Origin of the sequence: Acidisoma cellulosilyticum (assembly GCF_020621385.1) — a bacterium.
GTDB classification, from domain to species: Bacteria; Pseudomonadota; Alphaproteobacteria; order Acetobacterales; family Acetobacteraceae; genus Acidisoma; species Acidisoma cellulosilyticum.
On record NZ_JAESVA010000018.1, the window covers coordinates 1 to 57,671 of the forward strand.

52 protein-coding genes and 3 pseudogenes (1 of these 55 running past the window's edge) are annotated in these 57,671 nt (G+C 58.1%); 20 read left to right on the forward strand and 35 right to left on the reverse strand.

From position 1 onward, the window contains the following. Positions 1–145: 145 nt before the first annotated feature. A complete protein-coding gene (locus ACELLULO517_RS26885; protein ID WP_227310630.1) occupies positions 146–1,021 on the reverse strand; it encodes an SDR family oxidoreductase in 876 nt (291 codons plus the stop codon). 217 nt (positions 1,022–1,238) lie between these two features. Here ACELLULO517_RS26885 and ACELLULO517_RS26890 point away from each other — a divergent pair, with 217 nt between their 5' ends. After that, complete coding sequence (locus ACELLULO517_RS26890) at positions 1,239–1,547, forward strand: plasmid stabilization protein (RefSeq protein WP_227310683.1); 309 nt, start codon at positions 1,239–1,241, stop codon at positions 1,545–1,547. A 15-nt stretch (positions 1,548–1,562) separates the two neighbouring features. Further along, entirely contained in the window at positions 1,563–2,270 is a 708-nt protein-coding gene (locus ACELLULO517_RS26895) for an MgtC/SapB family protein (protein WP_227310631.1), read from the forward strand. A 55-nt stretch (positions 2,271–2,325) separates the two neighbouring features. Here ACELLULO517_RS26895 and ACELLULO517_RS26900 read toward each other — a convergent pair. Both ACELLULO517_RS26900 and ACELLULO517_RS26905 read right to left on the reverse strand, forming a co-directional pair. Then, positions 2,326–3,129, reverse strand: a pseudogene (locus ACELLULO517_RS26900) (IS5 family transposase). 122 nt (positions 3,130–3,251) lie between these two features. Then, complete coding sequence (locus ACELLULO517_RS26905; protein WP_227310632.1) at positions 3,252–3,509, reverse strand: hypothetical protein; 258 nt, start codon at positions 3,507–3,509, stop codon at positions 3,252–3,254. A gap of 228 nt (positions 3,510–3,737) precedes the next feature. Here ACELLULO517_RS26905 and ACELLULO517_RS26910 point away from each other — a divergent pair, with 228 nt between their 5' ends. The 3 genes from ACELLULO517_RS26910 (at position 3,738) to ACELLULO517_RS26920 (ending at position 8,045) form a co-directional block, all read left to right on the forward strand. Beyond that, positions 3,738–4,535 (forward strand): glucose 1-dehydrogenase, encoded by a 798-nt coding sequence (locus ACELLULO517_RS26910; protein WP_227310633.1) that lies wholly within the window; start codon positions 3,738–3,740, stop codon positions 4,533–4,535. Then, a complete protein-coding gene (locus tag ACELLULO517_RS26915; protein WP_227310634.1) occupies positions 4,528–6,342 on the forward strand; it encodes a glycoside hydrolase family 15 protein in 1,815 nt (604 codons plus the stop codon). The genes ACELLULO517_RS26910 and ACELLULO517_RS26915 overlap by 8 nt, the downstream gene beginning before the upstream one ends. Positions 6,343–6,551: 209 nt before the next feature. Further along, positions 6,552–8,045, forward strand: coding sequence for an alkaline phosphatase family protein (locus ACELLULO517_RS26920; protein ID WP_227310635.1), 1,494 nt, complete (start codon positions 6,552–6,554; stop codon positions 8,043–8,045). Between the two features lie 880 nt (positions 8,046–8,925). Here the strand turns inward: ACELLULO517_RS26920 and ACELLULO517_RS26925 are convergent. The 3 genes and pseudogenes from ACELLULO517_RS26925 to ACELLULO517_RS26935 all read right to left on the reverse strand — a co-directional run. Next, positions 8,926–9,222 (reverse strand): annotated as a pseudogene (locus ACELLULO517_RS26925) (IS21 family transposase); the annotation flags it as partial. A 486-nt stretch (positions 9,223–9,708) separates the two neighbouring features. Continuing rightward, positions 9,709–10,859, reverse strand: a protein-coding gene (locus ACELLULO517_RS26930) for an IS3 family transposase (RefSeq protein ID WP_227310636.1) whose coding sequence is annotated in 2 segments (ribosomal slippage) — positions 9,709–10,589 and positions 10,589–10,859 — 1,152 coding nt in all. Because the reading frame shifts where the segments join, the coding sequence is not laid out codon by codon here. A gap of 128 nt (positions 10,860–10,987) precedes the next feature. Beyond that, a complete protein-coding gene (locus tag ACELLULO517_RS26935; protein WP_227310637.1) occupies positions 10,988–11,587 on the reverse strand; it encodes a hypothetical protein in 600 nt (199 codons plus the stop codon). Between the two features lie 71 nt (positions 11,588–11,658). On the opposite strand from ACELLULO517_RS26935, the gene ACELLULO517_RS26940 reads away from it, so the two are divergent. Further along, a complete protein-coding gene (locus ACELLULO517_RS26940) occupies positions 11,659–12,042 on the forward strand; it encodes a hypothetical protein (RefSeq protein ID WP_227310685.1) in 384 nt (127 codons plus the stop codon). On the opposite strand, the pseudogene ACELLULO517_RS26945 reads toward ACELLULO517_RS26940, so the two are convergent. The 4 genes and pseudogenes from ACELLULO517_RS26945 to ACELLULO517_RS26960 all read right to left on the reverse strand — a co-directional run. Further along, positions 11,965–12,470: pseudogene (locus tag ACELLULO517_RS26945) on the reverse strand (transposase); the annotation flags it as partial. The gene ACELLULO517_RS26940 and the pseudogene ACELLULO517_RS26945 sit on opposite strands and share 78 nt — an antisense overlap. An 82-nt stretch (positions 12,471–12,552) precedes the next feature. Beyond that, complete coding sequence (locus tag ACELLULO517_RS26950; RefSeq protein ID WP_227310638.1) at positions 12,553–13,032, reverse strand: hypothetical protein; 480 nt, start codon at positions 13,030–13,032, stop codon at positions 12,553–12,555. A gap of 163 nt (positions 13,033–13,195) precedes the next feature. Continuing rightward, the gene (locus tag ACELLULO517_RS26955) at positions 13,196–13,558 is read right to left on the reverse strand and encodes a hypothetical protein (RefSeq protein WP_227310639.1); all 363 of its coding nucleotides are present in this window, start codon (positions 13,556–13,558) and stop codon (positions 13,196–13,198) included. 9 nt (positions 13,559–13,567) lie between these two features. After that, on the reverse strand, positions 13,568–13,843 hold the full coding sequence (locus ACELLULO517_RS26960) for a hypothetical protein (RefSeq protein WP_227310640.1): 276 nt from the start codon (positions 13,841–13,843) through the stop codon (positions 13,568–13,570). Between the two features lie 541 nt (positions 13,844–14,384). On the opposite strand from ACELLULO517_RS26960, the gene ACELLULO517_RS26965 reads away from it, so the two are divergent. From ACELLULO517_RS26965 to ACELLULO517_RS26990, 6 genes are all read left to right on the forward strand, one after another. Beyond that, positions 14,385–15,497: an ABC transporter ATP-binding protein gene (locus ACELLULO517_RS26965; protein ID WP_227310641.1), complete on the forward strand. Its 1,113-nt coding sequence runs from the start codon at positions 14,385–14,387 to the stop codon at positions 15,495–15,497. After that, a complete protein-coding gene (locus ACELLULO517_RS26970) occupies positions 15,494–16,135 on the forward strand; it encodes an ABC transporter permease (RefSeq protein WP_227310642.1) in 642 nt (213 codons plus the stop codon). Before ACELLULO517_RS26965 ends, ACELLULO517_RS26970 begins: the two co-directional genes overlap by 4 nt. A gap of 4 nt (positions 16,136–16,139) precedes the next feature. Next, positions 16,140–16,805 (forward strand): ABC transporter permease, encoded by a 666-nt coding sequence (locus ACELLULO517_RS26975; RefSeq protein WP_227310643.1) that lies wholly within the window; start codon positions 16,140–16,142, stop codon positions 16,803–16,805. A gap of 39 nt (positions 16,806–16,844) precedes the next feature. Beyond that, the gene (locus ACELLULO517_RS26980; protein ID WP_227310644.1) at positions 16,845–17,759 is read left to right on the forward strand and encodes an ABC transporter substrate-binding protein; all 915 of its coding nucleotides are present in this window, start codon (positions 16,845–16,847) and stop codon (positions 17,757–17,759) included. A gap of 371 nt (positions 17,760–18,130) precedes the next feature. Further along, complete coding sequence (locus ACELLULO517_RS26985; protein ID WP_227310645.1) at positions 18,131–19,450, forward strand: LLM class flavin-dependent oxidoreductase; 1,320 nt, start codon at positions 18,131–18,133, stop codon at positions 19,448–19,450. A 605-nt stretch (positions 19,451–20,055) separates the two neighbouring features. Next, positions 20,056–21,330, forward strand: coding sequence for an MFS transporter (locus tag ACELLULO517_RS26990; protein WP_227310646.1), 1,275 nt, complete (start codon positions 20,056–20,058; stop codon positions 21,328–21,330). Here the strand turns inward: ACELLULO517_RS26990 and ACELLULO517_RS26995 are convergent. From ACELLULO517_RS26995 to ACELLULO517_RS27055, 13 genes are all read right to left on the reverse strand, one after another. Next, on the reverse strand, positions 21,305–22,852 hold the full coding sequence (locus ACELLULO517_RS26995) for an HAL/PAL/TAL family ammonia-lyase (protein WP_227310647.1): 1,548 nt from the start codon (positions 22,850–22,852) through the stop codon (positions 21,305–21,307). The two genes, ACELLULO517_RS26990 and ACELLULO517_RS26995, sit on opposite strands and share 26 nt — an antisense overlap. After that, complete coding sequence (locus tag ACELLULO517_RS27000; RefSeq protein WP_227310648.1) at positions 22,849–23,865, reverse strand: ornithine cyclodeaminase family protein; 1,017 nt, start codon at positions 23,863–23,865, stop codon at positions 22,849–22,851. The genes ACELLULO517_RS26995 and ACELLULO517_RS27000 overlap by 4 nt, the downstream gene beginning before the upstream one ends. A gap of 89 nt (positions 23,866–23,954) precedes the next feature. Next, on the reverse strand, positions 23,955–24,578 hold the full coding sequence (locus ACELLULO517_RS27005; RefSeq protein WP_227310649.1) for an endonuclease/exonuclease/phosphatase family protein: 624 nt from the start codon (positions 24,576–24,578) through the stop codon (positions 23,955–23,957). Positions 24,579–24,650: 72 nt separating this feature from the next. Next, the gene (locus tag ACELLULO517_RS27010; RefSeq protein ID WP_227310650.1) at positions 24,651–24,896 is read right to left on the reverse strand and encodes a hypothetical protein; all 246 of its coding nucleotides are present in this window, start codon (positions 24,894–24,896) and stop codon (positions 24,651–24,653) included. Between the two features lie 152 nt (positions 24,897–25,048). Beyond that, positions 25,049–25,660 (reverse strand): AsmA family protein, encoded by a 612-nt coding sequence (locus ACELLULO517_RS27015; RefSeq protein WP_227310651.1) that lies wholly within the window; start codon positions 25,658–25,660, stop codon positions 25,049–25,051. Between the two features lie 149 nt (positions 25,661–25,809). Then, positions 25,810–27,624, reverse strand: coding sequence for an ArnT family glycosyltransferase (locus tag ACELLULO517_RS27020; protein WP_227310652.1), 1,815 nt, complete (start codon positions 27,622–27,624; stop codon positions 25,810–25,812). A 73-nt stretch (positions 27,625–27,697) separates the two neighbouring features. Continuing rightward, a complete protein-coding gene (locus ACELLULO517_RS27025; RefSeq protein ID WP_227310653.1) occupies positions 27,698–28,450 on the reverse strand; it encodes a glycosyltransferase family A protein in 753 nt (250 codons plus the stop codon). Beyond that, positions 28,447–31,557 carry a glycosyltransferase family 4 protein gene (locus ACELLULO517_RS27030; protein WP_227310654.1) on the reverse strand — a complete coding sequence of 1,037 codons (3,111 nt, stop codon included), beginning with the start codon at positions 31,555–31,557 and terminating at the stop codon, positions 28,447–28,449. The genes ACELLULO517_RS27025 and ACELLULO517_RS27030 overlap by 4 nt, the downstream gene beginning before the upstream one ends. A 45-nt stretch (positions 31,558–31,602) precedes the next feature. After that, complete coding sequence (locus ACELLULO517_RS27035; RefSeq protein WP_227310655.1) at positions 31,603–32,565, reverse strand: NAD-dependent epimerase/dehydratase family protein; 963 nt, start codon at positions 32,563–32,565, stop codon at positions 31,603–31,605. Positions 32,566–32,605: 40 nt separating this feature from the next. After that, complete coding sequence (locus ACELLULO517_RS27040) at positions 32,606–35,776, reverse strand: glycosyltransferase (protein WP_227310684.1); 3,171 nt, start codon at positions 35,774–35,776, stop codon at positions 32,606–32,608. 52 nt (positions 35,777–35,828) lie between these two features. Then, positions 35,829–37,574, reverse strand: a complete 1,746-nt coding sequence (locus tag ACELLULO517_RS27045; protein ID WP_227310656.1) for a class I SAM-dependent methyltransferase — start codon at positions 37,572–37,574, stop codon at positions 35,829–35,831. A 338-nt stretch (positions 37,575–37,912) separates the two neighbouring features. Continuing rightward, positions 37,913–38,299, reverse strand: a complete 387-nt coding sequence (locus ACELLULO517_RS27050) for a hypothetical protein (RefSeq protein ID WP_227310657.1) — start codon at positions 38,297–38,299, stop codon at positions 37,913–37,915. Between the two features lie 666 nt (positions 38,300–38,965). Beyond that, positions 38,966–39,289, reverse strand: a complete 324-nt coding sequence (locus tag ACELLULO517_RS27055) for a hypothetical protein (RefSeq protein WP_227310658.1) — start codon at positions 39,287–39,289, stop codon at positions 38,966–38,968. A gap of 168 nt (positions 39,290–39,457) precedes the next feature. On the opposite strand from ACELLULO517_RS27055, the gene ACELLULO517_RS27060 reads away from it, so the two are divergent. Beyond that, complete coding sequence (locus tag ACELLULO517_RS27060; protein WP_227310659.1) at positions 39,458–39,733, forward strand: WGR domain-containing protein; 276 nt, start codon at positions 39,458–39,460, stop codon at positions 39,731–39,733. A 252-nt stretch (positions 39,734–39,985) separates the two neighbouring features. Here ACELLULO517_RS27060 and ACELLULO517_RS27065 read toward each other — a convergent pair whose 3' ends face one another. The 3 genes from ACELLULO517_RS27065 to ACELLULO517_RS27075 are packed head-to-tail and all read right to left on the reverse strand — an operon-like array spanning position 39,986 to position 42,218. Beyond that, entirely contained in the window at positions 39,986–40,846 is an 861-nt protein-coding gene (locus tag ACELLULO517_RS27065) for a segregation and condensation protein A (protein ID WP_227310660.1), read from the reverse strand. After that, positions 40,843–41,451, reverse strand: a complete 609-nt coding sequence (locus ACELLULO517_RS27070; RefSeq protein WP_227310661.1) for a hypothetical protein — start codon at positions 41,449–41,451, stop codon at positions 40,843–40,845. The genes ACELLULO517_RS27065 and ACELLULO517_RS27070 overlap by 4 nt, the downstream gene beginning before the upstream one ends. After that, complete coding sequence (locus ACELLULO517_RS27075; protein ID WP_227310662.1) at positions 41,448–42,218, reverse strand: site-specific integrase; 771 nt, start codon at positions 42,216–42,218, stop codon at positions 41,448–41,450. Before ACELLULO517_RS27075 ends, ACELLULO517_RS27070 begins: the two co-directional genes overlap by 4 nt. Positions 42,219–42,490: 272 nt before the next feature. Between ACELLULO517_RS27075 and ACELLULO517_RS27080 the strand changes: the two genes are divergently transcribed. The 4 genes from ACELLULO517_RS27080 (at position 42,491) to ACELLULO517_RS27095 (ending at position 49,147) form a co-directional block, all read left to right on the forward strand. After that, entirely contained in the window at positions 42,491–43,564 is a 1,074-nt protein-coding gene (locus ACELLULO517_RS27080; RefSeq protein WP_227310663.1) for a site-specific integrase, read from the forward strand. 2,001 nt (positions 43,565–45,565) lie between these two features. Next, entirely contained in the window at positions 45,566–46,768 is a 1,203-nt protein-coding gene (gene repA, locus ACELLULO517_RS27085; protein ID WP_227310664.1) for a plasmid partitioning protein RepA, read from the forward strand. Then, positions 46,765–47,754 (forward strand): plasmid partitioning protein RepB, encoded by a 990-nt coding sequence (repB, locus tag ACELLULO517_RS27090; RefSeq protein ID WP_227310665.1) that lies wholly within the window; start codon positions 46,765–46,767, stop codon positions 47,752–47,754. Before repA ends, repB begins: the two co-directional genes overlap by 4 nt. Positions 47,755–48,280: 526 nt before the next feature. Then, on the forward strand, positions 48,281–49,147 hold the full coding sequence (locus ACELLULO517_RS27095) for a replication protein RepA (protein WP_319796453.1): 867 nt from the start codon (positions 48,281–48,283) through the stop codon (positions 49,145–49,147). Between the two features lie 141 nt (positions 49,148–49,288). Here the strand turns inward: ACELLULO517_RS27095 and ACELLULO517_RS27100 are convergent, their stop codons facing one another. Genes ACELLULO517_RS27100 through ACELLULO517_RS27110 form a run of 3 tightly spaced genes read right to left on the reverse strand, consistent with a single transcriptional unit; the run spans position 49,289 to position 50,595 of the window. Further along, the gene (locus ACELLULO517_RS27100) at positions 49,289–49,726 is read right to left on the reverse strand and encodes a TA system VapC family ribonuclease toxin (RefSeq protein ID WP_227310667.1); all 438 of its coding nucleotides are present in this window, start codon (positions 49,724–49,726) and stop codon (positions 49,289–49,291) included. Further along, complete coding sequence (locus tag ACELLULO517_RS27105) at positions 49,723–49,950, reverse strand: hypothetical protein (RefSeq protein ID WP_227310668.1); 228 nt, start codon at positions 49,948–49,950, stop codon at positions 49,723–49,725. The genes ACELLULO517_RS27100 and ACELLULO517_RS27105 overlap by 4 nt, the downstream gene beginning before the upstream one ends. Before the next feature lie 24 nt (positions 49,951–49,974). Further along, positions 49,975–50,595: a hypothetical protein gene (locus tag ACELLULO517_RS27110; RefSeq protein WP_227310669.1), complete on the reverse strand. Its 621-nt coding sequence runs from the start codon at positions 50,593–50,595 to the stop codon at positions 49,975–49,977. Positions 50,596–51,035: 440 nt separating this feature from the next. Between ACELLULO517_RS27110 and ACELLULO517_RS27115 the strand changes: the two genes are divergently transcribed. Further along, a complete protein-coding gene (locus ACELLULO517_RS27115) occupies positions 51,036–51,626 on the forward strand; it encodes a hypothetical protein (protein ID WP_227310670.1) in 591 nt (196 codons plus the stop codon). A 241-nt stretch (positions 51,627–51,867) separates the two neighbouring features. After that, entirely contained in the window at positions 51,868–52,449 is a 582-nt protein-coding gene (locus ACELLULO517_RS27120) for a Uma2 family endonuclease (RefSeq protein WP_227310671.1), read from the forward strand. An 8-nt stretch (positions 52,450–52,457) separates the two neighbouring features. Here the strand turns inward: ACELLULO517_RS27120 and ACELLULO517_RS27125 are convergent, their stop codons facing one another. The 4 genes from ACELLULO517_RS27125 to ACELLULO517_RS27140 all read right to left on the reverse strand — a co-directional run bounded on the left by ACELLULO517_RS27125 (position 52,458) and on the right by ACELLULO517_RS27140 (position 56,014). Further along, positions 52,458–53,195 carry an HD domain-containing protein gene (locus ACELLULO517_RS27125; RefSeq protein WP_227310672.1) on the reverse strand — a complete coding sequence of 246 codons (738 nt, stop codon included), beginning with the start codon at positions 53,193–53,195 and terminating at the stop codon, positions 52,458–52,460. A gap of 149 nt (positions 53,196–53,344) precedes the next feature. Further along, entirely contained in the window at positions 53,345–54,421 is a 1,077-nt protein-coding gene (locus tag ACELLULO517_RS27130; RefSeq protein ID WP_227310673.1) for an alkene reductase, read from the reverse strand. A gap of 182 nt (positions 54,422–54,603) precedes the next feature. Beyond that, positions 54,604–55,152 carry a carboxymuconolactone decarboxylase family protein gene (locus tag ACELLULO517_RS27135; RefSeq protein ID WP_227310674.1) on the reverse strand — a complete coding sequence of 183 codons (549 nt, stop codon included), beginning with the start codon at positions 55,150–55,152 and terminating at the stop codon, positions 54,604–54,606. A 139-nt stretch (positions 55,153–55,291) separates the two neighbouring features. After that, positions 55,292–56,014, reverse strand: coding sequence for a DJ-1/PfpI family protein (locus tag ACELLULO517_RS27140; protein WP_227310675.1), 723 nt, complete (start codon positions 56,012–56,014; stop codon positions 55,292–55,294). Between the two features lie 113 nt (positions 56,015–56,127). Here ACELLULO517_RS27140 and ACELLULO517_RS27145 point away from each other — a divergent pair, with 113 nt between their 5' ends. Then, positions 56,128–57,072 (forward strand): GlxA family transcriptional regulator, encoded by a 945-nt coding sequence (locus ACELLULO517_RS27145; RefSeq protein WP_227310676.1) that lies wholly within the window; start codon positions 56,128–56,130, stop codon positions 57,070–57,072. Between the two features lie 121 nt (positions 57,073–57,193). On the opposite strand, the gene ACELLULO517_RS29215 is transcribed toward ACELLULO517_RS27145, so the two are convergent. Together ACELLULO517_RS29215 and ACELLULO517_RS27150 are read right to left on the reverse strand one after the other, a co-directional pair. Next, positions 57,194–57,535: a GFA family protein gene (locus ACELLULO517_RS29215; protein ID WP_456304409.1), complete on the reverse strand. Its 342-nt coding sequence runs from the start codon at positions 57,533–57,535 to the stop codon at positions 57,194–57,196. A 113-nt stretch (positions 57,536–57,648) separates the two neighbouring features. Then, positions 57,649–57,671: the 3' portion of a hypothetical protein gene (locus ACELLULO517_RS27150; protein WP_227310677.1), read on the reverse strand. Its footprint extends 625 nt past the window's final position; only the last 23 of its 648 coding nucleotides appear in the window; the start codon falls outside the window, past its right edge; it ends in the stop codon at positions 57,649–57,651.

Genomic DNA, 57,671 nt, shown 5'->3' on the forward strand with positions numbered 1-57,671 from the left:
CACTCTTCGTCGCTGACATCAGATGGATAAGGCTTGCGGGCCCGGGAATTGCTCATGCCCTCGATTACGACATCGCCACCGGAAAGTACATGACACCCTCTAGTCGAGACAGATCTTGAACAGTCATTGTTAACCTCACTGTTGTTTAGAAAATCGGCATCCCGCCTGCGACAGTGACGAGCGCACCTGACATATAGCTCGCCTCATCCGAGGCTAGCATGACATAGGGCGGTGCCACCTCAACCGGTTGGCCAGGCCGGCCATAAGGTGTTTTGGACCCAAACGACTTGATGGCGTCAGGCTCCATGCCTGCGACGATGAACGGCGTCCAGATCGGACCCGGCAGGACAGCATTGACGCGTATGCCCCTATCGGCCAGCAGTTGGGCGAAAGCGACTGTCATATTGCCGAGCGCTCCCTTGGTGGCCGAATACCCGAATAGGCCCGCTGTCGGATGCTTGGTATTGACCGAAGCCGTGTTGATGATGGAACCACCGGGTGACATCACGCCGACAGCTGCTTTAGTCACGTAGAATGTGCCATGCACATTTGTCGCAAACATCCTCTCCCAATCCTCATCTGACGTATCTTCAAGTGACGGGGTCGGAACCTGGAAGGCGGCGTTGTTCACCAGAATGTCCAACTTTGCGAATTTTTCGACGACCCTTGCGATCGTCGACCGCGCTTCAGCGGCCTTTGAAATATCCGTCGGTATCAGCAAAGCTCGCACGCCCGCTTCGGTGATCAACGCCTCAACCTCGCGTGCATCAACTTCCTCACTCTCAAGATAAGCGATAGCGACATCAGCGCCCTCCCTTGCATAGGCAATGGCGACAGCGCGGCCGATACCGCTATCGCCACCGGTGATGAGCGCAGCCTTCCCCTGCAAGCGTTTGCTGCCCTTGTAGCTTTCCTCGCCATGGTCCGGCTTGGGCACCATCGGTCTGGTTTTGCCTGGAAAGCCCTGCTGCTGAACCTCGAAAGGCGGTTGCTTGTACAGCGTGGTCGGATTTTTGGTCATAGCATCATCTCACTTTTCATGCTGGCGTGCGCCGATGACGAAAGACATGAGAGACGTGGCAGCCGGCGCCAATGCAGCACAAGGAATTGTGTCAGCCGCGCTAAAGAAAGCGTGTCAGGCTGATCTTGTCTCGAGCCTTAATAAGGCAGCGACCTGGCTTGAATCTGTATCAAGCCGCATGACCTCTCCTAGTATTTTGGAGCGGAAAGGAAGTGTAATGTCTCGTGGTGATAAGTCGGCCTACACGGACAAGCAGGACCGTAAAGCAGCCCATATCGCCGAAAGCTATGAAAGCCGCGGCGTTTCCGAAGCTGAAGCCGAACGTCGTGCTTGGGCAACCGTGAACAAAGAAGACGGCGGCGGTAAAAAGAGCGGTTCAGGCGTTGGGCACCCCGTATCGCATGCGTCGTCTCGCAAAGGTGGCCACATCGGTGGCGCGGCCGCCGCCGCCCGACCGAAAGCGGACCGCGCCGCCGCCGCCCGCAAAGCGGCTGCCACGCGCAAAAGAAATGCAGCGAACAAGTGATAGTGGTTGTCTGACATGCCTCTTCACCTTACCTGGATCGATGGCCTGGTCCGACTGGCTTTGACGATGCTGGCGGCCGGTACCATCGGGTTCGATCGCGGCGCCCGCGGTCATGCGGTCGGCTTTCGGACGACCATCCTGGTCGGGCTAGCGGCTGCTGTCGCGATGATGCAGGCCAATATGCTTTTATCAGTCGGCGGAAAGACGCCAACCTCCTTCGGCACCATGGATCTGATGCGCCTGCCCCTGGGCATCCTTACGGGCGTGGGTTTCATCGGGGGTGGCGCGATTTTGCGACGCGGCGATCTTGTGACGGGCGTCACGACGGCCGCAACACTATGGGTGGTCACTGTCATCGGCCTTTGCTTCGGCGGAGGCCAACTGGATCTGGGCTTTGCCGCGTCGGTGCTCGTTATCATTACACTGGCAGCGCTTAGATGGTTTGAGGTCCGCATTCCACGCGAACGCAGAGCGCGCATCGTCCTTGAAGCCGCGGACGATCCCTTGCCTATTCCTGCACTTCCGGACTTGCTGGAAACCCACGGATTAAACACCCGATTCTATGCCCAGCGACTGGCGGGGGGCGGATCAACGCTAACGCTTGAATACGATATCGGCTGGATACAAAAGGATAAGGATGATCTTCCGCCTGACCTTCTGACAATCATTTCCTCCCGATACCGCATTCTCTCCTTCGAGATGACGTCAGAGAGTCATGCCTAGCTGCCCGCAGGCGGTCCACAACTCCCCGCGGTCTGCCAGCGTCTTAGAGCGCATTTCAAAACCAAGATGTGAGTGCGCGCATACAGATCAAAGAGCATGCGATCAGAGTGAAGGCGAGATGAATGTTGGCTCTTCGTTCGTACCGGACAGTGAGGCGCCGGAACCGAGAGAGCCAGGCAAAGGTTCGCTCGACGACTCAACGATGTTTTCCGAGATGGCTGCTGCTTTCGATCCTTTTCCTGGCAATACGATGCTTGATGCCGCGGTATGTGCATGCCCGGCGACAGCGCCTGTAATCATATCCTTTGTCGGCATGCAATTTCCCAGGCCGGTGCCGTGGGCGGCCACGCTTTCCGCGAAGAGATGGAAGGGCATCAAGGAGTGGCTCAAGCATGCGGCTATCATGAACATTGGCGCCACTCAAAAGGACTGTAATTGGAATGCCCTGTCGATCGGTGATGATGTGCCGTTTTGTGCCCGGGAGCCCGCGATCCGTAGGGCTCGGCCCGGTGGTTTCGCCGCCTCTTTTTGCTGCGATGGACGCGCTATCCATACACGCCCGGCTCCAATCCAGCCGCTCAGCTTGATGGAGGCGTGTCAGCAACTCGCGATGTAGACTGCCCCATACTCCAGCTATGTGCCAATCCCGAAGACGCCTCCAACATGTGACGCCAGAGCCGCAGCCTAACTCCCGAGGCAGCATCTCCCATGGAATGCCGGTCAGCAACACGAACAGGATCCCCGTCAGCGCCTCTCGGTCGAAAACGCGAGGACGACCACCTTTCGGACGGGAAGGAATGACAGGAAGGAGCGGTTCAATTACTGCCCAGAGTTCGTCGGAAACAAGAGGAGAAGCCATATAGCTTCATCCCTCTTTCCGATCTCGCGTACAACGGTTTTGAAAGGCGCTCTTACAACGCTTAAGCTCATCGCCGCGCAAGAGCGCCACGCACTCTAATGGATCGACCTGATCGAAAATGATCAGGAGCGGTAGTTGAGCACGCCGACCAACCGTTCCTCGCGGCTATCAGCGTCGTCCAGATCGAGTCCGACAACGACCAGGCTTTTGTTTTCCTGCTGGTAGTCTCGCTCGGTCGTGGATGGCGTTTTGAAGCGAAAGGTGCGGCCGTCATTAAGCAGCCCAAGCATCTCGCTATTTTCCTGAAGCTGGATAATGAATTTCTCGCCAGGCGTCGGCTTCTCGCTAGCCTTGACGTCAATCTGTGCGCTTGTGGCCATAGTTTACTCTCCTCTTTGTAGAGTTCCAATCCTGACGGCAGATTGGAAAGGCAGAGGCAGGCAGCAAGGCCGCCCGGCAGACACCTCCGTTAGTATCGATCAACTTCAGGTGTTTTCCATTTGCTGATGTGCAGACTCTGCGCCGCTTGTTCCCGGGGCAGCACACCCAACCTTAATCAAAGCTTGATGGCCGGCTTCCGGCGGTCGCGTGCAGAAAGGAAAAGCGCCATGGATTGTCGTGTCGATGGACAGGTCGCCATCGTGACGGGAGCAAGTTCCGGTATCGGCTATGGCTGTGCCGAGGCTCTAGCCGAAGCTGGCGCTGCCGTCACCATCAATTACAACAGCCACGCGGAGCCAGCGGAAAAGTTGGCCGAGCAGATCACGAAAGCTGGCGGTCGCGCCATAGCGATCGGTGCCGATGTATCCAAACCTGAAGATGTCGAAAGGCTTTTCGCTCAGGCGCTGTCCTCCTTCGGCGCTGTCGATATCGTCGTCGCCAATTCCGGCATGCAGAAGGACGCGCCACTGGTGGAGATGAAGGTGGAGGATTGGCAAAAGGTCCTGAACGTAAACTTGACGGGCCAGTTTCTCTGCGCCCAGGCCGGCGTCCGCCAGTTCCTCAAACAAACCGACCGCACTGTCTCTAGGGCGCGCGGTAAGATCATCTCTATGAGTTCGGTTCATGAGATCATCCCGTGGGCCGGCCACGTGAACTATGCTGCCTCCAAGGGCGGCATCTTGCTGATGATGAAGACGATGGCGCAGGAAGTCGCCGAGAAGGGTATTCGCGTCAATTCCATCGCCCCCGGCGCCATTCGCACGGGCATCAACAAGGCGGAGACCGAGGGCGACAAGGCCAAGGCGCTGCTTAAACTCATCCCCTATGGGCGCATCGGCGACGCCGCCGATATCGGCCGCGCGTCGGTATGGCTCGCCTCCGATCAGTCCGACTACATCACCGGCACCACGCTGTTCGTCGACGGCGGCATGGCGTTGTATCCAGAATTTCGCGGCAATGGTTGAGCCCATCCGGGCTTTTGCCGATATTGGCGACCACGGCGTCATCGGCGACCGCGCGACGATCGCCTTGGTGTCGCACGATGCGGCGATAGACTTTTTGTGCTGGCCTGAATTCGACAGCCCCACCATTTTCGCGCAGCTATTAGACCCGGATTGCGGCGTGTTCAGTCTGCAACCCGATTTGACCGACGCCCGCCGTATTCAGGCCTACGTCCCGGACACCAATATCCTGGTGACACGTTGGCTGTGCAATGAGGGGAGCGCCGAGGTGCTAGACCTGCTGGTACCCAAGGACGGCCCCTATGGCGGCCCGACCCGTCTTATCCGCCGGGCCACCGCAACGCGCGGATCGGTTACCTTCCGGCTCCTGTGCAGGCCACGCCCCGATTATGGACGCGAAACGCCGACGGCCGAGGCAAACCAAGATTCCGTCACCTTTCGCTCAGCCGCAGTCGAAAATCTTGTTTTGAGCGGCCATGAAGCTTTGAAAGCAGGCGATGGCGATGCCACAGCCACCTTCACCTTGGAAACCGGACAATCAGCCCTATTTCTGCTGAGCAGCCGGGATGAGGGCGAGATCGTCGAGCCGGCCATGCTCGAAGACATGATCGCACGATCAACCATGTTCTGGCAGCACTGGAGCAGCCAGTCGACCTATCGCGGTCGTTGGCGGGAGACGGTGATGCGCTCCGCCCTCGTGCTCAAACTCCTGACGTCTAGGCACCACCACTCCATCATCGCAGCACCGACGTTCGGCCTCCCGGAAGCCGGCGGCGGTACGCGGAACTGGGATTACCGCGCAACCTGGATCCGCGACGCTTCCTTCACCGTCTATGCCTTTATCCGGCTCGGTTACGTTGAAGAAGCGTCCAATTTCATGAACTGGGTCGAAGCCCGCGTCGCTGATCGTAGCACCGACGGCAGCATTCAGGTCATGTATCGCTTCGACGGCAGCAAAGACTTTCCCGAAGTCGAACTCGATCATATGCAAGGCTATTATGGCGCCCGACCGGTCCGCATCGGCAATGCCGCCACTGACCAGCAGCAGCTCGATATCTATGGCGAGCTGATGGACAGCCTCTACCTCAAAAACAAATACGGTCGCGGAATAAGCTGGGAAAGCTGGGGCAATGTGACGCACATGATCGATTATGTTGTTGATCACTGGCGAGAAGCGGATCACGGCATCTGGGAATTCCGTGGCGAGCCTCGGCATTTTCTTCATTCCCGTCTCATGTGCTGGGTCGCTGTTGATCGCGCGATCCGGCTCGCGACCAAACGCTCGCTGCCTGCTCCGTTCGAGCGTTGGACCAATGCGCGCAATAAAATCTACGAAAGTATTCACGTCGATTTTTGGAATGCCGATTGCGGCCATTTCACCCAGTGCACAGACAATACCGTTGTCGATGGCGCGATGCTGTTGATGCCTCTCGTACGCTTCATTGGGGCAACTGATCCGCGTTGGTCTGCGACATTGGACCAGATCACGGAACGTCTCACCGATGACGGAATGGTTTGGCGTTATCATGAGGAGGACGGATTGCCGGGTCAGGAGGGGTCGTTTACCGCATGCTCCTTCTGGTATGTCGAATGCCTTGCCCGGGCCGGAAGGCTTGAGGAAGCTCGAATGAAATTTGAGCGCATTTTAAGCTATGGAAACCACCTAGGGTTGTTCGCCGAAGAATTGAGCCCACGCGGCGAAGCCCTGGGCAATTTCCCTCAAGGCCTAAGCCACCTAGCATTGATCAGCGCAGCCTTTTATCTGGATCGAGCGTTGTCTACTGGTAAAGACGGCGAATGGCGGGCGTGATGCTAGAGTGGGGGCGAATTTGAGGTCATGGTTGAGTAGCTCGGCTATTTGGCTACGAAGGGTTAGCCAGTTGCAGACCGCAATCAGGACATGGTGACCGGGAGGCAGATATTGTCGGTAACGTGCTAAAGCCGCCTCATTGAAGGCCGCGGGTCACCCAATCTCGGCTTTTAGTCGCCGGATAGTGACGGGGGACGGTGCGACACTACATGAACGCTGAACAGCGACCGGATCGCCCAATGCCGTCAGATAATAATGACACGCAGTCCGTGAGGCCTATTGAGCATGTTGTGGTGCTCATGCTGGAGAACCGGTCCTTCGACTCAATGCTTGGTCGGCTCTACCCGGACCGTCCCGATTTTGATGGACTGACGGGGCAAGAGGCCAATCCATGGCACCGGCAGGACGGTCGCGTCATGGTCCCAGTCTGGAATGATGCTGGTCTGAGCCGCGCGACCGCAGCGGGGCCCGATCCAGATCCAGGTGAGCTCTTCCACGACATGGAAGCGCAATTCTTCGGGGCCGCCGGCATGACGCCCGATGGTCAAGGGCTTGGCATCCCTTCCATGAACGGCTTCGTCGATAGCTATATGCGGCAGCCACGCGGGCTGGATGATTCCGTCCCCGATCCGGCCGCGATCATGCATTGTTTCTCACCCACCCAGGTTCCGGTCCTGAGCGAGCTCGCGCGCTCCTTTGGAGTGTCTGACCGTTGGTTCGCATCCGCTCCCTGTCAGACCTGGCCCAACCGCTTTTTCGTCCATACCGGGACCGCGGGAGGCTGGGTGAATAATGACCCTCCACACTTTCCCTATCGTATGCCGAGCCTGTTCCGTCGCCTCACAGAGCACCGAAAGGATTGGGCCGTTTATTTCCACGACCTGCCAAATACGGCCCTTCTAACTGATATCTGGTCCCGTCTGCCGACACCAGACTTCCGGCTCTATGAGCACGAGTTCGCGGAAGATGCGCGCAACGGCATCCTGCCCGCCTATACCTTTATTGAGCCCCGCTATTTGGTAAGCCGCTTCCGGGCCAAGGTTCCCAACGACCAACATCCGCCGACCAATATCATCCATGCTGAACAATTAATCGCTGAGACCTATAACGCTCTTCGGCAAAGCCCTCAGTGGACCAAAACCCTGTTCATCATCATCTATGACGAACATGGCGGCACTTATGACCATGTAGCGCCGCCGCCTGCGACGCCTCCAGGCGGTCCTTACCCTGACGGCTTTACCTTTAACCGCTACGGGGCGCGCGTGCCCGCGGTGCTCATTTCACCCCATATTCCTGCCGGTAGCGTCATTCGCCCTGCAGATCCTGAGGGAGCGCCTTTTGACCACACGAGTGTCATCAGGACCGTGCAGGAGTTGTTCGGCCTCGGGTCGCCGTTGACCGACCGCGTTGCTGCCGCACCATCGCTCTTGCCAGCTTTGGCTAACGATACACCGCTCAATATGGGGCCAGAGCGCATTGCTTTTGTGCCATCACAGCCGACGCCGGAAGAAATCAGCCGCCTCCGTAAGACGGACAATGTTGCCGGCCTTCAGTTCAGTATGAGCGGCTTCGCTGCGACGCTGCTTGGCACGATCGCTCGGATCTCCGCTCATTTCCGGCATGGCGTAAGACGATCAGGCCATCGCGCGGGCGTTTTTCCTGCCCGGCGGCGCAAGGCCGATAGAAAGGGATGGCCGCTGTAGCGAAGGGCGGAATGCCAACGGCAAAAACATCAAAGGCAATTTCCGCTGGCTTAGGAGCTTGACCAAAGGATAGCTAAGCTCAGCTGCCACATTAACATCCAACAGCGCGAAATCAATTTCCCACTCCCCAGCAGCCTCTAGGGCGTTGACCGCCCCAGGGAACGGTCCCACCACAGAACACCCCTGATCTGACAGCACGTCTTCCGTCGACGGCAATCAGCATTTCGTCCTCCAGGATCAGAATCCGGCAGCCGGACATTGCGGGATCGGCCATAACGCAACATCGCAAAACGCGGATGCGATCACAGTACGCAATATGCGTGACTAGCGCTCCATGCCATGGCATTGATGTGGCCGCTTGCCACCTATAGCGCATCAGTTGTACGCTGTTGCGGCTTGCCGAAGCTGTGAGTTGCTAAGTAAAAAATAATGCTCACAAAAACACTAAATGTCTCATCAACGGAACAGTTTTTTACTGAGGATCAAACCAGCCGCTGCAGCCAGAAGTAATGCGTTGATTGGGTTACGCCCTCACATAGGTCGAGACTTCCTCCAGGCGATTTTTCCCACCTTCTGAAATTGTCCTATACATCTCCGAAGCCCTGCCCGAAAGCGTATTGGTCCCGTCATTCACCGCGCGGTTTTGCTGGGCTGACATGACCGTATTTAGTTTCTGCGAAAGCGCTACAACATCGGCCCTCAGGATTGCAACCTCGTCTTCTAAGGATGTCGAGAAAGCTTTGAAGTTGGATGGCTTGTCAGACACTGGAGCATCTTCAATGTTGTTTTTTGGTTAGTGCTATAGGAGATCGTCAGAGCGACCTAGCTTCAAATTGTGAAATTGCAAGGCCTTCATTCACTTGCAAAGCAAGCTCGGCGTTGCCACACGGCCGTAGGAGCCCGCGTAGCCCAGAGCCACCAATTCCGCGTAAAGCTGCTTGACGGTGCGCTTCTGCTTCCGGGATCGCGCGGCCTCCGCCCCGAGCTAATTCGAAAGCGGCTCCGTGAACGCGTCCAGCTTGCTCCGCCGCTCCGGAACCGTGAACTTCGGTTCCACCAAACCCGCCCGGAGATACTTTCAGATCGTATTCCGCGACAGCCCCGTTCGTCGCGATATCTCCCGACTCGGTAGCTTATCGCGAAACGCCCAACGCCGGATCGAGCTCAGCAAGGCCATGTCGATCACTTCTGGATCCCCCGCTGCTCTCAGCAGGGAGAAAATTCAAACATAGGTCAATTCTCAATGGAAAATTTCCCCTAACCCCGGTCACCTCTCGGTGGAATTCAACACCCTTTAAGGAACATCGACAAGAGCCACTTACTTTCTGGAGGACTCATTGATATGAGGAAGAGTCCATTCAGAGCAGTGCGGCAGAAATAGCAAAAGTTATTTTTATTTTCTGAAATTAAATGCGTCGACCGGTTGAATCCACCCTTCCTTATTTCGTGTGAGTGCCTGTGCGGTCCCGCGCGTCAATGGTTCACTCGCTCGCCAGCATGCCCTGCAAGTTTGCGTCGCGGAAATTGAGACTTCAGCAAGTCACTCGGCGAGGCCTGCGAAGCTGACACCTTGGCCTAAGAATGGCCACGTTAAATTAAAAATGAGATGGCCCCGGTTGGCTGGACAGTTTGGCGGCAAAGATAAGCTATTCCCTGGTTCCTCTTATGCCGCCAGCTTCAGGCTCGACACCGTTGAGCCTATCTCGTTGTAAGCCTCTTCCGGGGTTTGGCCGCCCAACGAAGAGTGTGGCCGCCGCGTATTGTAATGGCCGATCCACTTCCGCAGACCGGCATGCAATGCGAGACCCGTTTCGAACGCATGCAGGTAAACGCATTCGTATTTCAACGAACGCCACAGCCGTTCGATGAAGACGTTATCCATCCATCGGCCCCGCCCGTCCATGCTGATCCGCACGTTCGCATCCGCCAGCATCTGAGTGAACGCCAGGCTGGTGAATTGACTGCGCTGGTCAGTGTTGAAGATGTCGGGCGTGCCATGCAGGGCCAATGCCTCCTGCAACGCCTCCGTGCAAAAGGCCAAGTCCATCGTGTTCGACAGCCGCCACGACAGCACCCGGCGGCTGTGCCAGTCCATGATCGCCGTCAGATACAAAAAGCCGCGGCGCATGGGGATATAGGTGATGTCGGAGCACCAGACTTGGTTAGGCCGCACGATCGCCAGATCGCGCAGCAGATACGGATACACACGGTGCTCGGGATGCGGCGCGCTGGTATTTGGCTTTTGATAGATCGCCCGCAGCCCCATCTTGCGCATCAGCCCGACAACCCGGTTACGGCCAACGCGGTGGCCCAGCCGATGCAGATGCCGCATCATCTGGCGCGAGCCGTAATACGGGCAATCCAAAAACGCCTCGTCGATCAACCGCATCAACGCCAGCGTCGGTTCGCTCTCGCCCACCGGCTGGTAATAGCGGCCAGACCGGCTGATCTGGAGCAGTGCGCACTGCCGCACGATCGACAACTGCGGATGCGACCCGTCCACCATAGCGCGCCTTCGTTCCACGCTCATCGACCAGAGGCCTTCGCCAAAAAATCCCGTTCCACCACCAACTGGCCGATCTTGGCGTGCAGTCGGGTCAGTTCCGCTTCCCCCGTCGCGACGGCTGCTTCCGCCTTGCCGGAAAACGTCGAAGCCAACCCCTCGATCGCCTGCCGCTTCCAGGCTGCGATCATCGTCTGATGAATGCCGTGTTTGGCAGACAACTCTGCCAGAGTCAGCTCGCCCTTGATCGCCTCCAGCGCTACCTTGGCCTTGAACTCAGCCCCGTAGCGCCTCCGTGTCACCTTGCCCATAACGTCCCGTCTCTTGCTCACGCGGGAATAGCTTATCACCCTGTCCGAAATCCTGGAGCCAGCTCAAAAAGGCCCGGAGCAGCTTGCTGCCCCGGGCCTTTCTTGACGTTTTAGTCAGGGTGGCAAAGTTAGGCTGCCGACGCTATCTCGCTATTGTCAGCAATGGAGACGGTTTCGGCCGCTGCCGGATCGGGCAACATTTCGGCTTTGATGTTGCGAGCTTTAGGGGAGCGTTGCCCCGGCTTTTTCGATACGGCGCGCTTCAGCTTCTCCGTCGTCTCAGCCTTGATGGCGGCGACTTTGCTGGTGCGGCTTGTCTTGAGAGCCCTCGTGGACTTCGCAGCAGCGGTAACCTTTACAGGACTCACGTTAACCGATGCTGCGGTCTTTGCAGCAGCTTTATGCTCTTTGATCTGTTCACGAAGCTTGATGATCGTCTTCTCAAGCTTCGTTACGTGGATTTCGAGATCGGCCTTATTCATTTTAACCGCAGGAGCAGCTTTGGGCGCTGTCGTTGCTTTTACAGTCTTCGTGCGGAAGGCCTTCGTGGCCGCGATGCGCAGCTTGGGTGCCGCAGACTTTGTACGCGTTGACGCTATTGATCCTTTGGCCTTGCGAACGATTGGGGTGGCGGTTTTCTTTGTCGCCGTGCTGCTTGCGGCACGAGTCTTAGTAGGAGCCCGGGCGGCAGACGTGGTTTTCTTCGCCTTTGTAGCAATGCGAGCCATTCGGATGACCTTTCTAAAAAAGTATCAAGTTTGATCTCTCAGTCATTCGAGAAACTGGTTGGATTTTACTCTTGTTCAAGCGCCTGTTCCATAGATTTCTACAACAAAATTATTCCTTTCAGAAACTTAGCGAATTTTGCCAAAGAAGAGAAAAAGCTGAAATCTCTAAACCTCATTCACTGGCAGGGCATATTTTCGTTTTTAGTCTATCTGCTTCAAAGCCGATGTCCGCTTCCGATGGATTGAATGTTTGCCTAGCGAGCCGCATGTTCGAGAAAGTAGACGGTGCTGATCCCAAGGGGCTGTGCGGAAATATGACGTTGCCAGAGCTCTTGCTGACCGATCCGATTCAAAAGTTTATCCCCGACGGCGGCGATCTAATTCACTGCGCATGCTTGGGATGGGACGGCATGCATTGCAGGAAGGCAATCGGAAGATCTTCGTTTGCGCGGTAGACGTCGGACACGGGCAACAAGCGTCCACGCTGTCGAACTGGTCCCGTTTGTTTCGAAGTTTTCAGCCAGTCTGGGACATCTTCCGAGCCATGCGTATGGCCGCTCGACAGCCCATCGCCTTGAGAGGACTTCAAAGTCCGAAGCCGTGTCGGATCGTCTGATAATCTGTACCGTCCAGCGCCAGAATGCGTGCAGCGCCTGACGCAGCTTGTTACCGGCGTAGCCACCGTCAGCGAGGATCTATCTTAGCCAAGGATAGAACCTGCAAATGGACGCCAGCACCCTCACAGCGCCATCTCGACCCTGATGCTGGCGATATGCACGACCAATCCGACGAGATGACCGGCCGTATTGGTGACGATGTACTGTCTGCGACCCTTGATCTTCTTGCCAGGGTCAAACCCACCTGGGTCGCCGCTCTCCCTTGTCATCCCAATTCAATGGAGCGTGCCGGGTCGGGCGTAACCCGGCGTCTATCCATCTCGCCTACAGATCCCGGTAGGTAACGCGTTAACCGAGCCGCTTCCGTCCGCGCCTGGCTTCTGGGAAACGCGTGATTGTCACGCCCGCCTCCGTCGCGACCTCTGGCTGATCCGTGTCACCGGCCTCCCAAGGTGTCGCGTCCGGCTCCGTCTTTACGGGTGGTACGGGCGCGGCGTCGGGTTCAGGCACCCAGTGACCCTGTATATGGGCCGCCTCACCCTCCCCGCTCTTGGCCACAACAACCTCGTCCTGCCACAGCATCTCGATCTGATCGACGTGCTCGATCCGGCGGAATTCCAGGTCAGCCGCTGTCGAGGTCTTGGCTTTGCCTTTGCGGCGACCGAGTTGGGAGACGGGCGCCAGTGGCGTCTCAACGTCCGGAACCGGCGATAAAGCCAACCCAACTGTTGCGATCAGCGACGGAAGGTGCGCCGTTTCGATCTCATGGCGTGACAGATAGGCGGCGAGGATGGCGGTGGCCGCCTCTTGAATAGCGCGTTGGATCATCGATTCCTCAAGCAAAGCTAGACCCGCTTACCGTAGTGGGGCACCTCTGGCCCTCGTTCGCCCTGCATCCCACCCTTGCTCAAAGCTTTTGGGCTCCCAAGCCAGCTATCAGATCAGCCGCACCATACCTGTGGTGGCGGATCGTGCAGTAACCGTACCCGTTTCACCCCTCGCCGCCTTCGGCCATTTCGCGCGCAATATGCCCGTAGGCCTTCGGATCCAGATGACGCGAGTCTGCCGCCAAGGCGCGCAGGGCGGCAAGCCCTGACTTGGTGAAAAAGGCGCGCGGCCATGGCGCCATGGGCCGGATCTCGAGAAGCTGGCGTTCGACCATCGACTTGACCGCCGGCGGGAGCTTGGGCTGACCCGCCTCCAGCCCGCCGCGCCAGACCCGGAGGAAAATGCCGTCAGCCACGCGGGGATATTGACCGAAATGCAGACCAAATGCCTGGCGGATCAGCGCACGCTCGCCGGTGGTAAAGGTAGGAGCCGGCGACGCGGGCGGCAAGGATACGGGCTGCTTCATTGGAGGGGCCTATTCGATATCCGTGCGGTCAACGGGAACGGACACGCCCTGGGCATCTTGGTCGTCGCCCTTTGCCCCAGCTTCCCAGGCCGTCCAAGCCGCTTGATCGAACGCGGCGATCGCTTCGTCCATATCCTCCACACTCGTCCTCAGTGCGTCCACAAGACCTGCCAGCCGCGCCACCAAGTCCTCCTCGAACGCGATGCGCGGCGTTCCGGCCCACACACCACCGAACTGGCGTCCCGCCAGCCGCCATTCCTCGACCGTAACCGGAGGATCGAACACACGCCGACCGTCTTGCCCCCAAACTTCATCCCGTCATCTGACATGCGGTCGCGCTTCATTTCCAACGGAAGGACTCCGTCTCCACAGTCTGTCGCGTCGCATTAGCACTTTAAGCGCTCAAAGCATCTAGCCTCGTTTTCTGAGGAGCTGAAAGCCCACCCTAACCGCAGGAAAGTCGCAAAAATCGGGCGCATGTTCCTTATTTGTTCGTATCGTGCTAAACCTCGCACCATGGCTGAGGCGCAAAATTCGAAAAGTTATCCACATCAAGATGGGCGCCTTCTACGCGTCCGTCGAGCAGCGCGATAAACCTAATCTTCGAAGGCTGCCTTTGTGATTGGCTGTAGCGCACGGCGTGGCGGCCGCGGCGAGCTTTGAAGCACTGCTGTTTCGGGCTCGCTCCGCTATGCCCTCAATCGTCGCCATGCGGCCCTGCGAATACCACTGCTGATGCTGAGCTTGCCCTTGGCAATCTGACTCTCTAACGATTGCCGTCCATTATCCCGTCGTTCGCAGGCTCACTTTCCACCGGTTTTATTGCATGATCACGTTCAAGAACGTCACCAAACGCTACGACAACAGCACTATCGCAGTCGATAATCTGTCGCTTGAGGCACCAAAAGGAAAAATCACGATCTTCGTTGGACCGTCGGGCTGCGGCAAGACAACGTCTCTGCGCATGATCAACCGCCTTATCACGCCGTCCTCAGGCACGATCATGCTCGATGGTCAGCCCACGGAGGCGATAGACCTCGCGCGGCTAAGGCGTAAGATCGGCTACGTCATCCAACATGCCGGGCTCTTTCCGCACCTTACCGTTGTGCAAAATATTGCGACAACCGCCCGCCTCATCGGTATCGCCAAGAAGCAGGCTCTGGGCATTGCCTCCGAATTAATTGAACGCGTTGGGCTCGATCGCACTTTCGCGAACCGCTACCCTTGGCAGCTTTCGGGCGGCCAACAACAGCGCGTGGGTGTTGCGCGCGCATTGGCTTCAGATCCTGAGTTCATGCTGATGGATGAGCCTTTCAGCGCGGTCGATCCGGTCGTGCGTCATCAGTTACAGGAAGAGTTTCTGCGACTGCAGCGCGACATCGGCAAGACCATCATCATGGTGACGCACGATATCGACGAGGCGCTAAAGCTCGGCGATCAGGTCGCGGTGCTGCGCACTGGCGGCATTTTAGCGCAGATAGCGTCGCCGCAAGAATTGCTTTCCAAACCCGCCGACGCTTTTGTCGCTGATTTCGTGGGTCGAGATCGCGGCTATCGATATCTGGGCTTTGTCGACGCCACGTCTTCGCTTGCGGTGGCCGCGGAGCCCGCCGCACCACTTGGAACCGAACCGTCGACGGCCCGGGCACTTACACGGGACCGCTGGATACTGGTCACCAACGCGGCTGCACAGCCGATGGGCTGGGTAGATCTTGACCAGCAAACCGGCCCGATCCGCGAAAGCGATCTTAATCTTAGTGGAACGCTCGCGTCTCAAAGTGGCAATCTGCGACAGGTGCTGGACGCCGCACTGAGCGCGCCATCCGGCCGCGGCGTCATCGTAGGCACGAGCGGCGCGTTGCTCGGTTCGGTCCGCTTGGCAGAGATTGTAACGGCAATCGAATCGGCCAAGGCCGTTGGAATGGGAGCGCGGTCGTGAATTTTGACTGGCTCGCAGGAGAAGCTGGGGACATTGGTAATTTCTTCGCTTGGCATGCGGCTTTGTCCGTCATCCCCGTGGTCGCAGCACTGGTGATGGCGCTGCCAATTGGCTGGCTTGTCAAGCAGTCGGGCGTTCTACGCCCCGCGCTGCTTGGCATTGCCGGCCTGCTCTACACCATCCCATCACTCGCGCTTTTTGTTCTCTTGCCGCTTGTCCTCGGCACCCAAATTCTTGATCCGCTCAACGTCGTTGTCGCATTGACGCTTTATACATTGGCCCTGCTGGTGCGAACCGTCTGCGACGGCCTGGACGCGGTTTCGGCCGATGTTCTCCAAGCAGCGAATGCCATGGGATACCGGCGTTTTTCCCGCTTCTTCCGGGTAGAGTTGCCACTGGCGGTGCCCGTCATCGGTGCCGGTCTTCGGGTCGCTGTCGTCTCCAATGTAAGTATTGTCTCGATCGCGGCGCTGATCGGCACACCGCAGCTCGGTGCGCTCTTTACCGAGGGCCTGGAATTGCACTTTCTCACACCGATCCTGACGGGAATCATTCTTTGTGTCGCCCTAGCCGTCTCGTTAGACGGCCTTGTCATCTTCCTCACGCGCCAGCTGACACGCTGGCAACCGCGGAGCTGACTCCATGATTTCCTGGATAACCAATCCCCAGCACTGGACCGGGTCGGACGCAATTCCACTGCTGATCGGTCAGCATCTGGCTTACAGTGCGGTCGCGTTGGCGATCGCGGTTCTGATCGGCTTTCCCATTGGGCTTTATGTGGGCCATACGCGGCGCGGTGTGGTGATGGTGGCCGGCACCGCGAATGCACTGCGCGCCCTGCCGAGCCTTGGCCTCATCGTGTTGCTTGTAATCCTCTTCGGGCCAGTTTTTGCCTCAGACCTAGCCTTCTTGATACCCTGCGTGATCGTATTAGTGCTCCTAGCAGTACCCCCAATCATGACAAATACTTATGCTGGGATCGCGGCCGTAGACCCAGCCGCCGTCGATGCGGCCCGTGGCATGGGATACAGTTCGCTTGGTGTGCTGCTGCATGTCGAACTGCCCTGCGCGCTGCCTCTAATTTTTTCGGGGCTTAGAAGCGCGACCCTTCAGGTCATCTCCACAGCTACGATCGCCGCCTATGTTTCGCTTGGGGGCCTTGGCCGGCTGATCATCGATGGACTGGCTCAACGCGACTATTTCGAAATGGTAGCAGGCGCCGTCCTTGTCGGTGCGCTTACGCTTGTCGTCGACCTTCTCATTGCGCTCGCCTCACGCTTCACCCTATCTCGCGGGTTAATGCGCTAATGTGCGGGTGCCGTCTTAAACCTAATCAGGATCGTTGAGATGACCAAATCGTTATTGCGCAACGCAGTCTATGCTTGCGCCACTCTTTCTTTAATGGCCCTGCCTGCATTGGCGGCCGATCCTTTCGGCACAGCTGCACCGAAGCGCCAATCCAAGGGAACCATCATCGTGGGCTCCGCTAATTTTCCGGAAAGCCAGCTGATTGCCACAATCTATGCGAAGGCTTTGAAAAGTGCCGGCGTTCCTGTCGAAACTCACATGAACATTGGCAGCCGGGAGGTCTATATCCCCGCGCTGATCGATGGATCCATCGACCTGCTGCCTGAATATTCTGGGAGCATGCTGACCTATCTCGACAAAAACGCCACTGCGAGTTCTCCGACCGATGTTGCGACCGCGCTGAAGGCAGCGCTGCCCAAAGGCGTTTCGATCCTGACACCATCTGCCGCCCAGGACGCAGATACCGTTACAGTGACGCAGGCGACGGCCACGAAGTATCACCTGGCGTCGATCGCCGATCTGAAGCCGGTTGCGGGCGATTTGGTATCGGGTGGTGCACCTGAGTGGCAGACACGGGAGGAAGGGGCGGTCGGGCTAACAAGGATCTACGGCGTCACATTTAAGTCTTTCAAGCCTTTGGACGAAGCCGGTCCGCTGACGCTATCTGCTCTTGTTAACGGCCAGGTGCAGGCGGCGGATGTCTATTCGACTGATCCGTCGATGGCTGCCGATCATCTTGTCGCGCTGTCCGATCCCAAGTCACTCTTCCCGGCGCAGAACGTCGTGCCAATCATCGCGACTGCGAAAGTAAATCCAATTGTAATCAAGACGCTCAATGCCGTCTCCGCCGCGCTGACGACCGATGATCTGATCAAGATGAACGTCGCTCTCGGCAATCATGAGAGCTTCAACGAAGTCGCAAAGGATTGGCTAAAGGCCCATAATATCAAATAATTTTCAAGCGATGACGTCTTGCAATTTTTTAGTTCGGTAAAGTGTCGTCGCTTTTTTAGTGTTATGTGCCGTATCGTGTGTTCGGCGGTCGATAGCAGCGGGGCACTGAATGGGCCCGCTGCTATCAGCTTAACGACGCTGCTCAAAAAACATCGTCAAACTAACGAGGCATTATTACCGTGATCGGTCAATAGCGAAGTCGATTTTTGAACTCTTTCCCCTGAAAAGGCGGCTAACAAACTCCTTTTCAAAAGGTGAAGATTATCAATATTACGCCCTTCAGTATGCAGACTGTGCTATTGATTAGACATTTGATAACATCGTCTACTGTGAACAGATTATCGATACCTATACCAGTCTGGGAGATTTGAATGACGCAGCAGATGCATCTTGGTGCATTTCTCTTTAATCTGGGCAATCATATCGCAGGCTGGCGAATGCCAGGCGTGCCAACCGAAGGGTTGATGGAATTCGAGTTTTATCGAAATCTTGCCGAGACTGCTGAACGCGGGAAGTTCGATCTTATCTTTCATTCTGACGGCCTTGGCATCAACGACAGCTATGACACAGTCCTACGCCATACGGTTGCGATTCGACCTGAGCCATTGACGCTTCTGTCAGCGCTCTCCGTCGTGACAAAGCGCGTAGGTCTGGCTGCGACCATTTCTACCTCTTATAACGAGCCATATCACATTGCCCGGAAGCTCGGGATGTTGGACTTTCTAAGTCATGGCCGAGCTGCACTCAATCTTGTTACATCCAGTACCGACCAAGAAGCACAAAATTTTGGCCAAATCCGTCATTTGTCCCATGCTGCACGGTACGAACGTGCACGAGAATTCGTCGATATCCTAAAGTTGTTGTGGGATAGCTGGGAGGATGGCGCAGTCATGTTTGATAAAGAAAGTGGCCGGGTCGCAGACCCAGCACGCATTCACGCTATCGACTTTAGGGGTAAATACCTGTCTGTGCGTGGACCACTAAATATTCCGCGGCCACCGCAGGGGCATCCTATAATCATTCAAGCAGGAGTGTCTGCAGATGGTCAGGATTTTGCTGCGCATGTAGCCGATATTGTTTTCAGCGTGGAGCGGTCGTTGGCCTCGGCTCAATCTTTCTACGCTGCTGCGCAGAAGCGTGTAGTAGCAGCAGGACGGCGCAAAGACGCCATGAAAATTATGCCCGGCCCGTTACCAATTATCGGGCGAACTCAAGCGGAAGCAGACGCGAAGGATCGCGCCCTCCAAGACCTTGTTCCTGAGTCTCTCGCTGTTTCCTATCTTTCTGACATCGTGCAGCACGACTTAACCCATTATCCTATAGACGGACCTTTACCGGACCTGCCCGCAAGTAATGGTGAGATGGGCCGACGGCAGATGATTTTGGATGAAGCGAATGTCGCCGGTACTACCATACGATCTCTCGCGGTGAAGATGGTACAAAATCGCGGGCATCTTCGCATCGTCGGCACGGCAGTAAAAATTGCTGATTTCATGGAAGATTGGTTCAAAAAGGGAGCATGTGATGGGTTCAATATCTTGGCACCTTTTCATCCCGGTGCGCTTGAAGAATTTGTCGATGAAGTCGTGCCAGAACTGCAACATCGAGGCCTATTTCGTAAAGATTATCAAGGCATTACTCTGAGAGATCATCTGGGCCTGCCACGATGCAATGACCGAAATCGAACGTGACGCCATTGAATATTTGACGGTCTTTGGGAAAAGTATTTGCCATGTCCCGGGGAAGCGAGCAGCTGTCGATGGCTCGGATGAGGTCGTCTGATCGCTCAACAATGCGAGTGTTTGTCCGTTCGGAGCGCGAGCGGCGGTTGGCCGTGTCGATATTCCTTAAAGAAGCCTTCCTCAAAGTGTGGGCACCTCGGCAGAGCCACGGAAGCTTAATTTGCAGTACTAATTGAACATCCCGGCGTCTAAGGAGGCAGCTTCTGTGGGCCGAAGGATGCAGACCAAAACACGGGTTAGCTCTATATTTTCAAAATTTTACCGGCGTCTCGGGGTTCTCTCTGCCCACAATTTAAGGAAGACCCACATTACTCCGCCAGCGACACTCCTATGTCGCCGAAGATTAATCTTCCCGATCTGGCATCAGTCTGACCAGGTTTTTGCACTTCCCGTGGAGCGTGGCACAAGGTAGCAAGGCTCAGTCAGTCTCGATGCTCTTGCGCTACTGCTGAAGCAAATACCTGCCTCCTACTCTGGGTCCAATTGAGCTTGCTAAGGCAATTTCTCGCATTCACACTTAAGGCTTGTGTCGAGCAAGCCGTGGAGTTGCAAAGTTGAGCGAGCGCCCTAATCTGCAGGCCTGGACAATCACTGTCCTCGTCTTTTTGTTCATGCTGACGAACTACGCGGATAAAGCCGTCTTCGGACTGTCCAGCACACATATCATCAAGGATCTTCACCTCAGCCACGCCCAATTCGGCCAGCTCGGGAGTGCCTTCTTCCTGCTATTTTCGATCTCCGGCGTCATCATCGGTTTCCTCGCCAATCGTGCCAATACTAAAGGCATCATGCTGGGCATGAGCATCGTTTGGGCGCTAGCCCTGCTGCCTCTCAGTTTTGTTGGAACCTTCTCGGCCCTGTTTTGGAGCCGCGTCGTGCTCGGCGCGGCGGAAGGTCCTGCCTTCCCGATCGCCGTGCACGCCGTCTACAAGTGGTTCGGAGACAGCCATCGGGCGCTGCCGACCAGCCTCGTCGCTTGCGGCGCGGCCGTCGGCACGGGCGTCATTGCCCCCCTTCTCACCTGGGTCATCACGCAATACGGCTGGCACGCGACTTTCGGCCTTCTGGGCGTCGTCGGCCTCACCTGGGCGGTGCTTTGGCTGCTTGTCGGTGCCGACGGGCCCGTGGCCTCGTCAGCTGAAAGCGACGCGTTGGTAACACGGATTTCCTACTGGCGGCTGATTTTCAGCCGCACAATGATCGGCGTCTGCCTCGCCGGCTTTGCCGCCTATTGGATCATCGCTTTGAATATCGTCTGGCTCGCCAATTACCTCATCAAAGCCATGCATCTCAGCCCGGGCGAAGCCGCTTGGATCATCGCCGTGCCTTCTATCCTGCAGATGATCCTTGCGCCGGCACTTGCCTATCTTTCGCAGAAGCTGACCGCCTTTGGCGTTTCGACACGCGTGTCGCGTGGCTTGCTCGGCACGGCTTGCGTAGTCATCGCAGGCGGTGCCATGATCTGCCTCTCGATTGTCGGCATGGGCGTCGCCAAAGTCGTTCTGGTGGGACTAAGCTTCTCAATCGGCAGCGTCATCTTTACCCTTGGCGCCACGCTGATCGGCGAAATATCGCCAGCCCCGCAGCGGGCGGCGATGCTCGGGATCATGAATTCCTTCCATACGCTGGCGGGATTATTCGCCCCAATCGCGATGGGGTTCGTCGTCGATATCGGGACCGACCCGGTGGCCGGCTTCCGGACCGGCTATATCGATGCCGGGCTCCTCGTCGTCGTCTTAGGTCTGACCGCAGCGATGCTTATCAATCCGGCCGCCGATCTGGCACGTTTTCGGCGCGCTGCCGTCACGCGTCTGCAAGCAATGGGTTGAGCGACAATCCGCGGAAACTCATGCGCAAAGCCGTCAATAGGGCACCGTCCTGAGCGATGGCGGTGATGAGGTCGACGTCCGGGCCCGTCTCCCGGTCCTCGTCCAGCTTCGGTACGCGCGCGCGAATAGCGGCATAAAGGATGGCCGTTGGCACTGAGAGGATCGGCTTGCCGCGCAGGTCCACCGCTTGCGCCGCCGTCATCGCCTCAATCGCGATCAACAGGCGCAGCGGCAACAACTGCTCCTCCAGCTTACGGATCGTCAATGGCGTATGTGGTGCATGATCCTCCACCGTCTCGGAAACCGGGATGGAATCAAGACTGGCCGGCGTCGCCTTCAGCCGAATTTCCGCATGGAGATAGGACGCTGTCTTTTGGAGCGCGTTGAACCCGACTGAGGGCCCACCGACGGGTGAGAGATATTTGGGCAGGCCGGACAGGCGCGCATCCATAAGCTTGACCGTCCGCTGAATACTCGCGCTCGCGAGATGGCAAAGCGCGATCGCAAGGCTGTCGAAGGCAAGAGCGATGGCAGGCGTATGGTAATTTGCAGTCGAGAGGATGGTGCGATCATCGGCGAGGACGAGAGGGTTGTCGGACGCCGTGTTGATTTCAAGCGTCACTGCCTCTGCCGCCGTATCGAAAGCCGTGAGCACCGGTCCATAGATTTGCGACAGGACGCGGAAGGAGAGCGCATCCTGAATCGAGCGTGATGATCCGTCGTAGAGATAGCTGCCGGCCAGAAGCTGCCGGAACATCGCGGCTGCTCGAACCTGGCCGCCGGCCGGGCGGGCAACGGCCAAGCGCGCATCAAAGATCCCGGGATTGGCTGCGTAGCCTTCCAGCGACAGGGCGGCCGTCGCGGTACCGAAGATCAGCAGGTCCGCCAGCTCTGCCAAAACGACGGCCGCATGACCGCAACTGATCGCGCTGGTATTGAGAAGGCCAAGACCGTCTTTGGCCCCGAGCGCGACGCGGGACAATCCCGCGGCCGCCAGAGCTTCCGCGCCCGGCAGCAATTGTCCGTCGAACCAGGCCTGACCGTGCCCGATGACGACCGCCCCTATATGGGCAGCGAGGCCGAGATCCCCCGCACCGATCGAGCCGCGTCCCGGAACGCAGGGCGTGACGCCGCGATTGAACATCGCAATCATCCCGTCCAAGACCGCCGGTGATATGCCGGCGCCACCCTGAGCAAGGCCGATGATGCGGCAGAGCAGCTGGATACGCCCGACCCCCTGCGAAAACAGTGGGCCCACGCCGATCGTCCGGCCTCTGATCATCTGGACCTGAAAATCTGCGAGGGTGGCAGTGTCGAGCCGAAAGCCGAGATTGCCGCCAAGGCCGGTGTTGAGCCCATAGACCGGCTCATCGCCTTCGGCATAGGCTTCAACCACCGCCCGCGACGCAGCTACGCGGGCAAGGGCGTCCAGACTCAACCGGATCTGTGTTGCACCCGCGGATGCCGCAACGATCTCAGCTAGATCGATCGGTTGATCACCGATCTCCAACTGGTCGATCAAGCAAACCTCAAACGCTGACCGATATCGAGCCGCTTAGCCTTCTCCAGCATGGCGTGGCCAAGCGCGATATCCGACAGCGATAATCCGCGATGCCAAAAAAGGATTGTCTCTGTTTCAGATTCCCGGCCGGCCTTGAGACCGGCGACGATCTGGCCCATTTCCGCATGCAAGGTCTCCTCTGAGAGCTTGCCGGCCTCGACGTGAGCGCGCAGGCTTCCGAACTTGCCACCCTTGCACTGGCCCCAATCATCAACCACCAGCTTGCTCATGATGTCGGTCAGCGACAGTTCTATCGCGCTCATCGTGCCATAGGGCATCACCAACGCCCCAGGTTTGATCCACTCGGTCCGTAGCATCGGTGTTGGCGCATCAAGTCGTGATGCCTCAACCACAATATCGGCGCCTTCGACGCAGCTTTGCCAGTCTTTCGTCGCGAAAACCGGCTTTCCGAGATCCTGCTCCAACCGCTGCGCGAATGGCTTATAACTTTCAGGACGGCGGGAATGCACACGGATCTCATCAAAATTGAAAAGGCTGTCGAGAAGGCGCACATTCCAATAGGCTGTTCCGCGCGCGCCAATATGGCCAAGGATTTTGGAATCCTTGCGGGCCAAGTACTTAGCACCAACTGCAGTAACGGCCCCGGTGCGCATGTCGGTAATGCCCGAAGCATCGAGGATGGCTTTCGGCGTTCCATTATACCGGTTGAGGAGTAGAAGGACCCCAAATTCGGACGGGAAGTTGATCTTGTAATTGTCGACGAAATCGCCGACGACTTTGACGCCTGCACTGTCGATCGCACCACCGATAGAACCGCGTAGCACGTTGAAATGACCACGGGCCACTCCAGGCTCCAGATGGACGCGCGGTTCAATCACCGTCTCGCCCCGCCCCTGTTCACCGAGAGAGGATTCGATGGCGCCGATGATTTCGGCGTCCGTCATCTTCAACTCCTCGATATCGAGACGGTTGAGGTAGTCGATATAGATGGGCGACATGCCGGGTGTGGACATTATAGTCTCTCAAACCTGATCAAATGCGAACCGAAAGCCTGGACGGTATGCTTTGCCGCCCGCAGGCGCAACCCGCCCTGCCCGGAGGGTCAAGGATGAGGAAGGTCGATCACGATCGGCCGGTGGTCTGACGGGCCGCGGGGAAGCGCACGGCCGGAGTTGGGTGAAACGGGCCGCCGGCTCAGGCAGCGGTCAAGCCGAAACGGCGCAAATCCTCTCGCCATATGCGTGACGCCGCGCGGGCCGACATCGGCAAAGCCGGCAAGCCGCGTGCGCCCGACCATATTAAAATCCCCCATGATCACGTCAACACCGGGATGCGCCTGCACAATATGGCGCAGTTGCCGCCGATTGCAGCGCTGCCCATGATCGAGGTGAACATTCGCGATCTGGATGCCCGAAGCTTCCAGGATGAGCGCAATGCGCGGACGTCCCCATTTAGGCCGGATCGGCCGCAGATCCCATTTCGACCCTGGCGGCAGGCTCAGCGTATCGACATGGAGGAAGCCGGCGGCGCTCCAGGCGGCGAGCCCGTTCAACCGGCCGGGCATTAGACAGCGGATATAGCTTCCGCCCAGATTTTGCAAACCATCGATTGCCGATGTCGCTTCCTGCAGCAGTAAAAGGTCCTGAGATTGGCTGGCGATCAGTGACAGAACGTCAGCGAGGCTGGCGCCCCCCTTATGCAAAAGATTCCAGCTAAGAATCCTCATGCATTCTCCTGATCCTTGTGCGCACAATTGAAGCCCGAGGCGTGAGGTGACAGGTCAGCCACTAAAAGCGACTCACGCAGCCTTGGCACCGCCGTAGTCTTCCCAGCCGTCCCATGCCGCCTCCGTAAACGTGGTCAAAGCAGGCTCTATGCTCAGGAACTTCGTCTGAACCAGGCCAGTGAGCCCATCTAGCTGCACGTTAAGCTCACGGGTGAAGGCAATCAGAGCAAGATCGCTCCTAAGGCGCCCGAAATGGTATCCTGCTTCGAGGCAATCTTCGATGGAAACCGGCGGGGCAATGCTGAGATGGGTGCTCATTGTGGCGGCTTTTGGACGTTATTCAACGGATATGGGTCAGCCGCCGCCCTCTGCGCGATCTTGCCTGCCTCATTGATCTCGTGAGAAACTGCATTCTTCCGATATCAGATTTGTGGTAAGTCTTGCCAGACGCCGCCGGCCGCCGCGACCTTTTAAGACGAACCCGCCGGCACCTTGCACCCCTTGGCCGTGTCGCCGTCGAGCAGAAGACCGATCTTGTCCAAGCCTGATGCGTCCAACGTGCCATGGGTCGTACGCCATGGCCCCTCCACAACGACAGGTACAGCGACCGATGACCCCACGAAGCGGGCCATCGGGTGTACCCGCAGCGCCATCGTCTCGGCCCCCATATTCACCTGCCCGGCGCCAACAAGCTGCAGATAGGTGCTATCGAGCGCGATGGTTTTTAAAACGCTAATGCCTTGGGTGAATTGATCGTTGATCACGAAACAACTGATGACGGTCTGCCCCGCCGCTGGCACGGTGATATGCAGCGCATCGAGCGATGCCTGAGCCAGCAGACGCAGCGTCACATTGCTGACGCTGGCTTGGCCCATGCCGACGGCAAGTGTCCCTGACAGGCTGCCGGCCATGGCGTAAGAGCTGCTGCCACGCGCTGTCACATTAGCGTCGAGAGCGAGATTGCCGGTGGCCGAGCCCGGAAGGCCAAGCCGCCCCGTCAGGAATGACAATGGCAGCGACGGCGCCTGCAACCGAAGCTGCATTGTGGGCGTCGCAGGGGTGGCATTGGCGCTCAGGCTCAAGGTCGCCCGCGCGGGTGGCGTGCCATTGGCGATGATCTCCAGCGGAAAACGGAAGCCTCGGTAGGGGTTCTAAGATCGTCTCATGCGCGGAGTTTGCCCGCGCTACCCTTCCCAGCCACCTGACAGCACCATTTTCAGATACCTGGAATCTAAGGGCAAGCAAGTGGCCGCATTCGGCGTTTCCATAGCGATATGAGCTGCCCGTCAGGGGCCGGCCATTGTTGTATTGGGATGAAGCCTGCCTGACGAGCGGCGATCTGCATCATGACGGGATCTACTTCCGGAGCGAAATCACCTCGAACCCTGTTCGAGGTGAGCAGGGCACAAGCATCGGAGGCCTGCTGCTGTAACCAGCCGAGATAACCAGACACGGACTTTCCGGTAAGCGTTGGCTCGATCATTCTTCCACTGAAGACGGTGCCATGACGAAGGAATTGTTGGAGATTGATGGTGTTCACGTTGTACAAAACACTTCGAAAACCGTAAGCGACATCACTCTTCTGACCAGCTTTCTGGGTGAGAAGATCCGCGGTCCAGCCAGAGAGATTGTTCCACGCCTTACCGTCAGCGGAACTGATCGGCTCCATCGTATCACGCGTTCCGTAGCCTGCCACCATTTCGTAGGTCTGGATCGTCCCTTTGCCATTGGTAATCGTCGTACCACCGAGAATTGGGAAATTCTTTGACCATTCAGGCGCAAAGACCGTGTGAAGATCGAGCAAAGGTACTACCGCAATTACCGCGATAGCAATCATAACTATGGCAAACCCTGCTCTACTTACACGCGATTTATGGACGTGCCAAAACGCCCAGGCCGTTAAAACCATGCAGGCCGGGATAATGGGAGCAAAAAAACCTGTTCCCTTATTGCCGGAACTGGTGAGCGCAGCGAGGGCACCGGCGACAAAAATAACGACTGGCAAAATCTGTGACACAGTCACACGACGCAGGGTAGAAATTAGTCCCCATTGTACCGCAGACCGAAGCAGGATTGCAGACAATACCATCATCCCAAGAATGATCAGCAGGAAATGCGGGATATAGATTTGGGAACTGAAAGCCTGCGCCGTATCCTGCCAGGCAACAAGCCCAAACTTGGAGACCTGCGGCCCGTATTCCTTAGCTTGAACACCATAGCCGTAGCTGAGCAGATAATGCGCGACCAATGGTCCATTCGGTATGAGCCAGATCGCAGACACGAGCACAGCAATGAAGCCCGAGGTTACTAAAGTGAATAACCGCCGCAACCGCTGACCAGAGTCGACAGACGCGACAATGACTGCTGCGACAACGATGCCGGGAATAAAGGAAATCAGCATCGTCCGCGCGAGCGGCATTAGGCCGAGAAAGATACCAAAAAGGAGACTCCAGCCGATACTGCGAAACTGGCGTGAGCGAAGTATCGCAATCACCGTGAGCGTCGCCATCAGTGTTGCCACCGTTGAAAATTGAAAGCTCCGGGCATAATTGACAATGACCGGGCAGGACGCGGTCAATATTGCAGCTGCCAATCCGACACCGCGTGAGCCGACAGAGCAACCTAATGCATAGGCAGCCACAACGCAGCCGGCGCCTGCCGCGACTGTAACCACAAAGCCGGCAATGACATGTGCCCCGGTAACGACAAAAACCAACGACGCCAATGTGGTGGTCAATGGTGCTTGAATACTTGGCATTTCAATGGCGGAAATCCAGCCCAGAATCCCATGCTTGATCAGACCCGCATAGTCAAAAAGCGCTAACGTAAGATAACCCGATTCATCGATGTCATACACACCACCATGACGATAGAGCCAAATCCAGCGGGCGTTGACCGCTACGAACAGCATGACGACAAGCGCCAATGCTATCGTATAAAATCTCTTCCTGTTCAGGCAAATCGCATTGCTCTGGCTGATCTCGGCTTCTAGGCGGCGGGCGCTATCGAGCGTGTCGGTGGAATCCGCATGCTGACGAACGTTCACGGATAAAACGCACCAGCAAAATGTGAAACACGCATCAAGCCAATTCTCCTCTCTTGAAGGGCGGACCCTGATGTCAGCGGGCCGGCCCAACGTCAGTCTTGCAGGTCTTGAGCCAATCATATGACGCAACGGGTGTCATCCAAGGTACGGCATCAACAGCCTCGCATAGGCTGAGTTGAGAGCCTTTCCGGCGCCGTTTGAAGTGGGCGGTCCCAAGGGCCGGACAGTGGTCGATACCGGCTGCAAGCGTCACACAGTTCCAGTGCCAGTCTTCGTGTCCGAAGCCTTGTTCCAGATCGTTTTCTACAAATGGATGACTAAGATAGATGGAACGGGCCCCAAAGGACATGGCGTCCCAGTGATTTGCAAATCGCAAAAGATCTACATCGAAATCCGGATTTCGTGAATCTACCTGCCACCACATCGCCCTAATTTCACCGAATATCACATCGATTTCTGGATGCACCACCAATCTATCTGGCGAGGCCACACCAACACGATGAGCCTCTACCAGCCAGTTGCGGCTCCACAAATCGTCTCCGTCCAAAAAGGCGACAAAATTACCCTGTGCGGCCCGAACGCCAGCATTACGCGCTAAGCCTGGATCGCCCTCATCCGTTACAATGATTTGGTACTGCGCCTCTAAGGAGGTGAATTGCTGAAGCGTTGCTACATCCGGCCGGTCCAAGACGATCACGCCCTCAACAATCAGTGCTTCCGCTCTGGCCGTCTCAATCGCCTGCTCGAAGCTAATGATCGACGGTCCAGCCAAAACGCCTTCGGTATGTGCAGTCATAATCGCGGTAATATCGACTTTGGTGCTCATTTTGGCTCCTCTCGCGCCAGAACTGCATCGAGCGCGGCATCGTAATTCGCTTGACTATAAATTGCGAGAACCCGGCCCTGCAGTGCCTCCGCCCGCCGCATTGCCTCGGTTTGGTTCTGCAGAACTTCCTTGAGAACTGAAACATATTGGCTAGCATCGCCATCTGGTGGGACGGCCCACCCCGTTTCATCCGTAATCAATTCGGGAACACCGCCGACAGCACTCGCCACCACCGCGACGCCACGCGTCGCGAGCTCGATCAAGGTCGTCGGCATTCCTTCCCAGGCTGATGTAAATAGCCAGGCGCCAGCTTTCGTAAGTGGAAGATCGTCGAAGCTGGCGAACCCTCCTTGCATCGTGATGTTACCGGGTAAGCCAGTCAGGTCTGGTGATGCATCGATCAACGCTGTACCCCAGCAACGGAATTCTACATCCGGCATGCACCGCGCAATGTCCTGCACAAGATCAAAGCGCTTCTGACGGTCAAGCCTACCGCCCCACAATACGAGCTTTCTGCTACCCGGATCGGAAGCATCGTGAACCTGCCTCGCGGCCGAGGGAGTCCAGGCGCCTGATTGCGCAGGTGTATATAAAGGAAAGATCTTTTTCGATACTGTGTCGGGCAACCGGTACATCTTTGTGAGTTCATTCCGCAAAAAGATAGTATCCGTCATAAAGCCAGTGATATTCGCGACTGTTTCAGAAAAGAACTCCGATGGGTAGCCTACACGCAAGCCCGAAGCTGTCTGGTCCCAGCAGAACAAATAAGCGTAGCTGTGCAACGTCGAAGCTAAATTAGCCCCATGGCTCCGAAATGTCGTCCAGCATAGCCGGCTATTGACGTTAAAAACACGGGCCGCCGTCAATCCACGAAAGATCACACGAAGCAAATGCTGTGCCTGTTGCTCCGTAATGGCCTTCGTCAAATCAGAAATATCGACGACATCCGCGGCATCGGGCAGCCAATCAGCTCGCTCGAAATGCGGAGCATCGGTACGAAGCACCAACACACGCTCCTTAGGACGGATACGCAAAAGTGAAGCGGCAAGTAACCCGGCGACAAGATCTGCGCCCCCGGTCCTTATCCAAGGAACACAGATAATGCTGTCATAATTGGTCCTTGGAATACGACGCTTAGCCTCGGCATGGATGGCCGATAATGGGTCATAATAGGGTAGCAGCAGAAACTCCGAAATAGATGCTAATTCGCCAATCGCTGGCTCGATGGCCTGCGCTTCTTTGAACAAACGCTGCAAATTTTCGGATGCTAAGACTTCTTCTAAACGCCTATAAGAAGACGCGGGCACAAGGTCGACTTCTCCCGCTTTCTGATTGGGAAAATCAATCGCGTACCAATGCCGATACAGCTCCTGAATCGGCTGCTCGGTTGTCTGAAAGAAATGCCGTGCCTGCCGAAATCTCCTTTGTGGACTTGGGATCCTGCCTTCTGCAATGCCAAAACGCAGAAAGTGCAAAAACGCCCAATCTGGAATTTCGCTGATATCGGCGTTTCTCGACCGGTAGAATGCATCGTCGAAGCGTTGCGTCGGAATGATGCGAGCTGGCACTCCATACTGAAGCCAATGAATGACCAAATTTTCGCTAGCCGCCAAAGGCGGTAGCCCAGCTTCGGCGGCACGATGTGCGTACAGGGCAGGATCGAAAAGCGGCCCTGGAGAAACACCTTGAATGAGTCCATGGCGAAGATAATCGATAAATGCCCGCAACGGAGACGCCGCTGGTTTGTGCCAAGCAGGTACGAAAAGATTCGCCAGCAGCTTTATTGAATCAGGCGTAACCAAGCTGCTCCAGCCGAGCGATGCTTGCACCATCTCTGCGTAGGTATCGAGGGTCAAGGGAATTTGTGGCTCAAAAATCTCATGGACGAATTTGGCCAAAGAACTTGGTGATCGTCCCTCGCGGACCCCATGCTTTAGAAAATGATCGTAATGCTTGCTGGTTTCATCTTGAGTCTGAAACGCATACCAACTTGGGTCAAACCAGATATTCGGAGCCCTTCCCTCACGCAAACCAAAGTCTAGAAAATGTGCGAAGCCTAATTCGCCAAGGGCGGCGATGTCCGGGTAAGTCGCGAGATAGAAGCCCTCATCGAAAAATGAGGTCGGAACGATTTTTAGCGGCATCCCATATTCACGCCAGTGCTTAATCGTAACCTCTTCATTAGAGTTAAAACATCCGTCTTCTGCGACGTAGCGGGCTTCGTAAACTAAGGGATCAAAAAGCGCTGACTCAATCGAACTAACATGCTTCTCTGTTTGTGCCTGTGCGTGCTGATCCTGCTGATCTCGATTATTGGCTTCGGCCTTAACTATGGGATGACTTTCAGGTGTTGCTTTTTCTGTGCGCTTTATTTTTGCCTTCAATTTAGAAAGTATTTTTCGAAAAAAATCTCGAACGGCTTTCTCCTGAGGCTGAACAGCGACCGGAACCGGTTGGGTTGCGAACAAGTGATCGGCGGCACGTAAGATCTCTTCCCAATGCGTCAACGAGACGTTATTGGCCTGATTATACGGCGCGAAGCGATCGATCCACCCATGCGCCATCCGAGGATGAATCAATTCGACTTTACCGACTTTTTCAAGCCGATCTGCTACCGTTACATAGAGAAGACGCCCACCGCCTTTGCTAGCGATGGCTTCAAAAATTGCATCTGCGTCCGACCGGGTAAGGCCGGTATTGCGTTTCACAACATAGATGCGCTGCGAACCAGCAATATTTTCCTTAAACTTGCCGAGCAAATACTCCAGCTTCAGTCTTTCGTGCGCATGCATCGCACGGCGCTCGCACTCCGTATCGATAAACGACCAGTCTTCGCCCTTTTGTTCTGATTTCATTTCGGTGTGAAACGCAATGCCGGCGGTCACATCCCTTACCATCGCGCCAGCCCCCGCTGGCTGGAGATTTTCGAAGACAAACATGCCATCGAACTCACCGCGAATAGCTGCAACCGTCGCATCGACGCTATCAATAAATACCCATCGCAGTAGTGAACTGCGTTCACCTCCAAGGGCACGCTGGACGAAGCCAAATTCACAATTATCGCCGATACTTTCGAAATCCTCTAGCCAGCCGGTTGTCTTAGACATCTGCGATCCTCGATTGCCGTTGCCTAGCAAGTCGCACGACCCGGGTCACCATGAGCCCCAACGCAAAGTAGAAAAATGCACTTTTTTCCGCAAATCTTCCAAGGTCAATGCAATTCCTTCGGAGAAAGAAAGACGGGGCGCCCAGCCAAGGACCGCATTGGCGCGACTTATATCCAACACGCTAACCGGAACATCGAACGCCCGCGTCTCTGTGCGTGAGACATTCAACACGCAGCCCAATCGCGCTTCCAGTTCCAAGACAATCTGGTTTAAGCTGATCCCAACCCCGCTCGCGACGTTAAAAATATACGTGTCGTTGCGTGGCGCATCGGCAAGCGTGACAAGGCAATTCGCTAAATCTGAAATGTGGATATAGTCACGTACTGCCTCTCCGGTGCCCCATATGGTGATCGGCAGTCCGTTCAACGCATGATGCAGAAAGGTCGTTACAGCGCCAACACCACGCTCGATATCCTGGCCGGCACCATAAGGATTGGCAATGCGTGCGATACGACAGTCTAGGCCGTACATGGAGCGATAGAGGCCAAGATAGATTTCAGCGGCGACCTTCCCCGCGCCATAGGCCGTGATCGGCGACATGGGATGTTCTTCAGAGACGGGCGTTTCTTTGACTTTGCCGTAAACGGTCCCCCCAGAGGACGCAAATACCACACGCCCGCCGCCCCGGCGGCGCAGCGCGTCCAGCAGGTCGATGCTGGATGTGACATTGATCCTCAAATCACCGCCGGGATTGGAATTCGCGCTGGCCGGGATCGACCCCCACGCATAGTGATGGACGACATCGACATCCTCCACCAAACTATCCCAGGCGGCTGTGCCAAGCTCCAAGGTACAAAAACCGATCTGGTCGACTACATCCGAGGGTGGTGGGAATGGAAGTGGATGGCGCGAAGCCAGCGTGACGCGATGTCCCGCGCGTGCCAGCATAACGCCGACATGCCGGCCAATGAACCCGCAACCGCCAAGGATAAGATGATGTTCGCTCACGCTTCAACCTGAGAGGTGATGATGAGCCGCAGATGGCCTATCACCATAAAATGCACGGCACGGTCGCGATACTATAAAAAAGCCCCGCATGCGCACATGCAGCGGGCAACATACCGCTACCGGCCGGAGCAGCTGCCTGCAGCACCAAAGCCGACAGATTGCGCATTATAACACTGCGTGTCCAAAACATATCCTCAACAATACCATCAGCTTCAACGTCAGGCCTGAGATAGGGATCAGCAGAGAAAACCGCGCCTAGTGCCGGGGCTTCGTTGAAAGCACTTAAAATCCTGTCTACCATCGCGTGTCGTCCGCCGAGCAATGTCTGCCATTGAAATTCCCGCCAGCCCGCGTGGGTTGTTCTGAAATCCGTAGTAAGCAGTCCGATAACCTCATAATCGGCAGCAATCGATGAAAGTCTAGAAAATAGCGATGAAAATTTATTGGTTACGACTTCCACACGTGCCTTTCCATTTTTGAAACGTCCTATTGCGCGGCGCAAATGTTGTGCGTCCAATTCAAATTCTGTCTCAAGGTAAAGATCAAAATTGGCATTATTGAGTGCCAGATGCGAAAGCATGTCGATACCCAAAGCTATTTCAAAAATATGGGCACACAGCAGGGTTCGCATCGCTGGGTTTGGCGTATCCGCTCTACTCGCGAACGGCCGTAGCACAGGCGTCTGCCACGGTCCTTCGGGATGTCCACTGCGAATAAACTCGGCAAAAGGATCGGCAGATTTCCGCAGCCGATCTGGATGCGCTGCAATCCATTTATTGGGGTCGAAACCGGGCGCTGGCCTGCGCGGATACGGAAGTGTCGCCGGTATTTTCTGTTCAACCTCGGAGACGGAATCCAATCCGCTCTCATCGAGAAGAGCCACGGCGTCGGAAGCATTCGCCAAATAGCGACGGACTGTCGCAGCGCGCGTTTCGATGATTGGCCGCGCTCCCAGGAAGAAATCCGCATCAAACGCTTCATCGGCAATAATCGTTTCGTAGTCAGCAAAAAACTGAGCCGCATTTGACAAATGATTTTCGGCGAGATTGGCAAGCTGATCAACGTAGCGTCCCATATCGAAAACCCGCCGGGCAAACGCCAATGTCGTCTGAGACATTACCTGACGAGCGCCGTCGTCGTCGGCCAACCGGGCAATTAAGCTTCCCGCAGCAGCGGCGTCGGCATAGGGAACGACACCGACCGCCGTTTGCGGATCTTTCAGCAGCAGCTCCGCCATACCACTTGCATTATCAAAGCAAAAGATGGGTATGCCCCGGCATGCTGCATCAATTGACACGTTGGGCAGTGGATCAAGGCGTGAGGAGAGAAAGAACGCGTCGGCCAATGCATAAATTGGCTCTAGATCGGTGACCTCGTTCAAAAAAGTTACATGGTGCTCTAATCCCGCGCGCTGAAGTTGCTCTTCGAGATAAGAAGAGTACCCCAGATCCTTAATTGGATCGTATCCATGGCCAACCCAAAGAAAGTGAATAGGGCGGTTGGTTTGGTTGCGCTGAGCTGTCCCCGCAGCAGCCAGAAAGAAATCCACGCCTTTACGGAAAATGACCGAACCGGCGCCGAGGACGATAAAGGCGCCCGCTTTGCGCGCGTCAACCAATCCCTTCAAATTAACCAGCGGTTTTGGCTTTGTGCTGGGGCGCCCCGGTGGGACTATTGACATACCTTGCGGTAATACTCTGATCCGGCGATCAGCCAAAGGCGAATGTAGTTTTTCTGCCGACCGCGCCACAATTTCAGCTGGAAAGACGACTTCCGACGCATGGTCGAAGGCAGACCGAAGTTCAGCGGCAAACTGAATGTAGCTGCCGAACTCATGCACGAGGAAAAGTGTCGGCACGAACTGACGCGCAAAAATGTTTACCAACCGTCGCGTTTCAGAACTATTTAGAATCGCATAACGAAAAACGCGACCGTTGAAGAGCGGCTGAAGTCCCGTTTCCAGATCCAACTCTTCGCGCTGATCCAGTTCGAAAGGACCGAAAGTTTCCGCACTCAGCGCTTCGAAGTCCTTGATCAACTCACCCTTGCCTAGGATCACAGTGAACACGTTATATTGCTCAGCCAAGTGCTTTGCGATGTTCCAGCCGAGAATAGGAGCGCCAGTCCGCGATCCCTCATGCACGACAATGACAACATTCTCGCGAGCTGAATTAAAACATGGTGGATTGACGTTTGAAGTCGAGGTCATCGTTGCGCGGCGGCCTTCCGCGCGCCCGTGATTGGCGAAATGCAGAAGCAAACTCAACCCGGCACGCGCGAGATCAGGGTAGCGCTGCGCATAGTACCGCGGATTAAAGCCGGCCGATGGGCTCAGACCAAGGGCTTCGCCGATAAGCAAATAATGCAACGCCAAATCGAGTGTCTGATCTTCCAGGCCAGCATGTCGGCGATAGTATTCCGCATCGAACAACTCGCAGGCAGCCACCTGCGCGGTATAGGCCTCAATTTGCTCGGGCCGCGGCCAAGGGGATGGCCGCAATTTCGCCCACGCAGTGATAATATTGCCATCTGGAGGGATGGCAGTGAAATATTTGCCAAACGGATCATCTAGCGCATTCGGCGCGCCGGCTAAATTTGAGCGCCAACGCAGGGTGGAGGATTCTCCGTTCGAATGTTGGTCCTTTTCCGCAGCAGTTTCTTCGAACACCCTTGGCAGTAGGTAAGCAAGGTCGGGTGCCAAGTTCTCCAATTGTACATGGGCATCGACAAGATTCCAGCAATTGCCTTTCGCGGCTACGAGGCGTGCCGCAGCGGCCGAAACATCAAAGCTGGCGTTTGGCGCCCTGCTTTCTCGCATTCCCAAAAGAAGAAAATGCACGTACCCGAAGACCCCAGCCGCAGCGACGTCTGGATTGGCACTTTGATAAAAGGCTTCGTCAAAAAAAGCGCAAGGCACGATCAAACGTACTCTGCCATATTTCAACCAATGGAAAAAGCACGGCGTCTCGGACGGTGCAAAGCTGTGGCCTGCCAAGCGCGAACGGTGTTCATAGATTAGAGGATCGAATAGCGGTGAAGGCGGTAGCGCTTCTTCAAGACCGAAGGTAACAAAGTGCCGAAACAACTGACCGGTCGACGCACCAGCCTCATCACCCAACATCACCCGATAAAACGTTGGAGAAAAAACCGCCAGAGACAGGTCCCATTCCAACGCTGTTAAGCTAGCCCGTGGTTCAGTATATTCCACCATAGCGTTCACTTAAGCGTCCTCTTGCTCGGCAGAATTTGGAATATGAAATTCATTAATTATCCAAATGCGATGAAGAGAAGAACGTATCCCCTCCCATATTTTGTGCAGTCTCAATCGCCGGGAGCAACTGGACGTAGATAAGCGCCAGTCCCTCGAAGCTGCCCCGACGTAATAACCCGAACAAAATACGCCGCCTTGTAAGCATTGCGACAATGCCAGCAGTGATTGCGAGGCTAATATTCAGTGCTTCTGCCTGAGTCCTAAGCGTTTCAGCGCGGTCCGATTCGGACCGGCGCAATAGACCAAGGAGAACGCGTTTACGCGTTGCCCAACGGCAGAATGTAAGCACTTGTGCAGTCTGATACTTGCCAAAAGATGCTTCCCGGGCGTCTAGCCGGTTCAACTGATTGCTCTTTTGAAAATTCTCCTCCTGGCGTTTATTGGCTTCTGCCAGTTCCGCGACGGATCTCTCCGCTGCGAAAGCGCGTCGCAGGCCCTGGTTACGCTCATGCTCCAAAACTGCCCTGCTAGTAATGAGCTCCTCAATACGAGCCGCCGCAATGGCGATCTCACCACGCAGATGATCGATACGCTGATCCCGCTCTTCGGCGAAAACTTTACGCTCGGCTTGCCATTGAGAGCTATGGCCGAGGAGTTCCTCGATTCGAGCGGATGCAATGGCAATCTCATCACGAAGAAGATCGACATGGTGACCCCATTCTTGTGCAAGGATCTTACGCTCAGCTTGCCATTGAGCGCTTCGGCGCTCGACATCCTCAATCGCGGCTGCGGTGATGGTTTTTGCTGCCTCATGCTCAACACGTAATTTTGCGACTTGTTGCCCGGCTTCTGCAAGCGCGTTACTTGAGCGGAGCTGGTCAGCCGCAAGAGCAAGAACGGCGGTGGCAAATTTGTCTTCCGCCACCTGGGCCCGTGATGCCGCAGCAAAGAGCCGATCTTCAGCCGTCATGCTGCGCCACCAGCCACCATCCGTTCGCGGAAAGCACGGGCGTTTCCAGCCGCTCACCTCATAGCTGGAAAGGTGCTTGGGGAGGGTCCAGGTGATGCGGGGATCGGGGATATGCTGAATAGGTTCCACGTCGCCACGCCATGCAACGCCCATGATCTGCATGGTTTGGTAGACCATGGTGCGCCATCCCGCATTGCGCATCGCATCGAGACCTGACGCCACGTAAGGTGAAGCTAAGTCATGGAAAAGCACCAACGCTGAATCTGCTGCATTTCGCATGGCTGCCTCAGCATCTATGCGCGGCGCATCGCCCTCATGATTTGCATCAATAAAAATCAGGGACCAACGTTTATCAGTTGCCGCCGCCAGTTCATCAACGGCGGTCGGGCTGACACCAGAATGCAAACTTACCCTTCCGGCAACACCAGCCGCTTCACAGGAAGCGCGAATGGATTCCAAAAAATCTGGATCTCCGATCATGGGGTCGATCACGTCTAGCGAACCTGCACCTAAGGCCAGATGGACGGTCGACCACCCCCGCCAGCACCCGATCTCCAAACAGGGTTTATCTTTGAACTGTAACGCGCTGTTATAAAGTATTGCCGCCTCATCACGGCTGGAAAACCCGGTCTCTGGGTTGCGCCGATCGACGTACCAGTTATGTTCTACCCAACGGCGCAACCAAGGCCAAGCTATCTGCGAACTATCGCCCACTTCCATGTTTGGAAAGGCAACGTCGGGCATGATTTGAGCAAGGCCAGGAGATACGTAATCACCTTCCGGAAAGACCGGCTGCGCTTCCAAATGCGTACTCAAGGTTGCATCCATCCACAATTTCTCGTCGCGTTTATTAGCATTGAGTAATGTGCCACTTGACGTTTGTCTAGCGGTTCAGTGGGAACTCGCTGGACGCAGGTGTAGGACTGGACCGAGCGGATACAAAAGATGACTGAAGGATAACACCGGAGCCCCTTTCGCGGAACTGTTGGAGATGTGACCGGGGCTCGGCATCGGAGCCGCCGGTCGTGGCATGTTGACGAAACTTGCGTAAATGTCTGAGGTCGGTGATGCAGCTTTTATCGGGCGACCATGTGGTTTTCTCCAGACCGTCTAGTTTTGGATGGTGCTCTTATGAATTTCGCTTCCTGGCACCGTCTCGAGACAAATTACAAAATGCCGTGTTCGAGGCGCCGGACACGCACCGACGCAAAGCGTTCGGCTTGTGCCAGCGTGACGTCGCCTTGCTTCGCCAACTCAAGGCTGACGCTGAAGCGTCGTCGCCCAAGCCGATGAGCGGTGCAAAGCATCTTCAGCCTACGTACCTTCGTCATCGGTAATAGCTCGAATCTCAGGCAAACTCTGGTCAAAGGTCGCGCCATCACCCCGTGCCCCAGGATTCGGAAAATGCGGTCGCGCGCCTCCGTGACGGAGTAGAGATCGCTCCAGGACGGTCGGTGGCGGCCGACGGTATCCGGTGCCGTGGCATCATCCTCGAAGAGGGCCACTCTCACCCAGAGGAAGGCGATGACGTCGACCACATGCGTGCTGCCCATCTGTAGCCCGGTTCGCTCCAGCCGTCCGCGCGCAAAGACCGTCCCACCTAAGGTGGGTTGCGCGGATAGCCAGGCGGCGTCGGCCCGCATGGAGACCAACGCGGTCGAGCCGCCGGGCCTCAGACGTTGCTTCGTGCTCGGCAGTCTGTGCGGCCTCCGCATTTTCCGGGAAGAGGAGCCGTAACCGCAGCGACACGAGTCGGGTCGCCATGACGAGCCAGTCCGCCCGGCGTTTGAACGCGACGCGATCCCGCATCTGGTCGAATCCAATCAGGAATTGCTCGACGAGGGTAAGGATCGACATCCGGCCGAGATCGATCCGCTGCCGCTCCGCGAGGTCGAGAAGCAGGTCCATCGGTCCGTTGAAGCCGTCAAGATGCAGCATGGGAATTGTGGACGCACGGAGGCGCGGCTGATCATCCTCCCAGCTGAGGTCCAAGATCGTAGCTTCGTGGGCTGCCGCACCGCCAGCCCAGTCGTCTGTGTCTCGCTGGCTCACGTCGCCGGCCGCGGTGGCAGCCGAGGCTACAGCACGAAACGCAGCGCGGGCCAGACGATGGCAATCTCGGCCACGGCGACATGCGGCGTTCGGCCTGGGGCGAAGAAGCCGTAGCCGAGCACGCTGTGGCCAGCCGGCAACCGCTGTCCCGGTTTCGCATCGGGGCGTCAGGTCGCATGCAGCGGCAGGTCGGACAGCCCCCAATGGTCCAACAGCCAGGCCCGGGCCTTCGGATGGGTCAATTCATAGAGCAAGAGATCCGCCGGCACCGGCAGCAGTGTGGAGAGGTCAAAGAGACGGGCGCGGCGGCAGGCCGTGCTTTGCCCCATCAAAGCGGTGGCGCGCGCAGCGCGCTCCTCTGCCCGCTCGCGGAATTGCAGCGCGAGAAGGCAGCTGTCTTTCACCGTCGGAGACCGGACGGATTTCGCTTGAGAGACAGCGAGGTTGAAAATGTCGTCCTCGATGTGGGCGCCGTCGACGCGCCAGGGCACAATCTCGGTTCCGTGTGGATGGGCGATCCTTCAAACATCCGAAGATGCGCGCTGTGCCATGCACTACCCGAATCACCGGGATTCTCAAATGACTCGGCTGAGGGCGCGCCCCGTGCGGTAGCGTCTTTCTGGGCACGCTATCGCATCACCCCAGAGGAGATACCGCCGATGGACACAGTCTCTGTGTCGCTCCGCCGCGTCCGCCCATTCCGTAACGAACGGCGCTTTTACCGACTCGAGGTGAGTTTGGATCTCTTCGGCACTCTGTTACTCTGCCGGCGATGGGGCCGCATCGGCACCGACGGCCAGCTGAGGTGCGACGCTTATCCAGATCGGGCGACCGCTGCGGCAGCCCTTGCCCGCCATGCCGATCGCAAGCGCCGGCGCGGCTACGATGACTGGGCAGACGCATCTCAATCAAGCTTTGCAAACGCTGCAGTATGACTGGGACCACCCGTTTCGGTCGGAGCGACAATCCCCATGGCTCAACTGCAGTCTGCCTCTTCCCTCCTGGCTTTCAAGACCGGCGACCTCTCGATCGTCATCTCAACGCCGCACCAGCCGCTTAGCGCCAACGATGCCCCGGTGATCGTTGAGACTGGGAGTCACGTCCGGAAGCCCGGGCTATAAGGGGCGTAGCTGGACCATCAGGTTCGTTCTCGTCCCTTGAGCCGCCTCTCACCGCGACCCTGCGGCTCAGGCGGTCGCCTGTCGACCAGCCCCACTTGGTTGATGGTGCAGCAGAACCGGCTCCCAGGCTTTGGATTGATCCAAGGCGATCCGCCCATCCCGCGCAAGCTCCAGCCCGGCCAAGAATGTGCTGGCGGTCGCCACCCGTTGCCGGAATGCGGCATCCGGCAAGGCCGCGTCGATCGCCGGTTCGAACAGAGAAAGGGGGCAGCCGCCTTCCGGCACATCGGCGAGCCATTGGGTGATCCGGGCGATGGCGTCGGTCACCCGCCAAACGGGTGGCGGTGGCGCCCGATAGGGTTCCGAGCCTTCAGGCAGAGTGATGAGAGCCAGGCAGGCGCGCAGCAGCGCCGTGATATCGCCGGCCCGTTCCGGCAAGGTCCGGGTGATTTGCCCGCGTGCAAAAACATCCCTCAGCAGCTGCGGACGGTGCTCCAGCCAGTCAGCCGCCGCTGCGACAACAGAGCGATCAAGCAACTGCCGGCGCAAGCGATCGGCCTCGTCCTCAGCTGCCCGGGCATCGGCTGGATCGGCCGGGAGTAACAGCCGGGAGCGCAGCAGCGTTAAGGTGGTGGCCATCACCAGCCAATCGCCCCACAGCCCAAGCGGTGCAGTACGGTGCTGGCCAGCCAGCGCCGTTTCGAGAGCGGTCGCGAAGGCATCGATCAGAGCCACGATCGGCAGCCGGGCGAGATCGATTTTCTGCGCCCGCGCCATCTCCAGCAGCCAGTCAAGCGGCCCCTCGAAACCCGCGACTGACAAGACCGGTACTGCATCACGCGCTGGCCGCGGCCGCGGATCCTCCCAGACACCGTCGCCCGGCACCACCCCGGCTACATCACCAGCATCGTGCTCTCCGCCCATCATGCGATGTCGTAGACAGGGCTGAGCGCGAACTGCAGCCCGGGCCATCGCGCGGCCAGCTGTGCCACGGCCCGCCACGGTGACCAATCGGCCGACCAAAAGGTCCAGGTCACAGTAGCGGCCGCCGGCCCCGCTGGATCGGGCGCGACCTCCGTCACATGACGGAGCGCTACGGTCGTGCCCCACTGCGTCCAGAGCCAGGCCTTGGCCTCTGCGTCATCCGGTCCGAGACGCAGGATGTCGCCGGGTACCGGCACCAGACTGTGCAGATCGAAGGGGCAGGCTTGGGACAGACCGACGGCACTGGCAGCCACCGCTTGCCGTCGCTCGACGGCCGCGCGCAGACGATCGGCGAGGATACGGGCGCCGGCGACGCTCAGGCGCTCGGTCGGTGAGCCGCCCGGCGCCACCAGCCGATGAAACCAATCCTCGGCGAGTGCATCGAGGTCGAGGCGCCACGGAATAAGACCGGCCCCGCGCGCCGCCGCACGCAAGGATGCCAGATCGCCGGCGGGCCCGGTGACCATCAGCCGGTGATACAGCCAGTCGGGATCGGCGAGGCACAGGGCGGGACCGTTGTTGACCGGGGCGGCTGCCTTTTGGCTCATGACGCGGGCGGCTCGTCGCCTGCCCGCCCCTGCCCGGCTTTCCGTGGCGGGATTGTCCGTTTCAGGCGGAGGGATCGCGCGGTTAGAATCCGGCGGATGGCATCGGCGCCGAGGCGGCTGTGCTCGACATTGCCCCACCGGTCGACCTTCCGGAATAAGGGACCGAAACCTGTGTCGCTTGCCCGCATCCAGTCTTCCAGACTGCGCACGGGACAGACCGGCCCCTCCGCGTGCCGCGGAACCGTGACGACGTGACCCGCGCCGGTGCTGTCTGGTTGCACCGTCATCGCCATGCCGGCCGGCGTCCAGCTTACCTGCTCGGCGTCGAGCGCCACCACCACTCTGCGTCCCAGTCCAGCGGCCAGCAACAGCAGAATCGCGCGATCACGACGGCCGCGCAGATCGCCGCCGCAGCGCCGCGCCATCGCCAGCATCTGTAATGAGGCGACGACCGCCTTGCGACGCGGCGGTCTAGCTCGAAGACCACGCAACAAGGCCTTGGCCTCTGACGGGAGACCCGGCGGCGGGAGGTGGCGGAGGCGATGCATCGCGGCAATCGCCGCACATCGCCGCGCAAGCGTGCCATAGCTGAGGCGGTCGGCCGCCTCCGCGAGAAAGGCTGCGACTGTCGTGGGGTCTGCCGGCAGCGCGGTGCGACCGGTCGTGTCGCACCAGGTCGCGAAGGCGGTCCAATCGCCGGCATAGAGGCGCGCGGTTTCAGCGGCGGGCGATGCGGGGACGGATGCGGCGGTCTTCGGGACTGACATCGGCAAACCTTGGGGAGCGGTAGCGCGCCCAGGGACCCTGCCGGGTTTCATAGATTGGGGCAAGCCCATGCTCAGGCGCGGTAAGCAGACCAAAAGGAATGTATGCCCGATAAATATCCTTGTCGTGCGACCATATCTGGCGCATTTTGAGCCCCTGAATCGCACGGGAACACGCTCAGCACGCCATGAATGACCGTCGCACAGACCACGATCCGGCTCTCTCCAAGGGCCCGGAGGACCCGGCCCTCCCCCTCGTGGCTCTCTCGGTTTCAATGAACCAGGTCACAGTCGGCGAAGCCCCTGTCGGACAGCCTCCGGAGGACGTTCGCCTCTGGTTCGATGCGGCCGCCAAAGCTGCCATTCCCTTAGCTGATGGAACCCTCGCCACGGCCCGCCACGCCGCAGACGCGTATGCCCGCCACGCCAAAGCCGAGAATACCCGCCGCGCCTACCGCGCCGGCGTCCGCGCCTGGTGCGCTTGGTGCGAGACCCACGCCCTCCCCTGCCTGCCGGCGTCTGCCGGCGACATCGCAGCCTTCCTCGCAGCCGAACGCGGCCAGGGCGCGAGTGTCAGCACCCTCACCCTTCGCCGCGCGGCCATACGCTACCTGCATTTCATCGCAGGCCTCCCTGTGCCGACGGCCGAAGCGCGCGTCGCCGAGACCATGGCCGGCATCCAGCGCCACGCGAGCGCCCAAGGCGAGATGCCCACGCGCAAGCTCGCCGCCACCTTCGCGATCCTGGGTCAAATTCTGACACCGATCGGAGACGATCTTGTGGGCCTGCGCGATCGTGCCTTGCTGTTGACCGGCTTTGCCGGCGCCCTGCGGCGATCGGAACTGGCCGCCATCCAGATCGAGCATCTGGAGACCCGTGACCGCGGCCTGCATCTCACCCTGCCCCACTCCAAGGGCGAACGGACGGGCAAACCCGTCATCGTCGCGATTCCCTACGGGACCACCGCGCTCTGCCCGGTCAGGGCGTTGCGCCGTTGGCAGGCGGCTGCCGGCATCACGGAGGGGCCTCTATTCCGGAGGATCTGGCAGCCTCCGACCCGCTCCAAAGCACCCGACGCTGTCCGGCCTGCTGTCGTGGTCGGCACTGAGGCCCTCGACCCGGGCACCGTTGCCCGGATCATCAAATTACGCGCCCAGGCCGCCGGGTTCGATCCCGCGATCCTCAGCGGCCACAGTCTCAAGCGCGGCGCACTGACGACCGGCAAGGATCTGGGCATCCACCCATCGCGGCTGAAGCAGCTTGGGCGGCACAAGACCTACGCGGTGCTCGATGCCTATCTCGAATTCGGAGATCCGTTCGAAGGGCACCCGCTGAGCGGTCTGATGTGATGGCGCCAGTGTTTCTACCGGCGAGACCTCACCTCGTAAGCAAATCCAAATGCCGAAATGATAATTAGATCAGTAACTTGTCCAGCGCACAATGCTATACCGGGTTATTACGTCTAGATAACATAAGAACTGAAATTTTATCGCTGGAAGAGATGTGAGTCCTATATAAATGACGCCGTGAAATCGCTTCTGCCCACCGCATCCGCCGCGCTCTTCCGCGGCGTCCGATAGATTACGTTCACCCGCATCACCGCCGCCACCCCACGCCAGATAAACAACTGGTCCTGCAGCCAAGCAGCCGCGCCCCAGTGAGCCGCAATGCGGATAGGGTTCACCCTGGAAGCGCGCGCGATATGATCAAGGAGGCCGCCTTCAGCTGGCACGAAACTCTCGGCATACCGTCGGATGTGAACATCGAAACTCCCGCAAAGCGATGATCAAACTGGCGCTCCTCTCTCACTGGGACACCGGCGGCTTTCAAGCGCAAATGAACCGCGTCAATGCCGCTTATGAGGCGGCCCGCGTCGCTGCGCCTGGTAGACAGTCACCTATAGACTAGCTCAAAGACCGGGAGGTCTGCGGCTTCACCGAAGCGCCAACGGCGCTTTACTGAAATCAGCAGGGAAGACCGACATAAACGGGCGATCATGAGGCTACGGCCAGGTAGGCCCGCGTGACCAGTTCGCGGCCGACGCAAGGCAGGGGGCGTCTCCTTCCACATGAAGCGCCGCATGATGAGCAGATCGCTTTGCATCCCCGGAATCGGAGGGATTTTCCGAATCACTCACCTGGCCCATGCTGCCGCAGCCTAGCCCGCAGCCAATCCGGCTTAATCTCCAACCAAGGACGAATAGCGCGCAATGCCGCGGACGGACGGAGACCGAAGCGGCCTAGAGAAGTGAAGATCACGGGGAAGCGGCGTATTTGACCCCGGGCTGATCGACCCTTCCTTTCTCTACGACCGCTTGGAACAGGATGACGCCCGTTATACGGCCTTATGCAATTGCATCGCGCGCAATGGCCAGGCTTCATTCAGTGCGCCCGCACCCCACCGAGCCCGGCCGTTATCAAGCCGCCTTCGGACATGGCCGCCCGGTGCGCAGCCTTACGGCCAATGAGCGATCGGCAGCTGGCATTGCCCAGAGTCAGGAAAATACAGCCGCACCGATCTGACCTTTGTCGAGCGCAGTCTCTTCACCTTTGCCCTTCTGGTAGTAGGTTACAACCGGCCGACCATGATACAAGCATGGCCATTACAAAACCACTCTGCCCCGGCCGCTGAAAATGTGAGTGGTTGTCCCATCGATGTCATAGAGGCGGATAGGCCCAGCACCCACCATCGGGCGCCTGCAATAGACAGAACTCGGCCGTGCCTGGACCCGTCGTGCCGCGGACTGCCCGGTAAGGCTGGCAATAGAGAGCGGCACGTCCCGCGCCGCAGATTCCAATACTAGGGTCGAGCGGGTCTACCGGTATTTGGCCTAGCCGGACCCAAAACCACACGCCGCCGTTTTAGACTATGGTCCGCACCGTATCCTCAGCCGCTCGGGCCGCCGGGCTGGCACGCTTTATACCTCGCCGAAGAATTTCGTTCTACGAAGAGACGATTGCAGTCGGTTCCGGCTCCTTTTTGGCGAGCCAGCTGGAAATCCCTCTATGCCGACTACAAGCGAAAGGTGCCGGCGAGGGTGCAACTGCCCGGTTTCGTTGGACGTTAATCTGCTATGGGACTGACCGGGGGTTTGACAGCTGTCAAAGCCGCGACGCTTTTGACAGCTGTCAATTCCGTCGCCACCGAGACAGACCGATAGCTCCTTTTTCGCTTTTGCCCAAAGGTATTCTTGACAGCTGTCAAAAACGTCGCGTTTTTCTAGGGATAGGCGGCGCCATTACACGCGATCTCCGTCCCAATTTTGGCGGCAGGCGACAAAAGCCGATTGCGCTACCAGCCACGATGCGGCTACTAACGGATATTCATCGAATTATGGAAGTTTTCCGTAGATGCTGGATAAAGGCGCGCTTCCTGAAAAAAGTCACGTCGACGAAGAAATCCGTGCCGACGCTCAGGCGCTGAGTTCAGAATTATTCAACCTGCGTGCAAGACTGTTTCCGCCAAGCTCGGCCAAGCCGTTGCGCCTGTTTTCTAGCGGCGAGGCGGCATCGATTATCGGCATCAGCGATGCTTATCTGCGGCAGCTATCCTTGGCGGAAGTAGGGCCTGCCCCGGTAAGTGTGGTGGCCGGCCGACGCTCTTATACCCTCGCCCAGATAAACGAATACCGCCAAATTTTGTCCCGTGAAGGCCGCGCCTATCTCCCGCGCCGCCGAGATGGTGAGCATCTTCAGGTCATCGCGGTCACGAATTTCAAAGGGGGCTCCGGCAAGACCACCACGTCCGCCCATCTTGCCCAATATCTGGCCTTGCGCGGTTTCCGCGTCCTGGCGGTGGATCTTGATCCGCAATCCAGCCTATCGACCCTCTTCGGCTTTCAGCCGGAAACCGATCTCTCGGAAAACGAGACCTTGTATGCGGCCATACGCTACGACGACAAACGGCGGAAATTGAAAGAGATTGTCCGCCCGACCTATTTCACCGGCATCGACATCGTGCCCGCCAATCTCGAATTGCAGGAATTCGAGCACGACACACCGCGCATTCTGGCCATGGCGAAACGGGGCGAGCACGACCTTTTCTTCAGCCGCGTGAAGGAAACTTTCGCCCAAGCCAATGACAGCTACGATGTGATCGTCGTCGATTGTCCGCCGCAGCTTGGCTTCCTCACGCTTGGGGCACTCTGTTCCGCGACCGGCGTCATTGTCACCGTTCATCCGCAGATGCTCGATATTGCCAGCATGTCCCAGTTTTTGCTGATGACCGCCGATCTGCTCAGCGTGGTGCGAAATGCCGGAGGTGAGCTGAAATACGATTTTCTTCGCTATCTCATCACCCGTTACGAGCCGCAGGACGGCCCGCAGACCCAAATCGTCGGCTTCCTGCGGAATCTTTTTGGCGAGCGGGTGCTGACCACACCTATGCTGAAATCCACTGCTGTCTCAGACGCCGGGCTGACCAAGCAGACGCTGTATGAAATCAGCCGCCAAAGCCTTGGCCGTGCAACCTATAGCCGCGCCATCGAAGCTTTGGATGCGGTGAACGGCGAAGTCGAATCCCTCATCAAGGCAAGCTGGGGCCGTGGATCATGATGAAACGCAAAGACCTGTTGAAAGCGGCCTTCGACAAACCCGTCACTGACGCCGTGCCGCCAGGGAGTCCGCTTGCCGAAACCGCCCGCGTGCCGTCCGGCGCGATTCGGGCCATGGGGCTCAGCCTTAACCGGATCGAAGCCAACGCGGCCCTAGCCGAAACCTTCGCCGAGCAAATCGCACGCGGGGAGGTCGTCCAGGAGCTGGACCCGCTGCTGATTGAACCCTCCTTCGTGGATGACCGGATCGATCGCACCTCCGATCCGGATTTCCGTCAGCTGGTCGAGAGCATTGCGGCCTCGGGTCAGCAGGTGCCGATCCTGGTGCGGCCGCATAAGGGTAAGCCCGGCTATTATCAGGTCGCTTACGGCCATCGCCGCTGGACTGCCTGCCGCGAGCTGCAGCGCAACGTCAAGGCTCTGGTGCGACCGCTGAGCGACGCCGATCTGGTCATAGCCCAGGGCAAGGAAAATGCCGAGCGCCGCAACCTATCCTTTATCGAACGTGCGACTTTCGCCGCGCATCTGGAAAGCCAAGGGTTCGAGCGCTCCGTCATCCAATCCGCGCTCGCAGTCCATCCGGCAGAGATGACGCGGCTGCTGGCCATCGCACGTGAGATTCCCAAGAGTTTCATTGCGGCGATCGGCCCGGCACCACGGGCGGGACGTCCGCGCTGGATGGAGCTTGCCGCTCTGCTAGCTGATGCGCGCGCGCGCGAGCGGCTTGTCGCCATCATCGAAGAGCCCGCATTCCGGAAAGTCGGCTCCGACACGCGCTTTGACCTGGCGCTGACGCGGCTGCGCGCCACCAAGGCACCGGCGGACGCACCTTTTACCTTTCGCGATGCCCAGGGCAGGGCCGTGGGCACGGCAGAGCCGACGGCCGCAGGGTTTCGCCTGCTGTTCGATCTGAAACTCGCCCCTGGTCTGGATCGCTACCTGCTTGAAAATCTGCCCGCGCTGATCGCGGCCTACGAAAGCCCCTGAAGCGTGGACTTTCGCGAGACGCGAAACGCCGTCACCGCAATGGACAACTGCGCCGCTGGCCATTCGCCCGTGGACTTTTGCGATGGCGGCCACGGCAACCTCCCCTTGCGCATCGTACCGGCCGCGACAGCGGCGCAGCTCCGTGGACTTTTGCGATGATCTTCGGGGCAAACCGCCCTTCGCGCACTCGCCGTCAGGGGCCGCGGGCTTCCGAGTCGCCGAAACCTAGAGGCCGCAGCCACAGCGACTCATCCCCAAGCCTGCTGTGGACCCTTGCGAGGCAAGTGTGGACTGTTGCGAGAGGCCCTGACGTTAAATCAAGAACTTAGCTACGTTATCCCGTGGACTGTCGCGAGCAAACTAATAGAAAGACTTCTAATAACTTCCCAAATAGTTTGCCTCCCTAAAGTCCACGGCGACATTTACCTCATCCTCTGGCAGTTTTCCCTCCATTCGCTGATTGGGTGCGGCAATGGGGACGGTTCACGACCTAATCGAGATGCGAGGACGCCTTGGCACCCTTGCCATGGATGTTGACCGTCGCGTTGTCGAAGCTGCTGCGTCCTATATGGCTGATGAGGACAACGGCATTGGCTTTGTCTATTCCGGCTGGACCCAGGCTGCCCTCCCGCACCGTCGTCTGAAAGACGATCAAACTTGGCAGATCACGTCCGACCATGTGAAGCTACTGATCGAGCCTGGGCGCCGGGCCAACGATTTCGGGGAACCGACCTGGGTTGGCGTGCCCTATGGGTCGCGCGCTCGTCTCATCATGCTTTATCTGCAGACGGAAGCGCTACGCACCAACAGCCGCGAGATCGAACTCGGAAAATCCTTACGCGCTTGGCTGACACGTCTGGGTATTTCGATCGGCGGCAAGTCGCTAAAAGATGTCCGGGAACAAGCTGAGCGCATTTCGCGCTGCCGGTTGACCTTTCATATACAGACTGCCGGACGGGCGGGCCTCGTCAATCAGAACATCATGGATACCGCAATGTTCGTGGATGGCGCCGACCCCGGTCAAGGCACCTTGTTTCTGGAAACCGCACGCCTGTCTGAAGTCTTCTTCGAGCAGCTGCGCAAACATCCTGTGCCCCTAGAAGAAGCGGCGATCAGAGCCATCAACAACAACTCGATGGCGCTAGATATCTATTGCTGGCTGGCCTACCGCCTGCACGTCCTGTCAGGCCCAAGGCAGGTGACCTGGAAAGCGCTGATGGGTCAGTTCGGTAGCGGTTACAAAGAACAGTTTCACTTCAAGCCCCGTTTCCTTGAAAATCTCAACCTGGCGCTTGCTGTCTATCCGGACGCAAAAGTGGATGTGGATGAACGCGGGCTGACGCTCAAACCGTCCAAATCCCCCGTGCCGCAGAAAGCCGCCGCCGTCCGGTAAGGCCCGACTCGCAAAAGTCCACATCGCGTGCTTTCAAAACTCGACGTTCAACGAATGCTGGCCGGTCCCCAACCTTCGGCCCGGAGCGGCGATGTCTGAAAGGAGGGAAAGACGCAACGCCTGTCCGAAACCCAGGTTATTTTAAGCGTTGGGGATAAGACAGAGCACGGATTTACCGCCCACGACACTGGCGACGGAGAGCTTTCTGTCGAAGGTCGCGAGGAGACCCCCGCGGGATTTGGCGAGCGCCAGAAGATAGGTGTCGGTGACCTGCCCGGCCGTCAAAATCTTCGCCACATCGAGGCCCGGCGTTTCGACAAGGCTGATGTTATCAGGCCAGAACTGGTGTCCGGCCAGCGCTCTCAAGGCCCGCATGATGTCTGCCACGGCCGCGGGCGAACCGGGAGAGTTGGGGTATTTCGAATTTCCCAGAATGCGGATAACGCCATTTTCAGTGATCGGACTGGTGGCCCAAGCTTCATGCCCGACCATCGCGAACCAATGATGCGCATCTTCATGGGCCACATGCGCCGGATCGATCAGGGCAATGAGGACGTTGACGTCAAGCAGATAGGTCACGGCGCCTCATCGCGCAGCCGGTTCACCATATCCAGCGTCACCCGTCGCGTGCCGGGCTTGAGCGCCAATAAGGGTATGCCATTGCGGGACGCTTGAGATACCGGGCGCTGCAGGGACCGGCGCGCGAGGTCCGAAATGATTTCGCCCAGGGGCCGATGCTGCTGCTGGGCAAGCGCCTTGGCCGCCTGCAGTACATCATCATCAATCGCAAGGGTGGTTCTCATGACCGGCCTCAACATCATCGTGCATCAATCATCACACATCACATAGACCGAAAGCCGGGCCGCTTCAAGACAGCGCCTTCCGATCCAGGCTGGGAATTTCCCGTCTGAGAGAGGTTCCTGGTGCCGGGGCACCACATCAATGACCATTAGGTGAGGCACTATGCTCATGTCCCGAAATTCAGGAGAGGCGGCGAGGTGGCTAAAAGTCTGCTCGCGCGTCGACCCGGTGGCAATTGCTGTCTCGTTGAAGACGATGGCCTGCGCGCACGGAGAGAACCCACGCTGCTTCAGTGTCACCGCAGGCAGAAGATCTTCTGGCTGGTTACCGGTGAGATAGAAGATTACGGGAGAAAGACCACCGCGTTCGATCTCCTGGGCAAAGCCCGGAAGCTCCCCCGCTAAAGATCGTAGCACCGTATCTCCGCCGCCAAGATCGACGATCGCTGACTGCTTTGACGCGATGCAATCCTCGATCAAGTCCAAGAGCCAGCGGTGGACACCCGCAGGATCGTCGACCTCTGGCCGCTTGACCCCTTCGAAATAGGAGGCGAACGAGGAATTGGTGGGATCGATAACCGCCAGCAGCACTTCGCGCCGCGTTCGAGCGCAATCTCGGTCATCCAGCGCAGCAGTGTCGTCTTGCATGTCTTGCCGCGGCCGGCCGCGAAGACGATCTTGGGCTTGCCACGGCTTGTGGGGGCCGGCGCCAAGCCGGATGGTGCCTGCCGTTGCAAGGCGGGGGCGGGCAGGGAACGGACCGACCCCTGGCGTTGGAAGCCATCTCCAATCTCTCTAAAGCCGGGGGAAGGGATGACAAACCCATTGCTCTGCTTTCCGGCCTTCGGTTGCGCTGATCTAGGCCGGCCGTCTCGGGCCGCTTACCCCCGCTTTGCCGTCCAGGCGCATGCGCGCCTGTTCTGACGGGCAAAGCGTTTCCGGTTCGAACGGCACCTAGTCGCTGCGCTCCCGCACCACTGCCGTTCTCAGGGGTGCAGCCCTCATCTTTCCCGGCCTGGTCGATCCGCACCGAGGCGGAAGAGCAGGACAACGGGTTCTGGATCCCCCGGCTTTTATAGAGATCGAAAATGGCCCTCAAGAACGCTCAGAAGTCCGCTCCCCAGCTCGCTCGCGCCCCGCAGTGCCGTCAGGCAATCACCCTCGAACTTGTCGCCCGCCTCACCCCCACCGCCACACAGGCCCATAAGCTCAGCACCGCCTTCGGCCTCGATCCCGTCGATTTCGACGGCATCCGCGAAACCACCGAAGCGCATTTCACCCAGCACGCCGACGCCCTCCAGCCCACCGTCAACGAGACGGCGCTCCGCATCCACCTCCAGCGCATCGTCGGGGCCTGTGTCGGGTCCGCCCACGGCGCCGCCACCTTCTACTCCAGCAAGGTCACGGTCGCCTGCGAGATGACCATGAAGCTCGCCAACGAGGACCGCGACGAAGATCGGGACGGGGTTTCCGGCTTCGACGGCAAAGCAGCCCGCGCCCGCGAATTCGCCGCTCAGGCCGGCCTCACCGCCTACGCCCTTCACGCCTCCGCAACCGGCGCCGTTCACGCCTTCCGCGGGCTGACCGGTGAAGAATGGAAGCCCTACGAGGCCCCAATCGCCCCGTCCCGCAGCGTCAGCGCACAGGCCGCAGCCGCCCAGATCGACGCCCTCGGCTGAGACAGAGAGGCGGGGACCGCAAGGTCCTCGCCTCTTCTCATGTTCTCGATGCCCGGCCTTGGGAAGGAGAGGGAAGGGGCACGCTCGAGTGCGCAGCCCAGGCCCGCTCGCCTGCAGGGCTTCGCCCCACAGCCTCCGCAGCCCTGCGCCGCTACCTTGCATACCAGCGCTACGCGCTTGATTTCCAACACTCATCTCGAAAAGGAAGCCAAACATGCCAGCTCATGCTGAGACTGAGGCCATGAACGCGCCCCTTCGCAAACCCTGGACACAGGAAGAGTTCTTCTCCTGGGCAGAACGCCAGGAAGGCCACTTCGAATTCGATGGTCTCCGACCCGTGGCTATGACTGGCGGCACAGGCGGCCACAGCATGATCGGCGGAAATCTGTTCTTCGCTCTACGGTCACGTCTCAATGGCAGTTCATGCCTGCATCTCGGCTCTGATGCCGGCGTCGAGACCATCAATAACGCCGTTCGCTATCCGGATGCCGTCGTCACCTGCACGAAGTTTGATCCCAACGTGCGCAAAATCCCCGGCATCGTCGTTGTCTTCGAAGTTCTCAGCCCATCTTCCGGCGCCACCGATCGTGTCGTCAAAGTGCGTGAATACGCGGCAGTTTCTTCCATCCGGCGCTACGTGATCCTGGAAGCCACCGCTGTCGGGCTCCTGGTGCTCGAACGCAGCTCGCTCGAACAAGCCTGGCAAACTACAGCGCTCAGCAACGGCGATATCCTCCGGATGCCCGAAATCGGCATCGAAATCCCGGTCGCTGAAATCTACGAGGGCATCGAATTCGCCGACCAGGATAACCAGGACAGCTAAGCTTAGTTTTAACTCTCGAACGGAGCGTCGTTGAGGCGATCTACAGACGAAACCGCCTGATACCCAGAAACGAACCGCTCTCCGAAATCATGCATGAAGTTATCGAACGTTGTGGTCGGCTTCCGGCGAACGATTCCGCAAAGGCAGTTGGTGAGGTTTTCCTTGAACGACAGACGGGGATAGGCCTGCAAGATTTGCTCCATCAGGGACGGCTCGATTGCATCATAACGGTTGCCTGAGACGTCGACCTGCACCCCTGAGTGGCAGAATGACACTACCGGACCTTTGTGAAGCGCTATGGAACGTGTCGAATGGAGAGAGATAGCGTCCCACACAAGTTGCACATCGATAGGCGACAAACCGTAGGTTTGAAGAAAAGACCTCGCCGCATTTGCGCCGTCGACTTCAAACCGATTGTCATTTGTCATGTATGTATCGGTCAAACCAAGGTCATGGAGTAAGGCCGAAACAGCAAGAAGCTCTGGATCTGGCTTTGATCCGTCTTTTTCGGCCAATAACGCACCGAATATCCATGACCTCATGACGTGGTTAAACAGATAGAGCTCAGACGAATTTTGTGCTAGGTCTCGTGCTTCGCTTACCATCTGTGAATCTGGCAAAGATATCACTGCCCTGATTTTCATAACCGCATCCCTTTTTGTACACTGACTATCGCTCTCGAATGCCGCAGCTTGCGCCTTTGCGATGGTGACTCCGGCTATGACGGCTGCGGCGTCCAGGAACAACTCTGCGATCTAAATTGGCTTCACCCATTGCCGCCGGGCCCTGCTAGCTCGCCGCTATGGGGTCCGCTGATCGACGTCAGCAGCATGGGCGACCGCCAAAAGGATCCAGTTCGCGGTTCGACTGAATTTTCCGGGTACGCGGCCGGTCATTACGTCAGATAGGGGTAGTCTGTGTATCCATGAGGACCTGGCGTATAAAACGTATCCATATCCAGTTCATTGAGGCCTGCCCCGCCTTGCCAGCGTGTTACCAGATCCGGATTTGATAGGATCGGTCGTCCAACGGCTATCAAATCAGCCGCGCCGGAGGCGACATCTTTCTCCGCGTGCGCCGCGTCGTAGCCCCCTGACAAAATCAGTGACCCTTTGAACAATTTCCGAATCGTCTGCTTGATTTTCACTGGCACGGTCGGCGCGCCCATCGACGAGTGATCGACCAGGTGCAGGTACAAAGGTTGCAATTGGGTCAAATGTTGAGCGAGGTACTCGTAGTCGGCCTCCTGCTCTGGGTAATCAGTCATATCGTTCAACACGCCGAAAGGCGAAAGCCGAACGCCGACCTTGTCCTTGCCGATTGCGCGAATGACGGCTTCCGCGGTTTCCAGCACCATGCGAGCGCGGTTCTCGATGGGGCCGCCGTACTTGTCGCCGCGCTGGTTGCTCGTCGGCCGAATGAATTGCTCCAGCAGGTAGCCGTTCGCAGCGTGCAATTCCACGCCGTCGAACCCTGCCTCGATAGCATTCGTCGCACTAAGCACGAACTCCTCTATCGCGGTCTTGATATCGGCTTCCGACATCGCTTGCGGGGTTGCAAACGGCTGCATGCCCTCCGCGTCGGTATACATCTCGCCCGCCGCCGCGATCGCTGAGGGTGCAATTACGCGGGCGCCCTTGGGTAAGTTGAGTTGATGCACGATGCGGCCGCAATGCATGAGCTGGAGAAAGATCTTCGCGCCCTTGTCGTGGACGCCGTCGACCACACGCTTCCACCCCTGAACCTGTTCTTGTGAAAAAATCCCCGGAATGCGCGGATAACCCAAACCATTTGGCGAGGGGGAAGTGCCTTCGGTAATGATCAGGCCCACCGTGGCTCGCTGCGCATAGTATTCAGCCATGAGATCATTGGGTACATTGTTGATCGCACGGTTACGTGTCAAAGGACTCATCACCAATCGGTTTTGTAACAATAGTGGACCGAGCGACGCTTTAGAAAATAGAGCGGACATAGCTTGCCTCAGTATCTAAAATGGGGTCACATATTTCGGTGCTTTGCGCGGAAAATAACAACGCCTTAGTTGGTAGATGCCTTGATATTTTCTCCTAGAGGAGCGGCCCCCACCCTGTGACTGATGTGGGGGACCCGTCCTCTGGCTTGATGGATTAACGCAGCCATTCTTCCTGAAGACGATCACCCGGCCCAGGCATGGGCCTGAAAGGCCGCTTCGAGCGGGGGCCTCGTGATGCTGGCGGTGTAGTTGGTGATTGTGGACGCGGCCACGATGGCGATGACCTCGAGCGCATGGTCCTTGCCGAAGCCCGCCGCGATAAATTGATCGACATCCTGATCGTCGAGACGCCCCCGCTTTTCAATCATTGTCCTTGCCAAAGCCGATAGCGCGGAGAGCTTGCCGTCCTTCGGCAGGCGGCCGTTGCGGATGGCCTGCACGTCCGCGGGATCGATCCCTGCCTCAAGGGCCAAAGCCGTATGGAATGCGACAGCCCAAGTGCTCGCGTTGGTCACCGCATCAGTGAGGAGCACGATCTGGATCTGCGGCTCCGTAAAGCTGCCGCCATGAACATTGCCGAACAAACCAACGAGGCTGTTGATCAGTAAAGGAGACGTGGCGATCGCGCCGGCGATGTTCGGCAACATTCCGAATGCCGATTGCAAAGTTTGCAACCCCGGCTTCGAGCCCTCAGGCGCAGATTTGATCGTATGGATGGGAAAGAGTGTCATATTGGTTCCTTCACTAAGGTTAGGTTGAGCCATCGCAGCCGGTGCCTTGACTTGGCTGATACAAACTTATCTAAACGCTCGGTCGGTGGCGGATGTGCCAATAGACCCTCGGTTCTCGCCAAATCATCCGCGCGCAGGTTCATTCCGCACTCAGGGCTGGGACGGCAATGCCCAGCTTGGCCGCGATACGCCGCGCTGTTTGCTCGCGCTGCGCAGTGACACCTCGCACGGACCGCCGCGCTGCTTCCAAGATCGCGGCTGGGGCTGTCTCCGGCGTGCCGCTGTTGAAGGGCGGCTCCGGCGCGTAGACCATGTGAAGCTGAATAGCCTGGGCAGCCTCGTCTCCACGCAATTCGGCCGCAAGGCGCAAAGCACCGTCGATACCGGCGGTAACACCGGCGGCGGAGATCCAGGCTCCGTCAACCACTACACGTTCGTTGACAGGAATCGCTCCGAAGAACGGCAAAAGGTGGAACGCCGACCAGTGTGTCGTAGCGCGGCGCTCTTTAAGCAACCCAGCCGCGCCGCACAACAAAGCGCCTGTGCACACCGAGAAAATGCTGCAAGCGCCCCCCGCTTGCCGTCTGATCCAGCCGAGCACTTCGCTGTCTTCCATCAACGCTTCTTGGCCGAACCCGCCCGGCACGTGCAGGACATCCAACGGCGGCGCTTCGGCCAGGGTCGCGTTAGGCGTAAGCCACAGTCCCTTCACGTCGCGGACGGGCGCCATGGTCTTGGCGTAAATGCGATAGGTCGAGTTCGGGATACGCGACAGCACCTCGAACGGCCCTGTCAGATCGATCTGATCGATGCCCTCGAATAGGAGGGAGCCAATGTTCAGATGAGTGTCATGGGGAATCATAGTCGTCTCCGGTTCCGAGTTCAGCAGTAGACAAGACGACACTACGCGGGCATCGTTTGGCGGAAATGCCAAAGAGCCCACGATCCCAGCCAAACACGGTCCGCAACATCGACATGCTCACGTTTCCGGGCGTGCAACTGCTCGACGTCACAGGGCCTTTTCAGGTGTTCGCCTCCGCCAACGACGCCGTCGAAGCCGCGGGCGGCGCGAGGCCTTACCGGATCAGGTTGATGGCGCAGGATGGCGGTGGCGTTACCTCTACGGCTGGCGTGGGGCTTGCGACGGTGCCGTTGAGCCGGCGCGAGGAGGTGGTCGATACCTTGATCGTCCCCGGAGGTTCAGGGGTTGAGGCTGTAGCCGCGAACCCGGCGATGATCGATTGGTTGCAGCAGCGGGCGAGCGTTGCGCGCCGCGTCGCCTCTGTGTGCACAGGGGCGTTCGTGCTTGCCACGGCGGGTATACTCGACGGACGTCGAGCGACGACCCACTGGAGGTTTGCCGCAAGGCTTGCCCAACGCTTTCCCGCGATCCGGGTCGAGCCCGATCCGATTTTCCTATGCGACGGTTCAGTCTGGACCTCGGCCGGGGTGACCGCCGGAATCGATCTGGCGTTGGCGCTCGTGGAGGCGGATCTTGGCCGTTCCGTAGCGCTCGCTGTGGCCCGCTATCTGGTCGTTTTCCTCAAGCGTCCCGGCGGGCAGGCGCAATTCAGCGCCGCGCTGGCCTTGCAAGCGGCGGAGGACAAATTCGGCGCGCTCCATGACTGGATCAACGATCACCTCGCCGTCGAGCTCTCGCTCACCGTCCTGGCCGAACAGGCCGGTATGAGCGAGCGCAGTTTCAGTCGCCACTACGCGGAGGCGACGGGGCAAACACCGGCCCGCGCTGTTGAGCGCCTGAGAGTGGAAGCAGCTCGCCAGATGCTCTGCGAGTCACGTGTGCCATTCAAGCGGGTCGCGCAGCGGTGCGGATTTGGCTCGGAGGAAACGATGCGGCGCAGCTTCCTGCGTCTGCTCGCCGTCACGCCGCAAGATTACCGCTCTCGCTTCACGATTTGACGCTCGCCCGCGTTTTGCACCGATGAGACAGCGGGCTACCGGCTGCTTCGAACCAGGCTCAACAACAACGGCGATTAAAACCACATATCCCCGACACATCGCTCGTCGCGCGGAAAACCGCTCATGGTGACCGGGTCGTGGTGGACAATCGGAACGGCGGCAACGGCCGCGGCATCCTCCGCGAGGCGCAGATTGACCGCACCGTAAAGCGCTCATCCTGGCCGCGACTTGTGGCCAACCAGGCCACCACGCACGCACACCGGGCGCAGAAGTGAAACGCAAGCAACTTGCGATTCCAGACATAGGTCTCTGTCTCACGCGACACCGTGAAGGCCTCGCCCTCAAAGCCATAGGCCCAGAGCGCGCCGTAGCGTCGGCAAAGGCTGCAATTGCAGCCCGTCGCCGATGTCGGCACACCCTCGAAACGCCAATGCACCGCGCCGCAATGGCAAGACCCGTCCATCGGTTCTCCTTCTCACCGGCCAGCCGTGCGAATATCCGTCTTGCCGAAATCATCACCCTTGAACAGCAGCGTCGCTCGGTTCGCCTTGGCACATGCGTATGCGCGTCCCTTTCCTACGAGCTCGCTTGTGGTTCCA

Bases quoted from the DNA above. Each gene is read 5' to 3' on its own strand.
- ACELLULO517_RS27060 (WP_227310659.1), top strand. From the start codon at position 39,458: ATGGACACAGTCTCTGTGTCGCTCCGCCGCGTCCGCCCATTCCGTAAC.
- ACELLULO517_RS26920 (WP_227310635.1), top strand. From the start codon at position 6,552: ATGAACGCTGAACAGCGACCGGATCGCCCAATGCCGTCAGATAATAAT.
- ACELLULO517_RS27110 (WP_227310669.1), bottom strand. From the start codon at position 50,595: ATGCAAGACGACACTGCTGCGCTGGATGACCGAGATTGCGCTCGAACG.
- ACELLULO517_RS27010 (WP_227310650.1), bottom strand. From the start codon at position 24,896: ATGAGCACCCATCTCAGCATTGCCCCGCCGGTTTCCATCGAAGATTGC.
- repA (WP_227310664.1), top strand. From the start codon at position 45,566: ATGCTGGATAAAGGCGCGCTTCCTGAAAAAAGTCACGTCGACGAAGAA.
- ACELLULO517_RS27105 (WP_227310668.1), bottom strand. From the start codon at position 49,950: ATGAGAACCACCCTTGCGATTGATGATGATGTACTGCAGGCGGCCAAG.
- ACELLULO517_RS27025 (WP_227310653.1), bottom strand. From the start codon at position 28,450: ATGAGCACCAAAGTCGATATTACCGCGATTATGACTGCACATACCGAA.
- ACELLULO517_RS27065 (WP_227310660.1), bottom strand. From the start codon at position 40,846: ATGATGGGCGGAGAGCACGATGCTGGTGATGTAGCCGGGGTGGTGCCG.
- ACELLULO517_RS26955 (WP_227310639.1), bottom strand. From the start codon at position 13,558: ATGAAGCAGCCCGTATCCTTGCCGCCCGCGTCGCCGGCTCCTACCTTT.
- ACELLULO517_RS26915 (WP_227310634.1), top strand. From the start codon at position 4,528: ATGGTTGAGCCCATCCGGGCTTTTGCCGATATTGGCGACCACGGCGTC.
- ACELLULO517_RS27000 (WP_227310648.1), bottom strand. From the start codon at position 23,865: ATGTCCACACCCGGCATGTCGCCCATCTATATCGACTACCTCAACCGT.
- ACELLULO517_RS26975 (WP_227310643.1), top strand. From the start codon at position 16,140: ATGATTTCCTGGATAACCAATCCCCAGCACTGGACCGGGTCGGACGCA.
- ACELLULO517_RS26965 (WP_227310641.1), top strand. From the start codon at position 14,385: ATGATCACGTTCAAGAACGTCACCAAACGCTACGACAACAGCACTATC.
- repB (WP_227310665.1), top strand. From the start codon at position 46,765: ATGATGAAACGCAAAGACCTGTTGAAAGCGGCCTTCGACAAACCCGTC.
- ACELLULO517_RS26985 (WP_227310645.1), top strand. From the start codon at position 18,131: ATGACGCAGCAGATGCATCTTGGTGCATTTCTCTTTAATCTGGGCAAT.
- ACELLULO517_RS26935 (WP_227310637.1), bottom strand. From the start codon at position 11,587: ATGGCTCGCATTGCTACAAAGGCGAAGAAAACCACGTCTGCCGCCCGG.
- ACELLULO517_RS27145 (WP_227310676.1), top strand. From the start codon at position 56,128: ATGCTCACGTTTCCGGGCGTGCAACTGCTCGACGTCACAGGGCCTTTT.
- ACELLULO517_RS26910 (WP_227310633.1), top strand. From the start codon at position 3,738: ATGGATTGTCGTGTCGATGGACAGGTCGCCATCGTGACGGGAGCAAGT.
- ACELLULO517_RS27120 (WP_227310671.1), top strand. From the start codon at position 51,868: ATGAACGCGCCCCTTCGCAAACCCTGGACACAGGAAGAGTTCTTCTCC.
- ACELLULO517_RS27140 (WP_227310675.1), bottom strand. From the start codon at position 56,014: ATGATTCCCCATGACACTCATCTGAACATTGGCTCCCTCCTATTCGAG.
- ACELLULO517_RS26905 (WP_227310632.1), bottom strand. From the start codon at position 3,509: ATGGCCACAAGCGCACAGATTGACGTCAAGGCTAGCGAGAAGCCGACG.
- ACELLULO517_RS26895 (WP_227310631.1), top strand. From the start codon at position 1,563: ATGCCTCTTCACCTTACCTGGATCGATGGCCTGGTCCGACTGGCTTTG.
- ACELLULO517_RS26890 (WP_227310683.1), top strand. From the start codon at position 1,239: ATGTCTCGTGGTGATAAGTCGGCCTACACGGACAAGCAGGACCGTAAA.
- ACELLULO517_RS27045 (WP_227310656.1), bottom strand. From the start codon at position 37,574: ATGGATGCAACCTTGAGTACGCATTTGGAAGCGCAGCCGGTCTTTCCG.
- ACELLULO517_RS26980 (WP_227310644.1), top strand. From the start codon at position 16,845: ATGACCAAATCGTTATTGCGCAACGCAGTCTATGCTTGCGCCACTCTT.
- ACELLULO517_RS29215 (WP_456304409.1), bottom strand. From the start codon at position 57,535: ATGGACGGGTCTTGCCATTGCGGCGCGGTGCATTGGCGTTTCGAGGGT.
- ACELLULO517_RS27050 (WP_227310657.1), bottom strand. From the start codon at position 38,299: ATGGGCAGCACGCATGTGGTCGACGTCATCGCCTTCCTCTGGGTGAGA.
- ACELLULO517_RS26885 (WP_227310630.1), bottom strand. From the start codon at position 1,021: ATGACCAAAAATCCGACCACGCTGTACAAGCAACCGCCTTTCGAGGTT.
- ACELLULO517_RS27115 (WP_227310670.1), top strand. From the start codon at position 51,036: ATGGCCCTCAAGAACGCTCAGAAGTCCGCTCCCCAGCTCGCTCGCGCC.
- ACELLULO517_RS26950 (WP_227310638.1), bottom strand. From the start codon at position 13,032: ATGATCCAACGCGCTATTCAAGAGGCGGCCACCGCCATCCTCGCCGCC.
- ACELLULO517_RS27135 (WP_227310674.1), bottom strand. From the start codon at position 55,152: ATGACACTCTTTCCCATCCATACGATCAAATCTGCGCCTGAGGGCTCG.
- ACELLULO517_RS27070 (WP_227310661.1), bottom strand. From the start codon at position 41,451: ATGAGCCAAAAGGCAGCCGCCCCGGTCAACAACGGTCCCGCCCTGTGC.
- ACELLULO517_RS27095 (WP_319796453.1), top strand. From the start codon at position 48,281: ATGGATGTTGACCGTCGCGTTGTCGAAGCTGCTGCGTCCTATATGGCT.
- ACELLULO517_RS27030 (WP_227310654.1), bottom strand. From the start codon at position 31,557: ATGTCTAAGACAACCGGCTGGCTAGAGGATTTCGAAAGTATCGGCGAT.
- ACELLULO517_RS27075 (WP_227310662.1), bottom strand. From the start codon at position 42,218: ATGTCAGTCCCGAAGACCGCCGCATCCGTCCCCGCATCGCCCGCCGCT.
- ACELLULO517_RS27005 (WP_227310649.1), bottom strand. From the start codon at position 24,578: ATGAGGATTCTTAGCTGGAATCTTTTGCATAAGGGGGGCGCCAGCCTC.
- ACELLULO517_RS27080 (WP_227310663.1), top strand. From the start codon at position 42,491: ATGAACCAGGTCACAGTCGGCGAAGCCCCTGTCGGACAGCCTCCGGAG.
- ACELLULO517_RS27130 (WP_227310673.1), bottom strand. From the start codon at position 54,421: ATGTCCGCTCTATTTTCTAAAGCGTCGCTCGGTCCACTATTGTTACAA.
- ACELLULO517_RS27040 (WP_227310684.1), bottom strand. From the start codon at position 35,776: ATGGTGGAATATACTGAACCACGGGCTAGCTTAACAGCGTTGGAATGG.